This window comes from Planctopirus hydrillae (assembly GCF_001707835.1).
Taxonomy (GTDB): domain Bacteria; phylum Planctomycetota; class Planctomycetia; order Planctomycetales; family Planctomycetaceae; genus Planctopirus; species Planctopirus hydrillae.
In genome coordinates, this window is record NZ_LYDR01000103.1 from 1 (window position 1) to 57,671 (window position 57,671).

At 55.6% G+C, this 57,671-nt stretch carries 39 protein-coding genes (1 of these 39 running past the window's edge); 22 read left to right on the top strand and 17 right to left on the bottom strand.

Annotation, left to right across the window (positions count from 1 at the left end; all coding sequences use genetic code 11):
* Positions 1-151: 151 nt before the first annotated feature.
* On the bottom strand, positions 152-757 hold the full coding sequence (locus A6X21_RS12095; RefSeq protein ID WP_131818312.1) for a hypothetical protein: 606 nt from the start codon (positions 755-757) through the stop codon (positions 152-154).
* 332 nt (positions 758-1,089) lie between these two features.
* Here A6X21_RS12095 and mfd point away from each other — a divergent pair, with 332 nt between their 5' ends.
* The 3 genes from mfd to A6X21_RS12115 all read left to right on the top strand — a co-directional run bounded on the left by mfd (position 1,090) and on the right by A6X21_RS12115 (position 6,324).
* Positions 1,090-4,401 carry a transcription-repair coupling factor gene (mfd, locus tag A6X21_RS12100; protein ID WP_068848303.1) on the top strand — a complete coding sequence of 1,104 codons (3,312 nt, stop codon included), beginning with the start codon at positions 1,090-1,092 and terminating at the stop codon, positions 4,399-4,401.
* 97 nt (positions 4,402-4,498) lie between these two features.
* Positions 4,499-5,563 (top strand): TolB family protein, encoded by a 1,065-nt coding sequence (locus tag A6X21_RS12105; protein ID WP_068848220.1) that lies wholly within the window; start codon positions 4,499-4,501, stop codon positions 5,561-5,563.
* Between the two features lie 377 nt (positions 5,564-5,940).
* Positions 5,941-6,324, top strand: a complete 384-nt coding sequence (locus A6X21_RS12115; protein ID WP_068848224.1) for an immunity protein YezG family protein — start codon at positions 5,941-5,943, stop codon at positions 6,322-6,324.
* Positions 6,325-6,671: 347 nt separating this feature from the next.
* Here the strand turns inward: A6X21_RS12115 and A6X21_RS12120 are convergent, their stop codons facing one another.
* The gene (locus A6X21_RS12120; RefSeq protein WP_068848305.1) at positions 6,672-7,871 is read right to left on the bottom strand and encodes a S1C family serine protease; all 1,200 of its coding nucleotides are present in this window, start codon (positions 7,869-7,871) and stop codon (positions 6,672-6,674) included.
* A 308-nt stretch (positions 7,872-8,179) separates the two neighbouring features.
* Here A6X21_RS12120 and A6X21_RS12125 point away from each other — a divergent pair, with 308 nt between their 5' ends.
* Complete coding sequence (locus A6X21_RS12125; RefSeq protein WP_068848226.1) at positions 8,180-10,036, top strand: GTPase family protein; 1,857 nt, start codon at positions 8,180-8,182, stop codon at positions 10,034-10,036.
* 74 nt (positions 10,037-10,110) lie between these two features.
* On the opposite strand, the gene A6X21_RS12130 is transcribed toward A6X21_RS12125, so the two are convergent.
* From A6X21_RS12130 to A6X21_RS12160, 7 genes are all read right to left on the bottom strand, one after another.
* A complete protein-coding gene (locus A6X21_RS12130; protein ID WP_068848228.1) occupies positions 10,111-13,062 on the bottom strand; it encodes a hypothetical protein in 2,952 nt (983 codons plus the stop codon).
* Entirely contained in the window at positions 13,059-14,234 is a 1,176-nt protein-coding gene (locus A6X21_RS12135; RefSeq protein ID WP_068848230.1) for a KpsF/GutQ family sugar-phosphate isomerase, read from the bottom strand. Before A6X21_RS12135 ends, A6X21_RS12130 begins: the two co-directional genes overlap by 4 nt.
* A gap of 278 nt (positions 14,235-14,512) precedes the next feature.
* A complete protein-coding gene (locus tag A6X21_RS12140; protein WP_068848232.1) occupies positions 14,513-15,727 on the bottom strand; it encodes a DUF4350 domain-containing protein in 1,215 nt (404 codons plus the stop codon).
* Positions 15,724-17,640 (bottom strand): DUF4129 domain-containing protein, encoded by a 1,917-nt coding sequence (locus A6X21_RS12145; protein WP_068848234.1) that lies wholly within the window; start codon positions 17,638-17,640, stop codon positions 15,724-15,726. Before A6X21_RS12145 ends, A6X21_RS12140 begins: the two co-directional genes overlap by 4 nt.
* Positions 17,637-18,635 (bottom strand): stage II sporulation protein M, encoded by a 999-nt coding sequence (locus tag A6X21_RS12150; RefSeq protein ID WP_068848236.1) that lies wholly within the window; start codon positions 18,633-18,635, stop codon positions 17,637-17,639. The genes A6X21_RS12145 and A6X21_RS12150 overlap by 4 nt, the downstream gene beginning before the upstream one ends.
* The gene (locus tag A6X21_RS12155) at positions 18,632-19,471 is read right to left on the bottom strand and encodes an RDD family protein (RefSeq protein WP_068848238.1); all 840 of its coding nucleotides are present in this window, start codon (positions 19,469-19,471) and stop codon (positions 18,632-18,634) included. The genes A6X21_RS12150 and A6X21_RS12155 overlap by 4 nt, the downstream gene beginning before the upstream one ends.
* A gap of 288 nt (positions 19,472-19,759) precedes the next feature.
* Positions 19,760-20,539 (bottom strand): hypothetical protein, encoded by a 780-nt coding sequence (locus tag A6X21_RS12160; protein WP_068848240.1) that lies wholly within the window; start codon positions 20,537-20,539, stop codon positions 19,760-19,762.
* A 745-nt stretch (positions 20,540-21,284) separates the two neighbouring features.
* Here A6X21_RS12160 and speD point away from each other — a divergent pair.
* Positions 21,285-21,713: an adenosylmethionine decarboxylase gene (speD, locus tag A6X21_RS12170; protein WP_068848245.1), complete on the top strand. Its 429-nt coding sequence runs from the start codon at positions 21,285-21,287 to the stop codon at positions 21,711-21,713.
* A 243-nt stretch (positions 21,714-21,956) separates the two neighbouring features.
* Entirely contained in the window at positions 21,957-22,457 is a 501-nt protein-coding gene (locus A6X21_RS12175; protein ID WP_013111990.1) for an FKBP-type peptidyl-prolyl cis-trans isomerase, read from the top strand.
* Positions 22,458-22,988: 531 nt separating this feature from the next.
* Here A6X21_RS12175 and fae read toward each other — a convergent pair.
* From fae to A6X21_RS12195, 3 genes are all read right to left on the bottom strand, one after another.
* Positions 22,989-23,498, bottom strand: a complete 510-nt coding sequence (gene fae, locus A6X21_RS12185) for a formaldehyde-activating enzyme (RefSeq protein ID WP_041403876.1) — start codon at positions 23,496-23,498, stop codon at positions 22,989-22,991.
* Between the two features lie 371 nt (positions 23,499-23,869).
* Positions 23,870-24,832: a tetratricopeptide repeat protein gene (locus tag A6X21_RS12190; protein ID WP_068848250.1), complete on the bottom strand. Its 963-nt coding sequence runs from the start codon at positions 24,830-24,832 to the stop codon at positions 23,870-23,872.
* Between the two features lie 220 nt (positions 24,833-25,052).
* The gene (locus A6X21_RS12195) at positions 25,053-25,523 is read right to left on the bottom strand and encodes a hypothetical protein (protein WP_068848252.1); all 471 of its coding nucleotides are present in this window, start codon (positions 25,521-25,523) and stop codon (positions 25,053-25,055) included.
* Here A6X21_RS12195 and A6X21_RS24680 point away from each other — a divergent pair.
* Both A6X21_RS24680 and A6X21_RS12200 read left to right on the top strand, forming a co-directional pair.
* Positions 25,522-25,662: a hypothetical protein gene (locus tag A6X21_RS24680; protein ID WP_165603780.1), complete on the top strand. Its 141-nt coding sequence runs from the start codon at positions 25,522-25,524 to the stop codon at positions 25,660-25,662. The two genes, A6X21_RS12195 and A6X21_RS24680, sit on opposite strands and share 2 nt — an antisense overlap.
* A 13-nt stretch (positions 25,663-25,675) precedes the next feature.
* Positions 25,676-27,547, top strand: a complete 1,872-nt coding sequence (locus A6X21_RS12200) for an ArnT family glycosyltransferase (protein ID WP_068848253.1) — start codon at positions 25,676-25,678, stop codon at positions 27,545-27,547.
* Between the two features lie 269 nt (positions 27,548-27,816).
* On the opposite strand, the gene A6X21_RS12205 is transcribed toward A6X21_RS12200, so the two are convergent.
* Positions 27,817-28,944 (bottom strand): HEAT repeat domain-containing protein, encoded by a 1,128-nt coding sequence (locus tag A6X21_RS12205; RefSeq protein WP_068848255.1) that lies wholly within the window; start codon positions 28,942-28,944, stop codon positions 27,817-27,819.
* Positions 28,945-29,443: 499 nt separating this feature from the next.
* On the opposite strand from A6X21_RS12205, the gene A6X21_RS12210 reads away from it, so the two are divergent.
* Positions 29,444-31,021 (top strand): Hsp70 family protein, encoded by a 1,578-nt coding sequence (locus tag A6X21_RS12210; RefSeq protein ID WP_013111829.1) that lies wholly within the window; start codon positions 29,444-29,446, stop codon positions 31,019-31,021.
* 310 nt (positions 31,022-31,331) lie between these two features.
* On the opposite strand, the gene A6X21_RS12215 is transcribed toward A6X21_RS12210, so the two are convergent.
* From A6X21_RS12215 to A6X21_RS12235, 4 genes are all read right to left on the bottom strand, one after another.
* Positions 31,332-34,595 (bottom strand): tetratricopeptide repeat protein, encoded by a 3,264-nt coding sequence (locus tag A6X21_RS12215; protein WP_165603781.1) that lies wholly within the window; start codon positions 34,593-34,595, stop codon positions 31,332-31,334.
* Between the two features lie 1,011 nt (positions 34,596-35,606).
* Positions 35,607-36,524 (bottom strand): endonuclease/exonuclease/phosphatase family protein, encoded by a 918-nt coding sequence (locus tag A6X21_RS12220; RefSeq protein ID WP_068848259.1) that lies wholly within the window; start codon positions 36,522-36,524, stop codon positions 35,607-35,609.
* Positions 36,525-36,953: 429 nt separating this feature from the next.
* Complete coding sequence (locus A6X21_RS12225) at positions 36,954-37,433, bottom strand: PilZ domain-containing protein (RefSeq protein WP_083233573.1); 480 nt, start codon at positions 37,431-37,433, stop codon at positions 36,954-36,956.
* 118 nt (positions 37,434-37,551) lie between these two features.
* Positions 37,552-39,039, bottom strand: a complete 1,488-nt coding sequence (locus A6X21_RS12235) for a leucyl aminopeptidase (RefSeq protein WP_068848307.1) — start codon at positions 39,037-39,039, stop codon at positions 37,552-37,554.
* Between the two features lie 374 nt (positions 39,040-39,413).
* Between A6X21_RS12235 and A6X21_RS12240 the strand changes: the two genes are divergently transcribed.
* The 13 genes from A6X21_RS12240 to A6X21_RS12300 all read left to right on the top strand — a co-directional run.
* A complete protein-coding gene (locus A6X21_RS12240) occupies positions 39,414-40,706 on the top strand; it encodes an O-antigen ligase family protein (protein ID WP_240490250.1) in 1,293 nt (430 codons plus the stop codon).
* A gap of 32 nt (positions 40,707-40,738) precedes the next feature.
* Positions 40,739-42,001, top strand: a complete 1,263-nt coding sequence (locus A6X21_RS12245) for a GNAT family N-acetyltransferase (protein ID WP_068848267.1) — start codon at positions 40,739-40,741, stop codon at positions 41,999-42,001.
* Positions 41,998-43,284 (top strand): glycosyltransferase, encoded by a 1,287-nt coding sequence (locus A6X21_RS12250; RefSeq protein ID WP_240490251.1) that lies wholly within the window; start codon positions 41,998-42,000, stop codon positions 43,282-43,284. Before A6X21_RS12245 ends, A6X21_RS12250 begins: the two co-directional genes overlap by 4 nt.
* A 65-nt stretch (positions 43,285-43,349) precedes the next feature.
* Positions 43,350-44,792, top strand: coding sequence for a phenylacetate--CoA ligase family protein (locus tag A6X21_RS12255; RefSeq protein ID WP_068848269.1), 1,443 nt, complete (start codon positions 43,350-43,352; stop codon positions 44,790-44,792).
* Positions 44,780-46,237: a GNAT family N-acetyltransferase gene (locus A6X21_RS12260; protein ID WP_068848271.1), complete on the top strand. Its 1,458-nt coding sequence runs from the start codon at positions 44,780-44,782 to the stop codon at positions 46,235-46,237. Before A6X21_RS12255 ends, A6X21_RS12260 begins: the two co-directional genes overlap by 13 nt.
* A 131-nt stretch (positions 46,238-46,368) precedes the next feature.
* Positions 46,369-47,736: a glycosyltransferase gene (locus tag A6X21_RS12265; RefSeq protein WP_068848273.1), complete on the top strand. Its 1,368-nt coding sequence runs from the start codon at positions 46,369-46,371 to the stop codon at positions 47,734-47,736.
* Entirely contained in the window at positions 47,733-48,602 is an 870-nt protein-coding gene (locus A6X21_RS12270; protein ID WP_068848275.1) for a polysaccharide deacetylase family protein, read from the top strand. Before A6X21_RS12265 ends, A6X21_RS12270 begins: the two co-directional genes overlap by 4 nt.
* A 60-nt stretch (positions 48,603-48,662) precedes the next feature.
* Complete coding sequence (locus tag A6X21_RS12275) at positions 48,663-50,231, top strand: glycosyltransferase (RefSeq protein ID WP_165603782.1); 1,569 nt, start codon at positions 48,663-48,665, stop codon at positions 50,229-50,231.
* On the top strand, positions 50,228-51,409 hold the full coding sequence (locus A6X21_RS12280) for a glycosyltransferase (RefSeq protein WP_068848279.1): 1,182 nt from the start codon (positions 50,228-50,230) through the stop codon (positions 51,407-51,409). Before A6X21_RS12275 ends, A6X21_RS12280 begins: the two co-directional genes overlap by 4 nt.
* A 151-nt stretch (positions 51,410-51,560) precedes the next feature.
* The gene (locus A6X21_RS12285) at positions 51,561-52,856 is read left to right on the top strand and encodes a hypothetical protein (RefSeq protein WP_068848281.1); all 1,296 of its coding nucleotides are present in this window, start codon (positions 51,561-51,563) and stop codon (positions 52,854-52,856) included.
* 448 nt (positions 52,857-53,304) lie between these two features.
* Positions 53,305-54,477, top strand: a complete 1,173-nt coding sequence (locus A6X21_RS12290; protein ID WP_068848283.1) for an endonuclease/exonuclease/phosphatase family protein — start codon at positions 53,305-53,307, stop codon at positions 54,475-54,477.
* Positions 54,478-54,586: 109 nt separating this feature from the next.
* Positions 54,587-56,923 carry a polysaccharide biosynthesis tyrosine autokinase gene (locus A6X21_RS12295; RefSeq protein WP_068848285.1) on the top strand — a complete coding sequence of 779 codons (2,337 nt, stop codon included), beginning with the start codon at positions 54,587-54,589 and terminating at the stop codon, positions 56,921-56,923.
* Positions 56,924-57,114: 191 nt separating this feature from the next.
* Positions 57,115-57,671 carry the 5' portion of an HDOD domain-containing protein gene (locus A6X21_RS12300; RefSeq protein WP_068848287.1) on the top strand. It continues 394 nt past the right edge of the window, so only the first 557 of its 951 coding nucleotides appear in the window; its start codon is at positions 57,115-57,117; the stop codon falls past the right edge of the window.

Sequence of the window (57,671 nt, forward strand, 5' to 3'; positions counted from 1 at the left end):
GTGAGCGAAGATGAAGAGCGTCCTGCGATAAAGCTGATGATGGATTATTCGCCAAATACGTTTTAGCTCACCCTCATCCCAACCTTCTCCCGTCAGAACGGGAGAAGGAGCAAAAACCCTCGCAGAGGAGGTCTTGCCGAGCCAACGGGATCTATGTCCCGCTCTTGAGCTGCTCGACCCGAAGGGCCTCGATCTTGCGGAGCAGGGCATTGACGTCGGCTTCCTCCAGAGTGCAGGTTCCCTGCCAGCGCAGGCGGCTCTCGCGATCAAACAGCAGCACCTGTGTCGCTCCTTCCGCAGCTCCGTACTGGGTTTTGAGAATGTTCTCAAAGTCGAGCCACACGGGGAAGTCGGGCGAGCCTTTTTTGAACTGCTTGATGATCACTGGCCGCAAAGGTTCAGGAATCTTGTCTCCCAATAGCGCTACAGGAATGACAAAAACTTCGGGCGATGGGCCGCGGGCACCGGCGACTGGCCGGACAGGAGCCTTGGCACTTTCTGCTGGTGGCAAACCTTCCGCCGTCGGATGAAATGCCAGGTGCAACTCGGTCCCTAACTCTTTGGAGTTTTTCATGGCCTTACGGTCGCCATAAATGAGAACGGTCACGCCGTCTCCCGCAGCACCGACGGCATGCTTCTCGCCGAATTGATCAACGAGCATGGGGCGATCTTCAGCTTGTCCGGGCAGGATCATCCCACACCATAACCCCAGGCAGAGCAGAGCCATGATCTTGTTGCAAGAGGCTGAAGTTCTCATAGCCGATTCTCTGGAATGACTGCTTCCCGAAGTCCCGCGACCGAACTCCCGATGATCCCACCCACGAAGTGCGAGAAGTTCTCGTACGGTGGAACAATTGGTCGTCCATGATCATGAAATGTTGTAGTACAGCCTGACCCAAAACGACAATGCCAACTCGCGATGACTGCTGTCTCCGACTCGCGTCTGAATGCTTTCTGCCGTCGATTCGAGCGATGAAATCGGCCCCGCAGTTGGTCGGAAGCTGCTGTCACGATAAACTTTGCTGTCGAAAACCAGCGAGCCAATTTTTCAGAGTTCAGGACAGAATCGAGATCAGGGCGGAATACCGAGTGAGCGATAGTCCCTCTCTGCAGTCCTTAGTCCCCAGGCTTCGTCAGCACCCTGGGATTCAGGCCATTCTCGACAGTCTGAGGCAAGGCAACAGTGGCACCGTCGATGGTGCCTGGGGATCAAGCTGCGCACTCACCACGGCTTGCGTGGCGACATCGACATCCGGGCCTGTGATTGTCATTCTGCCCCGAGCACGCGACATTGAAGATTTCGCTGGCGATCTCACCAGCTTTCTGGGCCAGCCACCACTGGTATTCCCTGCCTGGGAATCGCTCCCCAGCGAACAATCGACCAGCGACCCGATTCATGGCGAGCGGCTGCGTCTGCTCAAACAACTCGAAAGCGAAGCTCCTCCCCAGCTCGTTCTGACGTCGATTGCCGCCACCTTACAACCCGTTCCCGCCCGGCAATCCCGCCAGAAGTCGATGCGGCACTTTCGAGTGGGGGATGAACTCCCGCTCGAATCGACATCAGAATGGCTGATTTCATTAGGCTTCGAGCGCGTGCTCGCCATCGAAACCCGTGGTGAGTTCAGCATTCATGGGGGGATTGTCGACCTCTGGACGGCCGACCTCGAACATCCGATTCGTATCGAACTCTTTGGTGACGAGATCGAATCGATCCGCACGTTTGATGTCGAATCTCAGCGAAAACTGGCAGATCTGGATGAGATCGAAGTGAGTGTCCTCGATCTGCGCCGCCTGCCGCAGGAGCAGATGCCCACATCGCTCGACGATCCCTTTCCGACCGAGCATTTCTCCGGCAGTTGGCCGAAAAACACCGTCGTCGTCCTCGTCGATCATGCCGATGTCCGTCAGGAAGCCCAGGCGTATCTCGAACGATTGGGCGACCGTCGCGGCATGTTTTCCAGCGAATCGTCTTTGCAGAAGATGCTGCAGTTCCCTTCGCTGAATATCGCGCCATTGCTCGCCGACGGTTTTGATACGACCTGTCATCTGCAGGTCGAATCGGTCGAGCGGCTGACGGGCCCCAAAACCGAAGCTTTACGAGAGCTCTGCACCATTCTGCAGCCCGATGAGCAGGTGCTCCTGGCTTGTCATAATGCCGCCGCCATCGAGCGCATGCAGGAACTGCTGGATGGTCTTGAGGAAGCACAGAAACCCCGCATTCGCCTGTGCGAAGGGACGATCACCCGTGGTTTTCGTCTCACATGGGAGCGGCTGGTTGTCCTTTCCGATCACGAACTGTTTGGCCGGGTCGAGGTCCGGCGGACTGCCACTCGCACCAGACTCGAAACACGCGCCATCGACAGCTTCCTCGACCTCAACGAGGGAGATCTGGTCGTGCATCTGTCGCATGGCATCGGGCGATTTCTCGGGATGCAGATTCTCGCCAAAGGAGATCAGTCTGAAGAGCACATGCACCTCGAATTCAAGGATGGTGCCAAACTCTTTGTCCCCGTCGCGCTGATCCATCTGGTGCAGAAGTATGTTGGCGGGCAGAAAACAGCCCCTGAACTCTCCAAGCTGGGCGGAACGGCCTGGGCTCAGAAGAAAAAACGCGTTGCGGAAGCTGTCACCGATATGGCGGCTGACATGCTCCGCCTGCAGGCCGAACGGGAATTGCAGCCGGGCATTGCCTTCCCGCCGGACAGCCACTGGATGGAAGAGTTTGAAGCCTCGTTTCCTTACATCGAAACGGTGGATCAGTCGAAGGCCATTTTCGATATCAAACGCGATATGGAACGCCCCCGGCCCATGGAAAGGCTCATTTGCGGCGATGTCGGCTTTGGCAAAACCGAAGTCGCCATGCGGGCGGCTTTCAAAGCGGTCGATGGTGGCAAGCAGGTCGCCGTCCTGGTCCCCACGACAGTCCTGGCAGAACAGCATTATCGCAGCTTTACCAGCCGCTTTGCCGAGTTTCCGATCAATATTGGTCAGCTATCCCGCTTTCGTACGAAGACCGAGCAGAAACTGACACTGAGCGGGCTAATGGATGGCTCGGTGGATCTCGTCATTGGGACGCATCGATTGGTTCAATCCGATGTCCACTTCAAGGATCTGGGCCTGCTCATTATCGATGAAGAGCAGCGCTTCGGCGTCGAAGCGAAAGAGCGGCTCAAAAAACTGCGCACTCAGACGGATATTCTCACGTTAAGTGCAACACCCATCCCGCGAACATTGCACCTCTCGCTGATTGGTGTACGCGATATCTCGAATCTCGAAACTCCGCCCCAGGATCGCATGGCAATTGAAACCCGCATTTGCCGGTTTGATCCCACCCTGATTCGCCAGGCGATCGTCCGTGAACTCAATCGCGGCGGGCAGGTCTACTTCGTCCATAATCGCGTTTACAACATTCAGACGATGGCCGAGCGTATTCGTTCGATTGTCCCCGAAGCACAAGTCGGTGTCGTGCACGGCCAGATGAACGAGCACGAAATGGAAGAGGCGATGCTCGGATTCGTCCGTGGCGATCTCGATGTCCTCGTGGCGACCACAATCATCGAAAGTGGTCTGGATATCCCCAATGCGAACACCATTTTCATCAATCAGGCCGAGCATTATGGCCTTGCGGAAATGCACCAGCTTCGCGGCCGAGTGGGTCGATACAAACACCGCGCGTATTGCTATCTGATGGTCGAAGAAGGGAAGATTCTCTCACCTCAAGCCACCAAACGGCTCAAGGCGATTGAAGAATTCAGCGAGCTGGGGGCCGGCTTCAAAATCTCGATGCGTGATCTCGAAATCCGCGGGGCCGGGAATATCCTCGGGACGGAACAGAGCGGGCACATTGCCATCGTGGGTTATGAACTCTACTGCCAGCTTCTGGAAAATGCCGTTCGGGCTCTCAAACGGGAACCTCTCAAAGAACATCGGCATGTCGATGTCGATCTCCCGATCTCGGCATTTATCCCCAGTGAATACGTACCGCCAGGCCGCTTGAAAATCGAGATGTATCGGAAACTGTCGCAGGTCGTTTCCATCGAGGAACTGCGTCAGTACGAAACCGAAATCAAGGATCGCTTTGGGCCTGTTCCCAAACCTGCCCAGCGGATGATCGACCTGCGGGAAATTCAGCTCCTGGCCAGCCGGTGGTCGATTGATCGAATTCATCTCGAAGGGGGCTACTGTGTCTTCAGTTATCGCCTCCCTCGCAAAATTGACAAGCTGGCTCAGGAAACCCCTTTCACACTCCGGGTTGTCGATGACCGCCAGGCACATCTCGTTCTTCCCCGTGGCTACGAGACCGGCCTCAAGCTGCTCAGGCTCGTTCGCAAAGTCCTCGATCCCGCCGGGGAATTTGCTCCCCGCAAAGGAGAAGATCCGGCACAGGTTGCCGCCGAGTAACTGCAGGAACACGTCGCCAGATCAGCCGGCTCTGTCTTTAATCACCAGCATGCGATAGTTTGGAATCAAATCGAACATCACAGGGAGCACGCTCAACATGATGAATACATCGCTTGGTAACAAAAGAGACTGGGCATTCCTCTCGGCCATGATCTGCCTCGCCAGTCTGAGTCTTGTGCCAGAGGCGCTGGCTCAGCCCGCCAGCGAAGCGACATTTCTCTCCAATCAGCGACAGGTGAGCTTCGGCCTACCACGCGCTGGCGAAGGCTACTTTTCACCCGATGGCCAGTGGATCGTCTATCAGGCCTATCCCGTCGGTTATCCGTTCTATCAAATCTATGTGCAGAAGCTCGACGAAAAGACCCCCAGGCTCTTGAGTACCGGGCGCGGCCGCACCACCTGTGCGTACTTTACCCCCGATCAGAAGCGGATTCTCTTTGCTTCGGCTCATACCGATCCCGCAATCGACCTCACGGAAAAGAAAGCCCGCGACGAAGCGGCTCAAGGGGGCCGTCGGCGCTATCAATGGGATTTCGACCCTCACATGGATCTCTATACCATCAACTTTGATGGCACCGGTATGCAGCGATTGACCGATACGCCCGGCTACGATGCCGAAGGAAGCTATTCGGCCGATGGCCAGCAGATTGTCTTCACTTCCAACCGCGATGGCGATGCCGATCTGTACCTGATGAATGCCGATGGCTCGAATGTCCGCCAGTTGACCAATACGCCCGGCTACGATGGCGGCCCGTTCTTTTCACCCGATGGCCAATGGGTGATCTTCCGCAGTGATCGCGAAAAGGAGCACATGCTCCAGCTCTTTGCGATTTCGGTCGATGGCAAGCATGAAGTGCAGCTCACCAAAAACCTCGATGAGGTCAACTGGTGCCCGTATTTCCATCCCGATGGCAAGTCGCTCATCTGGTCGCGGGCCGATTATTCAAAAGGCCCGGCGAGTGCCAAATTCAAACTCTGGTGGATGCCGATTGAAACCACCAGCACCACCTTCACGGCGGGCACTCCCCGGCAGATCACGTTCGGCGATGCGACCGATGTCCTCCCCGTCTTCAGCCCCGATGGAAAACAACTCCTCTGGACCTCCACCCGCGGCTCCGACGGCACCAGCCAACTCTGGCTCGCCGACTGGAAAACCCCCTGATCATTCAACGCCACACGATTTCATACACCGAAATCCCCAAAGATCGCCTCAACCGTAGGGTCCGCTATGCGGACCATATTGTACCCACCACCACCCTCGCCCGGTTCTCGGGAAGTCCTCTCCGTAGAACTCAGGATCAGGGTCTTTTTCGCACAGCTTTCAATCTCGAATTCGGTCATGTTGAGTGCCATACTTGCGGCCACTCTTGGGTTAATACTGAGCATACATGATTGATGGATTCGCTACGCACTATTGTTTACGTTAATGAGTCCTGACCCTTCTAGTCGGCTTGAGTACAAAATTGAGGATCCGGCGACAGGTGTTGTTCATAAACATGAAGAACGCTATGCGGACAGGTTATCACAAGGATATTCTCTATGGTTCCAGATCTTGAACCGATTTACGCAAAGGTCGGAAATGCTATATCTGACAGGCTGCCGAACGAATGGAAGGTGGCTAGAGTTGAGGTCATCTATTACCCAGAAAATGTGAATTACTTTGGTGAGTTTCTACACTCGGACAATAGAATTGGAAGTTTTCACCTAGGTTATGAACTGATTTGTTCTATTGACGATCTTCGGCAAAAGTTTCGTGATGCTGGCCAGCCTGTATGGGGAAGTGTCGTATTTGAACTGCATGCTGATGGGAAATTCAGTTGCAAATGGTCGTACGACAACTGCGATGAAAATGGCAACAGGCGATGGGACGCCGATGAATGGACTCGAATGCAAAATGAGAGATCGGAACGAATCACGATGTAGTACGGTCCGCTATGCAGACCATGTTCCAGCCATCACCACATGCGAGAGTCTTCGGGAAGTCCTCTCCGTAGAACGCAGGATCAGGGTGACCCAGGCATGGCTTTGCACGTCCGGTTGACGATCGTCACAAGAGAGACTCCGCGAAATGCGGCTTTGTCGGCAGGACTCCCCGGATTTGTTCCGCAGCAGCGCCGATTGTCGGCTGTTGGTCAGAAACCAAGATCATCGTGCGATGAAGCCACTCGCTCATCGCACACCAAATATGCGCGAACTCACCCTCATCCCGGCCTTCTCCCGTCGGAACGAGAGAAGGAGCAAAAAACCATCGCCATCAACCAGGTTTTCGTTTACGGAGTTCGCTCACCGAGTGGATCGGTCGTCGTGAGTGTCAGTGGCACCTCGATTTCCTGACCGTCGCGAACAATCGTCAGGCGAACAACATCGCCCGGCTTTTTATCCTCGACGTAACCGAGAAAATCATCAGCCGTCGAAATCTTGCGGCCATCAACGGCCATGATTCGGTCGGCAGCCGCACGATCGACCGATTCTGTGATGAATGGCCCACGCCGGGCGCGAACGACTTTCGGCCCTCGTAACCCGGCACGTTCCGCTGGCCCGCCGGGCTTCATTTGAGCAATCAGCAGGCCTTTCTCCGTCTCAAAGACTTTGGTAATCCCCACTTCAGGCCGCACTACTTTTCCAAAAGCGAGCAGTTGCGGCACCACCCGCGTGACGAGATTCACTGGAATGGCAAACCCCACACCGGCACTTTGACCCGATGTCGTGGCAATGGCGGTGTTAATGCCGATCAGCTTGCCGTGGGCATCGAGCAGAGGCCCGCCACTGTTTCCGGGATTGATGGCGGCATCGATCTGGATGATCGAGCGGATCGTGCGATTGCCATGAATCTGCAGAGATCGATTGAGATTCGAAATAATCCCTGTGGTCAAAGTTCGTTCGAGACCAAAGGGGTTCCCGAGGGCAAAGACCCGCATGCCGGCTCGAAGTTTTCGCGAATCGCCAAATTCCACGGGATAGAGCTGATCTTCCGGGGCATCCAGCTTCAGGATGGCAATATCGTTGACAGGATCAGCACCCACGATGGTCGCATCGAACGATTCGCCCGAGTAGAGCGTCACACTGATCTGCGTCGCCCCTTCCACAACATGATTGTTGGTCAGCACATGGCCCGCTTTATCAATGATCGAGCCAGAACCACTCCCTTCGGATTGCAGCTCGAGCAGCGAAAACCGGCCCGATTGCACCGCTTTCGTCGTAATGTTCACCACACTGCGATTCGCTGCCTGATAAACCGCAATATTCACGGCTTCTTCGGGCGTCAGCCCATCCGCCATATAGATGGGCTTGACCTTCGGTTGATTGGCTTCATCTTCTTCGCTGTAAGGGGTCGATTTGAAGCGGGCACCGCGGTCCTGGGCCACAGCCAGACCGTAGGCATCGAAGGAGGAGGGTTGCAGCCACCAGGCCGTGAGCATGCTCGCAGCCAGGGCCGAAATGAAACTTGCCAATATCACTCTGGTCATCATGAAGTCTCCCAACCAAATACGAACCTTTCTTCTATAAGAGATTTCGACCAGACCAACAAGACGGGTCGGGAACAGCGTAGCGGCTGAAGCCAGCTTTCCCGATCGATTTTCGCAAGAACCCGATTCAGAATTCGAGTGCCGAATGGACTGGGAAAATGGTCTGCTTGTGGCGACAATCACTAATTCAAGACAATCATCAGGTGACGATTGTCAAGTTCTGCAGAATTGTCCATCAGGGACCTGGGCTGAGAGATTGGCCAGATATGGGCCCTGGAAATTGATTGACCCTCGCTAGGACGAAGTCATTGATGCCGACTGATCAGACACTCCGGCCTGTTGTCAGGCAGTCGCAGATCGAGAGCCTGCTGGCTGATTTAAGCCGCTGGGCCCAGAACAGTGCCACTTCGAGCGTGGTTCGCGAACAGCAAAGGCTTCTGGGCAGCCTGCTGGTCGCTGCTCCCGAACTGGTTGCACGAATTCAGTCACCTCTTTTGATTGCCACCTTTGGCGGTACCGGCGTGGGCAAGAGTACTCTTGTCAATGCGCTGGTCGGTGCAGAGATCACGCGGGCAGGTGTCACCCGGCCCACGACCTGTGTCCCGACACTGGTGATCCATCAGGAAACTTCACTTTCATCGTTAGGGTTTTCAACACCCAGGTCTTCCGCCGCTCTTCGAGAGACATCCTCACCCGAATTCCACGTTCAACAACTCGACCTGCCGATTCTCAAACAGTTTGCTCTGCTTGATTTTCCCGATGTCGATGTGGATGAAGTCGCCATTGAAGGGAGCAATCTCGCCAGAGTTCGCGAACTCCTCCCTCTATGCGATGTTCTCCTCGTCGTCAGTACTCAGGAGAAGTATCGACAGGCCAGGTTGCAGACAGAATTGCGTGCTGCCGCCTCGCATGCACGAGTTCTCTTTGTACAGACATTTGCCGATCGAGATGATGACATTCGCGAAGACTGGCGCCAGGATCTTGTTCGCGATTTTGAACTGGTCGAGATCTTCTTTGTCGATTCCAAAAAAGCCCTCGAAGAGAGCCGACGCGGCATGCGACCTGCCGGCGAGTTTGGTCAGCTAATGGCCACACTCGAGCAGGAATCGATCGATGGCCTGCGTCCACTCTTAAGGCATAACAACCTGATTGACCTGATTGAGAATACGCTCTCGCAGGCCAGAAGTGCATTAGCAGCCCATCGTCCAATGGTGCAGCGTGTTTCTGATCGTCTGGAGGCTGAAGATCGAAAACTGACGGCGAATCTTTCCGAGCGGCTCAAGACCGAACTCGAGAGTGAGCAGCAGCCGTGGGAAGAACGCCTGATCTCGGCTGTGGCCGAAACATGGACGATCAGTCCACTCAGTGCTCTGTTGCGATTTCGAGCCCGCTGGAGCACTTTTTTAGGTTCGTATGCCCTGTTGAGATCGCGCACTGTCGTGCAGGCGACGATTGCCGGGAGCCTGCAGGCGGTCGACTGGCTGCAAAGATCGCAGCGGGATAGTCAGGCCCGGGCGGCTCTGGATCAACTGGGAACATCGGCACTGACCGAAGCCGACCTGAGAAACCTGGCCTCGATTGTGCAGGGGGATGCCTCACAGGCCGGGTTTGATCCGATTGACTGGTCGACCGACCAGCGCCGGCAGGAAGCGGGTCAGTTGCAGCTCACCATGTGTCTAAAGGCGCGGGAACTGGTCGATCAACTCGTGCAGAAGCTGGTCAAATCCAATGCCAGCCCCCTCGTTCGCTGGGGGTACGAAATTCTGTTGTGCCTCTTCCCTGCCTGGCTGTTGTGGCGCATCTGCTACAACTTTTTTTACGAGGCCTTCTGGCTGGGCAAGCCACATCTCGAAACGAGCTTTTACTTCCCCGCAGCACTCCTCCTCGCCGGCTGGTGTGCGCTCTGGGTCTGGCTGATCACCCGTCGGCTGAAGCGGGGCCTGCAGCACGAAATTCGAGCACTAGCCAGCGATCTGGCAAGGCAGCAGATTCCCGGCGGCCTTTTTGTCCAGCTTCGAGAACGGGTCGATCAGTTCGAGCAGTTCGAACGCGAAGTGCAGAACCTGCACGAACGTGCCCGCGTGATTCAGAAAGATCTCCGTAACAGACCCACCCACCTCGGCTTTTCCCGGCATCAAAAGCTTCTCGATACCTCGAAAACCCCCTAATACAGCCGCTCTTGCCCCGACATGCTTAAGCGTGAATATCGCCCGGAATCGGTGTGCCTCGGCAGGCGATGCTTTTAACCACTTCCACCAGCGGACGTGGCCTGGTTGACGTCGAGCTTGCCTGTGGTGGGGTTAAACTCGATGCGCTTGGCGGTTTGAGGGACGCCGCCTCCCGGACCTTCCCGCCAGATGGTGGCTTCGCGATTTCCCACGGCTTTAAGAATGAACAGTCCCTTCGATTGATCGTAGCTCACCTGATCGGCCCGGGCATGGAAGCCGTTGCCTTCAAGGATCGTATTGCCATTAGCGAATAACTCCATCCATGGTTTCTGACCGGATTTCGCTGCACTCTCCAGTGGCTGACGCTGGATAAGTTCCAGACTGTCACAACGCATCGAGCCGGCGTTTTTGGTCAGTTGATCGGGATGAATCGTCGCGACAGAGGTATCGACGGGTCCGTGAACCACTTGAACTCGATCATGGAAGGTCGTGCCGCGTGATTCGATGTTTCCAATCATTTTCCCATTAAAATCGACACTGGTGTAATCCCATGGGCTCTGGTCTGCGGTGAGTGGCCGGTTGGCACGGGCGGATGTGGCGGAAGCTTGCTGAATCGTCGATTCCGGCTCGCGGCGCCAGATCTGCAATTTTCCTTTGCCAATCGCACTGGCGGCACCAGTCGCCGGTTCCAGCCTTAACTGCCAGACATTGGCCCGGCGAATCTGTGTGAGCAGGCCCTGCTTACGTTCGTAACTTTCCAGACGCACACCATCCTTACACAGAATCACCGCCAGATCGGTCTTCGGTTGCTGGCCTTGCTGTTGTGCGAACAGGATGCGCTGAGTCAGTTCGACTTCCATCTGCTGACAGTTCATCCGATGGTTATTGATGGCCTCTGGAGTGTGGCTCGCGAAACTGGCGAAAATGTTTCCATCGAAGGAGGCTTTACGGCCATCGAAAATCATCTTTTCCTGCCACGAGATATCCAGAATCTCCGGCTGCGCCATCATCTGACCCGAACTATCTTTTTCGATGGGTAACTGAATGTTTCCTGCCCCATCGACCCAGGCGAGATTCTCGGTCCGATCAAGATGCACGGCTGGCCCGCGAATGAGCATGCCACTATCGCGAATCTCTGCGGGAGAGCCGTAAACATGCACGACTTGCCGGGCTTCGCCTTCGTTTTTGAGATGCAGCTTCTGTCCGCGCAGATCGAGTGGTGGCTTGTTATCAATGCGTGCCTGGCTGAGCTGAAAATCTTTATCCGTCCAGACATCGCTCACCATGGGCTCGCCCGTTTTCAGATCGGGCTTCATGAGCACCTTCAAATGTCCGGCTTTCATGCGAAATGGCTTCGAGTTCCCGGCCGATGAGGGATTGCCCGATACGGGAAGCATCCCTTCGGAACTGTGACCGGCAGACTTCTGGCCCTCTGGCTTCTTATCACCTGGCTGACGATTGAAGTCCCCCTCGAAATCGACCAATAACGTCTCAGCTTCAGCTTCGAGTTGAGGCGAAAGCATGGCGACATTCTTTTCCGCCAGGAGACGGCGGGGCTGAATATTCAATGCGTCCGGCTGTAAACTGCCACTCTGCTGGCTCGCCACGGGTGACGCGGGCCTGCCGGGAGCGAGACTGAGAGGTGTGACCCAGACACGAATCTGGTCGGCACCCAGGGCGGTTTTCTGGCCTGGCTGTCGGAAGGAGGCCTGATTGTTCAGTTCGATAACGTCGAGCCGGGTTTCGGGATCGGCAAATTTTCTAAGGTGAGTTTTCCAGCCGGCGGCGTATTGAATGAGTTGTGTCGCCGGGTCGCGAGTTTCAAGTACGCCCGGCCCTGCGCAGAGAATATCACCAATGGTGTCGGCCTCGCCAATGGCGATCTGCACGCCAGGCGACTGCAATCGATTCTCGCCATGCCAGAGCTGCACCCCTTTGGGATCACTCATCACCAGAGTGCGATCGACGGCGTTGTAAACGAGTGAAGTCATCTCGCCTTTGAAGTTCTGCTGAGTGGAAACTGTGCGGACGAGTCGTCCTTCGGCCTTGAGTGATGCAAATCGCAGATCGGTACGAATCCTGCGGAACTCGGCCTCTTCGGGTTTCGCTGCGGGAGGAGCAGGGACGTTCGCCACATCCTCTGGTTTTCGAGGAACAAATCCGAGAGTCAGCCGTTCGCAGCGCAGCCAGTCTGTCTGTCCAGCCACCGGTTCGCGATAGACAAGCACGTCGTCTTTCTGCGCGCGTTCGGCTTCGAAGATGGCCACTTCATCTTCAACCAGGTATTCGAAGCTGCCTGCGGTTTTGATGTGAAGAGGAAGTGGTTCCTGCTTGTTCTTGAGCACCACTTCCATTTTGACATTCCGCCGGAGCCTCACACTTTTGAGACCGATAATGGCGGGTCGATCGGAGTGCATGGTGTATTCAGCGGGGATCAGTTCGGCCTGCAACTGACCGGCAGTCCCACGATGAGGCCCCAGGGCAAACGACACCGGGTGATCGCTGTACATGCGAGCTGCCGATTCCGACAGATAAAAGTTGCGCCCTTTGATCATCAGCCCTTCCGGGCCAGCCACAGAGACTTCGCCTTCCAGCGCACCGGCGATAATACGCCCCGGGTTTGGTGAGCGGACATCAAATTGCGAGGCAAACTTCAGGAGTGCCGATTCTGCGACCAGTGTAGTGATCTGCGTTTTCCCTTTACGCTCATTCACCATCACCATGGCGAGTGGACGAAAGCGAATTTCGCCTCGATTTCCTTCCGGCATCCACTCGTTGGCATACAGGTAGGTATGGTCCGAGCGAATCTGATACTGGGAATCGATCGCCCAGGGGACATGCGGCAGATGTTCGCGGGCAATGCGTACGTTCTCGGCACTGCTGGAGAGACGTTCGTGGGGCTCAGCGACCGCCATGGTGACCTGTCGCTCAGGACGGGCCAGGAGCCAGCCACTCGCCACGCGATAGGCCATAAAGAGGCCCAACAGGCCCGATACGACAGTCCCTGTCAGCATCAGTCGCTTCATGCGGAGGGCTTTGTATCCGGGGAATGTCCCGCACTCCTGGCGGGAAAGGTGATGGTATGAGGCGATGCGGAATCTCTGGGGGAATGCTCCCGCCCCGCCCCTGAAGGATCGACAGGTGCTGCCGTTTCGAGAGGCGTCAGACCAATCATGTCGGTGATATCAACCAGTCCGACAGGATGTCCGGATTCATCGACCACGGGAAATTCACTCAGGCGGCGTTCGGCAAACAGTTGCAGCACTTCTTCCAGCAGCATGGTGGGCGAAATTGTCGTCGGGCGGCTGGTCATCACGTTACGAATGGGGGCATCGAGTTGTTCATCACGCTTCTGTTCGAGCAAACGGGCGAGATCGCTATCAGTAAATACACCTGTCAGCAGGCCATCTTCATCGACGAGCATGACGGCCCCAGTCCGTCGCCCGGGTCGGGATTGCCCGATAAAGACATTCCGCACCGAGGTCGTTTCGAGAGCAATACGGACATCCTGTGCTTTTCGCATGACTTCACTGACGACCGTCAACCGGCGGCCCAAAGTCCCGGCAGGATGCAAACGGGCAAAATCACGAGCCGAAAAAGATCGGCGTTTACAAGTGACAAACGCCAGTGCATCGCCAATAGCCAGCATGGCGGTTGTCGAGGTCGATGGGGCCAGCCCCTGGACACCACACTCATGCAGGCGACCCATAGTGACGACCACTTGCGAGGCCCGGCCCAGTGTACTGACGGGCGAGGCGGTGACACTCACGACCGGAATGCCCCGTTCTTCAAAAATGGGCAGCAGGGCGAGCAGTTCTGCAGTCTCTCCACTGTTGGAAAAGGCGAGGATCACATCGTCTGGCCCCACACAGCCGAGGTCGCCGTGCAAGGCTTCTGTGGGATGGAGAAAATAAGCGCGCGAGCCGGTCGAGCACAACGTGGCGGTGATCTTCTGGCCAATGAGGCCCGCTTTACCAATCCCGGTGACAATCACGGCGCCGCGAGTATTCGACAGGTATTCGACAGCCGCACAGAACGAAGCATCGAGCCGACGGGAAAGATCGAGCAGCGCCTGCCCTTCCGTGCGGAGAATTTCCCGGCCTTCGCGCAGCTCGTCGAGTGGAGTGATCATGGCCGCATCGTCGGCATGGCGCGCGGGCTCGAAGGCTGACGCGGCGGCAGCAGGTCGCGCACTCATGACTGATCCTCCATGAACAGACCAGAACTCTCTTCCCGACATGCGTTCAATCCCTGAGCAGCGGGATGGGAAAGATAGACGGCAATCGATTTTCGGTCAATCCGCATCGGGCAGAACTCCGACGGCCCATAAATGCACATAAGTTGAATACACAAAGGATGTTATGTTGATTTAAGAAAGTTGTCCAAATCGCATCAGTTTCAAAGGGTTGCTGAGCGAAGTGATCAAAATTACGGTTCACTCGCCCTTCATCTTTTCAGATTCTGGTGCGCAAGAAGTTAGCGCTGCAGGCTCTGGCCAATCAATGAAAGTGCTCGAATGTGGCGTGCCGCTTCGCGATGACCCAGCCTGGGTGTCATCGCAGCCATCTCGGCCTGATGGATCGCTTCCAGTGCCTGATCGACTTTTTGAGCATCATTCTGCAAACGGCTCGACAGGCGCCGTTTGCGACCGGAAGCTTCCTGCAGTCGATATTCCGTCAGCCAGTACCTTAAATACTGAAATAACACGAACTGGCAGTCCGCCGATCGCCAGAGAATTCGCCCCAGTGCACTGGTGTGTTCAACGATCTCCCGCTGAGACGTTTCTTCGAGAACAACCGCAGGCCCGAACCGGCAACTGTTCCACCAGCCATAGAGCATGAACAGCAGCAGGATCTGTACAGAAATCGAACGCAGTGGCGGCTGAAACAAGACACCCATCATCTGGGGTGTCGCCCGGGTATTGAGAGATTCATCAAAAGCGATCACAACATCGTCCAGACTTTGCCCCGGCCCGGCAGCTTCGCGAATCAGTTCATAAGCCAGAGCGCTGTTATCGCCATAGGTCAGAAGCTGGTTGGAAAAGATCCACGGGCTGGCAACAAAAAGAGCCGACCCTCGCCCCGCGTTCACCAGAACCGCCTGAGGCGAGCCATCCTGAGAGACAAGCACCTTTCCGCCGGGAGTCGATGTCACTTCCCCTTCCGGCCACCACAGAAATCGCCCTCCTAACGGGAGGTTCAACTGCGGTGGAATGCGGTCGTCAGCCGGGCCCTGTTCGGGCGTGATTTCACCTTCGAACGGGCCTAAAGAGTCGACTTCACCCGGAGGAGGCGCATAGACGAGGCGACCTCCCATGTTGACCCACGAATAGAGGCTGTTCCACTCGGCTTCATTCGGAATTCGCGGCGGGTTCAAAATCAACAAGAGTGTGCCATCGGGATCGACCAGTTCCATCAGTCGATCGAGCGGTGCATCGTTGCGATAGACAAAAGCATCCTCTTCGAGAATCTCGTACAACGCTTTGAAACCATCGGCAGAAGCGCTGTAACTCGTCGCAGTGCGAGGAGCAGGAATCGGGGGGAAGTAAAAGTGCATTCCCAGCACAACGGCTGCCAGCGAACCCCAGATCAGACTGGGTATCAACCAGGACTGCTGCTTCCACGCGGGTTTTCGAATCCCCCTGGTCAAAGGGGGAGCGGTTGCCGATCGATCCGCAGGAAAACGACTCATGAGAGATCTCCCGTGCGGAGAGCTGCCGGAAGTGATTCATTGCGAATCAGCGGTTCAAAAGTACTGGCGTAAGCGGTGCGGGCGGCCAGCCAGGCCTCGGCGGTGTGAGGTTGCCTGCCAAATTCAAGTGGTTCAAAAACTCGCACAATGGCTGAGAATCCGTGCGAAAGATCGGTTTCAAATCCCATGGCCCGCTGATAGTCACGGAGAGTCAAACCCCGCCGATAACGCACCACGCCCGATCGTTCGGCGAAACTCATCCCGCTGAGAAGTAATTGGGCAATCGCATCGCGATAACGGCCCAGCCCTGCCAGTTCGTCAGCCCGGGCCAGATAGATATCAGCCGGGATGAGGCCCGGCTCAGAAAGAATTTCCCCTTCTTCAAGGGCTGTCGTGTTCGCGTCGGTGAACTCCAGTTCTCGGGAACGTAAAGAGGCCATAATCGACATGACAATGGCGACAATGATGGCCACGATGACGACCGCCACAATCAGATAGGCCAGAAAAGTTCCGACGGCCCCCAACCCGAGCAGAGAGCTCAGATCCATTGAAGGTGCATTCATCCCGGAGGAAGGTGTGGCTGGTTCCGCTGGAGCAGAGCCTTTAGAAGAGGAAGGTTGGCTCTGTGAACTGGAGGGTCTACTCCCTTTGGAACTGGAACGTGATTTCGCACGCTGGGTCCCTGTTTCTGTGCCATCGCCAGAACTCTTTTTGGAAGAACGCATGGAACCTGGCAAGGTGCGGGAACTACCCGTATCGCTGTTCGACGAACGCGATCGGGGCGGCAATAACGATTCCCGTGCCTGTTCAACTCCCTCAATATCATCGGCATTGAAGTGCTCGAAGTAGCGGTACTCCGGTTGTTCGAGTGTTTTCCGCGCCTGAGGAACAACCGGATGACTGGGAACTTGAGCTGTATCGGCAGCGCAGGCCGATAGCGGTGCATTACCCAGTATCAGCGAAAGTAATCCCCACGTCGCCAGAGCCAACAGGCCCACGCGTAAAGGCCTGGGCGTCGATTTCCTGCGAATGTCGTGAGCGGCCTGGTTCATGGCCAGTTCGAGATCCCAGCAGTCTTCACGGACACGCAGATTGATATATTCACCCACCCAGGCGAGACGGCCCAGCGAAAAAGCCGCCAGGACACACAGTGTGGCGGCAAAGAGCAGTCGGGGATCAGTCGTGAGAAACAACGTCGAGATCTCCCAATACTCTTCGGGGACAGCATCGACCGCTGCCAGTCCCTGATTCATTTTCAGCAGTGGCCCCAGGCAGAACGAGGCACCAAACCAGACTTCTGCCAGGACATCGGCAGAGATCAGGAGCACGACCGACAGACAGAAGATCCAGATCCCCAGACCAAAGGCATTGACCACCAGATCAGAATGGTGAGAGCTGATCAGCTTCTTCAAATGGTGTTCGTGTCCACTTTTCCGCCGCGACCGCAACGCATGATTTTCAGGGTGAAAAGTGAAATGGACAGCAGCCACCAGGCTGCCAATACCACACATCAAAAGACCCGCCAGTGCAGCCATCCGGCGAAGAATCGACATGGCCATGTGCTTGAAACGGACTTGCCCCAAGGCTTCTCGATAGGTGGTGGCATTTCCCATCAGTAAAGCCGTCATGGTGGTGGCAATGACGACACCCAATGGGCCCGAAACCAGCACCCACAGCACCGGGGCGCACCACGCCAGGCGATAATCAATCATCGACAACCCGGCAATCGCACAGGCCGTAGGCAAGGCGATTGCCAGGTAGGTCAGAAGCAAACCTTTCCATTGCCAGCGCAGAGCATGGAAGGCCAGATCGATCGAGTTCAGCAGCGAGAGGCCACGCAGATCGACCTGAGGGACAGCGGCTGTCTCTCGTCGATCCGAAGAAGCGGCATCAAGGGTTGGATTCTGGTTCATGCGCGCTCCCTGCCTGACCAGCCCAGATACATGGCGACGCTGAACCACAGAAATCCACCCACCAGAAACTTGTACTCCGATGGAATCGGGGCAGGTGACCAGAAGGCTTCAATGAGTGCCGCCACCACCAGCATGAAGGCTGCTCCCACGGCCAGTTGCCCGGCATCTCTCCCTCGCAGACGCAATGCCGACCAGCGTGACAACTGGCCCGGATGAAGTGCTGCATCTCCCACCAGCAGCCCGGCCCCACCAGCAATCGCAATGGCTGTTAACTCAAATGATCCATGCGAAACGACAAAGCCCAGAAATCGATCGGCATGACCGAGCGAAAGGACATAACCAGCCGTCGCTCCAATCGTAATGCCGTTAAAGAGCAGCGTGTAAATTGTCCCGATCCCCAGGAGAATCCCGCGGGCAAAACATTGCAGGGCAATCCCGACGTTATGCTGGACATAGAAGCCCGCCATAGAAGCCCGCTCGTTGCCATAATCGTTCCACGAATCAAACGAGAAGGCCGATTCGTCGAGAGAGGCTGAATCTTCGCTCGAGTACATCATGTCGTACTGATCGAGCGCTTCCTGCGACATGAAACGCGCTGCCAGTGCAGGCTCATTCTGAATCAGAATCCAACTGATGATCAGCGGCCCAAAGAACAGTAGAGCAGCCAGAAGTTGATAACCCCACCAGGTGCGGAAGATGCGGGGAAACTCCATGAACAGAAACTGACCGATGGTATGCCACGTGCCCGCGCGAGGGGCGTGGAAATAATCATGCCCGCGAGCCAGGAGCCGGTTCAGATATTCTTCGAGATCAAGACCCCAGTCGCGTGTCCGCACCTGTTCAAGATCGTGGGCGACTTCGCGCAATTGACGCGAAAACGCCAGAACTTCCTCGGAGGAGAGCCGCCGCTGGTTGACGGACTCGACACGTCGGAGCGATTTTTCGAAGTTTTGCCACGCGGGTTTTCGCTGGGCCAGAAAAGTGGCTCGCTTCACATGAGCCTCGCTTTCGCAGGCGTGATGACGGCCGCTTTCTCATCTCGTGCGGTTTGGAATGTGGCACAGACCCGGGCCAGAAAGGCCATTGGGAACTTCCGCACCTGTTCGCGGTCACCTGTGAATTCCATCCGCTCTGCCAGAGTATCCGCCAGTTCGGAAGCCAACTGATGCCCACGCTGATACGTCAGTTTGGATCGTCGTCCGAGAAACTCGGCAATCGTCGATAATTGTGCCTGAGTGGGCGTAAAGCCGTTCGATTCGTACCGGGTGATCGGGGCAATATGGTCAAGAATCATCGGTTGAGCCGGCAGGACAATCGGGTGAACCTGCACGACCATTGTTCCCGCAGCGAGATCGCCCAGCCTTTGGAACTTCCGGGTCATCGACATGGCCAGAAGACCGGGGCCATAAAAAGGGAGTATCCCGAGCCAGGCCACATCCTCAAAGACCATGGCAATCGGCAGCATGTCGGCCACACGTAAAAGATTCCGCAGAACAGCTCCCCAGAAGGTGAGTGGTGCTCCCGAGGTATGAATCACCCGGATACCCACCAGCCATTTGCCCATCGAATAGCCATTCCAGAAGCCTTCCTGAACGATGTAGTACAGCCACTCGATAAAGAAGAGTGCCAGCAGGATGCCACCAATTGTGAACCCTGGCAGGATGGCAGCCATCAGACAGGCACCGATCAGAAGTGCCGTAATGAGCAACACGCGGAAGAGGCAGTCGATGGCGTAGGCCGCACTGCGCAGGGCAGGGCCTGCCAGTTGGTAGGCGAGCCGCACATTTTCGGGCGTCTCGATACGAACATTCAAACTGACTTCAGCAGCCACACAGATTCTCCCGGGAAACATGACCGCAGAGGAATCGTATCAGGGAGATCTGGTCAGAAGATAGCGGCAGGCTGAGCTTCACAGCACATTTGTGAGCGAACGATGAAAAGTTCAATTTCGAACAGATCAAAACGCCGAAGCGTCGTCCCCCGCCTGCGAACTCGGGGGACGACGCTTCTCTCACAGGAACAGGCACTTGATTCGACAGGAAAATCAACGGGGTGTTGACGCAGGTTTTTCATTCGAGATTCGAGCGGGAATCGTTTCCCAATCGTCTCGTACGGCAGTTCATGGTGCGGGGACAGTGATTGTTGGAAGTTCAGTGATCTGAGAATCAGCCTTTGACGGCTGAACTGTGATTGGGCCGGTTTTTTCAGGAAGGATGTTCATGACCGGGAGATCGAGAACAGCCGACGAGCGAACAGGTGTCGTGGGAACAGGACCCGACTTGGGATTGCGGACAATCCGTGGTTCGGGCGGCAGCGCAGGCTGCCATGGGGGTGGTGGCTCGAATGATGATGTCGATGGTGCGGATGTGCCCACAGGCCGCGTAGAGACTTTCGCTGCCGGTGAGGGAGGAATCAGTGTGAGATCAACAGGTAACGGAGCAATTGCAGCCGGATCAACAGGCTGTCCCTGTGGACGTTGTGACGGTGGAAGCGGTCCCTGAGGAAGCGGCGACTGTGGAAGCGACGGCTGAGGAATCAGATCGGTCGATTGATAATGAATATCGGGCAGCCCCTGCTGGTGGTACTCCGGGGGGAGAACTCCGGGCGAGGATGGATACTGAGGCGTGAATGGTCCCGCCGATGGCCACTCACCCACGGACTGGCAATCGCAGCCGGGTGCTTGAACCTCGGTTGTAGGAATCATGGAAGACGAATGAAAGTAGGCAGGAGTTTGTGAGTGCTTGTGAGGCGAGGCGAGCGAACAGGAAGGGCAGGCCATTTGAGAACGTGTCCACCAGTTCCGCGTGAGCTGAGCCTGGGCCGACTCAGGCAGGCCACACACCACACTGCAAGCTGCAAGAGCCAGCAGGCTGAATGCGCGATAACCCGAGCGGGACATGATTCGTTCCAAAATGGATTTTCTCAGGAAGACTTTCCCGCCAACGCGAGCAATTCTTCCACTGCAAGATGGAATCGACGGTTTTGGAAGGAAACTTGAGAAAAACTTGAATATTTTTCTGGAGGGCCTCAAATTCGCCCAAATCACTACCAGTGCATAATTTACGCGTCGAGTTTCAGACCGTTCGAAAAGACGTGGGAGATTGCCTGGGGTCAAACGTCCTCGTTTGCCCAGAGGTTATTGGGAGCTGGTTGCTCTCTCGATTTTGACGGGGAGAAACTTCACAGATGTATTGGTGACAGATGTATTGGTGCTGGTGAACTCGAATGACCAGGGGGCGAATGAAGACATTCTCGACTCCACACTCTTCGCTGTGTTTCAATTTTTGAGGCACTCGAAGAGCGGCACCCAGGGCCGGGTGAAAAGATTATGTCGATTGCAGGGGTGATCCCCGTGGTTTTACTGTCGGAAAAGTCTGTGCGACTTGACCTTTCGCATGGTCGCTCCCATAATTTTGTCCCCCCGCACGTAGGCAGGGCTTTACGCCCGCCAAATCTCTGAGAATCTGCATGTTCCCGCAGAAACCTCGCTCTGGCACTGGTCATCGAGATGGGAGCCATCAAGACGGCTGGAGCCGCAAGTTTCTGACGGGTGGGTTGTCCGTGTCCGAGTCAGTTTGAGGTTTTATGTCCTAGCGACGCCACAGGGTGGGCATCGGCCAACGGATGCCAAAAGGAGGGTTTTGATGGAACACTTGGGTCAGCACGTGATTATCGAATTGTGGGGCTGCAATAGCGGGATCGACGACGCCGATCTGATGAAGCAAGCCATGTTGGACGCCGTCAAAGCTGCTCGAGCCACGCTCTTGTATATTGACGTTCACAAGTTCGACCCCCAGGGAGTGACGGGAGTTGCTGTTCTGACGGAATCCCACCTTTCGGTTCATAGCTGGCCTGAGCATGGCTATCTGGCTGCCGACGTCTTTACCTGCGGCCAGACCACGCGGCCTGTCGCTGCTGCCGAAGTTCTTTGCGAATACTTCCAACCCAGCCAGGTCGATGTTCAGGAAGTCATCCGGGGAGTACGTCCGGAAACCGGAGCCAAGCCATCGCTCCGCCGTCGCAAACTCAACTATCAACCCGAACACAATTCTTTGACAGCCACCATCAACTGATTCCTTTGACCTCTTGAAGGGATCAGGAACTCGACATTCGAATCGACCCGGGATCATCAAGGTTCCGGGTCCTTTTACTGACGCGAACATGGTTTCTTGAGTGGCTGGTTTTCCTCGAAAGACGGGTTTCGCTACGGTATGAGGATGTTGCAGCCACTGTCCGCTGCTATTCATCGTCAGACCAGGTGCGTCTGCCGTCAGTCCAGTGATCGTGGCGATCACATTTCAGGGAGTTGGACCCAGATGAAAAGTTCTCTGCTGAGATTTGCCTTTCAGGAAATTGCCTTCCGGGCCATGGCTGTCGTTTTGACAATGAGTATTACAGGAGTCGCTATGAGTGCTGAGACCGAAGTTCCACTTCCCAAGCTGCCAGCCGGTGCCGGGGCCGTCGATGCCAATGCCCCCAAGACCTTCACTACCACCAAATCAGGTCTCAAGTACCGCGTTCTCCGCGAAGGCAAAGGGGCCAAGCCCAAAGCCACCAACGCTGTCGAAGTTCACTATCACGGCTGGCTCGACAATGGCAAAGTCTTCGACAGCAGCTACGACCGCAAAGAATCCATCTCCTTCGGACTCAACCAGGTCATCCCCGGCTGGACCGAAGGGATGCAGCTTGTCGGTGAAGGGGGCATGATCGAGCTCGAAATCCCCTCCGAACTCGGCTACGGCGCTCGCGGTGCCGGTGGCGTCATCCCCCCCAACGCCAAACTCCACTTCCTCGTCGAAACTCTCAAAGTCAAGTAATCCCCCGATCGGGCCCCTTACGGGGTTTGGGGAAGCGGATGGAGGCCCAACGTTCATCCACGTCTGAGTCTTCCGCTGCCAGAGAGTCGATAAGACTTTCGTTGACATGATTCGCATCAAGTGGCTGGGGTCAAACGTCCTCGTTTGCCCCCAGATCATTTGGTGGTATTGTCGCTGCCAGTACCAAACAACTCAAAGCCGATGCAGACATCAAGCCCCTCTCCCACGCGGGCGAGGGGTTTTCTCCTTCTCACGTTCCGACGGGAGAAGGCCGGGATGAGGGTGAGCTCGAACGCATTTTGGCGAGCAATCCACAACCGATTTGATCGCAGAACGCTCTTCATCTCCCGCCAGTTGCTGTCAATCGACGCCCCTGCGGAAGTCTTGGCAATTAATCCATATCCATTGGAAAGACCCTCACCCGGCACTCCGTGCCACCCTCTCCCACGAGAACGCGGTCGAGGGTTGCCGGAGGTATGCGCATGGCACGCTCAGCGACGTCGATGCCCAAGTGATCCCACTGGCGACGATTTACGCCGGCTTGAAGCAATGCTGGATCTCGTGCTGATGTTCGAGCAACCAGTCGATGGAGGGTTCGTGCTTCATCGCCTTGGCGATCGCTTTGGCTGTTGCCTGACGGTGCGTGTCGAACAGAATGTTGTGATCGATTTCAACAGAAGTGACCGATGGGTCGAGCCAGACAGAGATGATGATCCCCAGATCGTTAGCCTTTTCTTTCGGAATATCTCCCTTGCGGACAGCATCCAGCACACCATTGGCAATGGCTGCCTGAACTGTCCCCATCAGAATATTTGTGTAGGCTTCACTCTTCACTGTGACTTTACTGACCATCAGTGTGGCAGGACGGACTTGAACGTCGCAGTTGAGAATGGCGAAAACGCGCGAATGGCCCTTGATCTGGTCACCCAGCAGATTGGCCATGGCATAGCCGACGGGCCCGTCGAGTTCCCCAATCACGACTTCGGGTTCAGCAGCAGACCAGGCCGGCTCAGCCTCGACCAGTGCTTCGCCAGTGCGCATGACAATCCGATCCACTGCAGCAGGTTTTGTGGGTGAGGCCACAGCTTTGAGCTTTTGGGCGGTTTTGGCGGTCGTGGTTTTCGCAGGTGCGGGAGCAGCCTTTTTGACAGCTTTCTTCTTAGCCATGCTGGTCTTTCCTGTGTGTTCAATGGATGCGGAGAATCTCTGAACGAGGCTTGATCGCTGAAAATCCTGCTCAAGCATGTGAGTTGGCTCTAGGATTTGTCAACATTTGCCAGAGAAGTGCAGTGGCAGATTTGTGGCAGAAGAAGGCCACAGCAGATTTGCTGCAGCAGCGGGCCAGAAAAGATGGCAGCAGAACGATTGTCGTTCACAGGCTACCGGTGAAGATCCGCAAGATCAGCCACCGGCTAACCGACACTCACACTCCGCATCTGGATGAGTTCTTCATAGGCTTGAAGTTCCAGCAGCTTCCGGCGTTGTAAACGGCGGTATTCGGCCAGTCGATTGACGGCATCCCGATATTGTTGTGTCGCCCGGTGCAGAGCCACCCCGGTATTCCCCTGGACGACCAGATGATGGAGCGTTTGAAACACAGGAAAAAACTCATTGTGTGCGTATTCGAGCATCTCGGCTGTATTGACTTCGATCTGCCGGGCTAACTCTCGTACCGATTGCCTGTCGTGCAGACGCTCGGCATTGGTCATCTGACGCATCACGCCGGAACTGTCGGAAGTGTTCCCTTGTGCGGCTTCCTTCGGATCAACCAGTCTGCCAAAAGGGCTGATTTTGTTCTTCAACTGCTGCGACAGACTTTCCGCTTTTTCTAAACCCGAAAGGGCTTTGGCAAAGCCCGGCTTGACTTCCAGCGACTTCTTAAAGTTCTGAATCGCCAGTGGATAGTTCTGCATTTCGAGATAAACGTTGCCCAGGTTCTGATAAGCCTCGGCAAAGCCAGGATCGAGTCGAATCGCTTCTCGATAGGATGAAATCGCCATCTGCCATTGAGACTGTTTGCGATGCGCGATCCCCAGGTTGTAATAACCTTCAGCACAGCGTTTATCGCGATTCAAACCTTTGCGAATAATCTCGACGGCTTTGGCATAGTCGCCCATGCGATTATAAATCGCACCGGCGTTAAAGAGCGGCTTACCATCGACGGGCTTGAGTGCCGCTACTTCCAGAAAACAATTGATCGCTTCCTGATAGCATTCCTGTACGAAGTAGATTGTTCCCAAACCATCGTAAGCAGCGGTGTTGGACGGATCCTGAGCAATCACCGCCTGATAGATCTGAGTGGCGGCAGCAAATTCTCTCTGGCGGGCAAGTTGCCTCGCCTGATCGAGAAGTTCATCAATCGAGGCAGCGGACATGAAGCTTCCTCCCGAGGAAATCGTCCTGAACTGCAGATAGGTTCTTAACACCGATGGGGGAGCGGAGGTCACGACAGAGTTTTCATCCACACCTTCAAATTATGTAAAATAGGGATGTCACGTTACGGGTAGAAAGTAAATTTTTCGTGGAGAACTTAGGAAATCCTGATCGTCTGGACACACGATCATTGACTGTTTTGAACCACAAAGATGAGTCCCGTTATGCATCTTCGAGCGTCGGCTCCTGAGTCATGCCATCGTCTGCCTTGACACTTTTGGCAATCGCTTCCAGCAGCGGGCTGACTTCTTCGAGTTCTTTATCGGGCCCCTGCACCAAAGTCAGCAGGGTACGCTCTCCCGTGCGGAATGCGTGCAGAGAAACAGTCGTCACCAGATCGAGGCAGACAAAATCCAGCTCCCGCGCTGCATGCATCCCCGGGGCTGCCGACGGGATAAAGAGCGGATACTCATCCATTTCAGGATAGATTTCGCGGTATGTCTCGACAATCTGCTCGATGACATCCTCGGGATCCTGAGGGGGATCCATCACGACGACCGAGAAAAACGAACACCCTTTCGAATTGACGGTGATGGTGACCGTTTCGTCGTTTCCCTCTTCACTGACAGGCCAGTTGACCGGGTAAACGAACTTGATTCCATGTCCTTCGAACGTCGCCAGATCGCCAGTCATGCCCACAACCTTCTATGAATTCGCCCATGGACTCACCATCGGGCTGAAGCTCGACGGATCCTGGCCTCAACGGCTGATCGTCTTCCTCCTGCAGAGGTATTCCACAACCCGATACGATAACCTGCGGGCTGATCTCTGAGGAGTGTGCCGCCATGTCCAAGCATCGATCGCAGACAATTTCGAGACCTCCACAAGAGACGCCTGCCTCAGGCCGGGCCATGGTCTCTGTTCTCCCCACGCGTGAAAAAATGCTCCTTGTGGCCCGAGATCTCTGGCCAGCCTGGATTTTGGGGATCGTGGCCACTCTCTGGGTGCTGTGCCAACTCGATGCGGGAGGACTGCACCCCACCTGGCCCGAAGGTCCCGGCTTGACGATAGATGAATCGTTCAATGTTCAGCAGGGTGTGTTTCTGAGTCGAGCTTTAGGAGCTTATGGTCTGGCTCTGCTGAATCCCTTGAGTCTGTGGGAGATTTTTCAGGATGAGATTTATCTGGCCGATCATCCCCCTCTGGGTCGACTGTGGCTGGGTCTGCATCATGATTTTCTGAGATATGTCGTGGGGATCGAGAGCCTCGGGCAGAAGCGGTCAGAGATCGACTACACCCTGGGAAGAGCTGGTTCTGCGACGGCTTTTGGCCTCACAGTCATGCTCGTGACCTGGTGGGGCATGAGATGGGCTGGTCGATGGACGGGCATTGTGGCGGGGTTGGGATTGATGACGATGCCGCGAGTCTTTGCGCATGCCCATCTGGCGTCTCTGGAGACTGTGACGAACCTGGCCTGTACAGGCTTTGCACTGGCGGCTGCGAGCTGGTGCCTGCGTGCACCAGCAGCAGTTTCCAGCCCGATGGATGAACAAAGTGAAGCCGTCCGGCCAACACCCGCCTGGCTTCCTGTCGCGGCGGCTGGAGCAATTTATGGTTTGGCGTTACTGACCAAAATTCAGGCTGTCCTGCTGTTACCACCGATGCTGCTCTGGCTAATCGCGATCTATCGACTGCGGGCAGCACGATTGATTCTGGTGGCTGGGCTGGCTGCGGGTGTCGTCTTCTTTTGCTGGCCCTGGTTGTGGAGTGATCCTGCCCACAGGACTCTGGAATACCTGGGCCGGGCAACGAAACGGGCAACGTTGTCCGTCTGGTATTTTGACGAGAAGTTTTCGGATCGGTTAACTCCGTGGCATTACCCGTGGGTAACCACCGCGATCACGATCTCCTTACCCGTGCTCATCCTGTGCTTGTATGGTTCCTGGCAAGTGATTCGTGGCCAGATGCCACAATCGGTGCAGGACAGGCAGACCGCGACTCTCCGCGGGCGTTTGCTGCTATTGTTTCTCGTAACGCCTCTGATTGTCTTCAGCTTGCCAGGTGTGGCCGTCTACGATGGCGAGCGGCTGTTTCTGACGATCTTTCCACTGGTGGCGTTACTGTCAGGCCTCGGGTTGACCTCGCTCCTGGAACGCTTGAAAGAGAGGGAAAAGTGGCCATTCGTGACGAGTTTTATGAGTCAGAGCGAGTGGCTGCCGAGAGGAATTGTGGGCACGTTGTTTGGCTTGCTGGCGATCGTGCAGTTATCGTCCAGCCCCTTCTGGTTATCGACCTATAGTGGCGTGGCAGGAAGTACTGCAGGAGGTGCCGCCCTGGGTATGGAGGCCAGTTACTGGGGAGATGGTCTCACGCGCAGTTTCTGGAAAGAGTGCGAGGGAAAAATTCCACGCGGAGCTCAAGTAGCCGTGGCCCCGGTCCTGCATCAGTTTCAACTCCCGGATTGGAAATCGCAGATTCCTGCCATCCAGAGGAATGACTGGCAACTGATCCCGCTGGCGGATGTTTCAGGTGCAGAGTTCAAGGCCTTTGAGCGGCCCAGGCTGGTGGTCATCTTCTGGAGAAAAGCCGATCTTGCGGCCCCATGGCAACAAAAACTGCTGGCGCAAACCCCACTGGTCCAAAGAAGCATTGGCGGAGTGCTGATCGCCGGTTTGTACGAACTTCCTGCGATCACGCCGACCACGAACGAGAACTGAGCCGCTTGGCGGCGCAGCGTTGAGATCGATGGCGAGTAACCCTCGCCCGCGTCTTCGTGGGAGAGGGTGGCACGGAGTGCCGGGTGAGGGTCTTTCCGTTCGACGTGCAGCAATGACAAGGGCTGCCGCAGGGACGCCGATTGACTATCAGTTAGCGGAGATGACAAGCATCCCGCGATGGGGTCGTTCGTGTATTGCACGACAAACACGTTTGAACTCACCCTCATCCCAACCTTCTCCCGTCAGAACGGGAGAAGGAGCAAAGACCCTTACTCGTCGCTATTGCTGGCGGGTGTGGCGTCTCCAGGTTTTGGTGCACCATCCAGCCGGCGCAGGGCCTGAGCGGCTTCTTCCTGCAAAGGATCGGCGGGTTGTCTGGCAATCGCCTGCAAAGTCTTTCGGATCGCAGGAGTTCCTGAGCCACTTTGTGCCAGGCTGCGAATGGCTGCTTGCCGGACTTCGACCGCAGGATCATCGACCAGCTTCAGCAGTGCCGGCTCGATTTGAGCAACCAGATCGCTTTGAGAAGTGAGATTGCCCAGCGAGGTGGCAGCAATCATGCGGATATTGATTTCATCGCTTTCGAGAAGTCCCAGGAGCACAGGTGCAACCTTCGATTCGTAGGCAACAATCGAGGAGAGGACAGAAGCCACATTGGCCCGCACAAACAGAGAGTGATCTTGCAATGAGCTGACAATCTCCGGTGCGGAAGATTCTGCTTCCGGGCCCAGTTGAGCCAGGAACATCGAGGCGAGTTCGCGAACCATCAGATCGTCGTCTTTCAAGTGGCGAACATAAATTCCAAGCGCTGTGGTTCCCAGTTGTGTCAGTTTCTGTTCAGCAACCTGCCATTGATCGGGAGTCGAACCTCCGCGTGCAGCCTGCAGCAATTCCGCAAAAGCCGCTTCGGCGGCAGGCGAACTTTCTGGCAACCCCCCATTGCGAATACCCGTCGCCATGGTGGGATTTTCTGGCACAGGTAACAGGAGTTGGCCAGGGCCAGCGGCGGGGATCGTCAACACTGCCGAGCCTGAGTTGGCTTCTGCGACTGGTGCAATGGTCAGCACAGGGAAGTCATCTTGCGAAGCCTGCGAACCTGACGCCGCCATGTTTACCTGAGTGGGTGTGTTTGATGAGTTAGCACTGAGAGCGGGATCTTCCGCCTTCTGGCAGCCGGCAACCGCCATCCCGAAGAGGAGTGTGAGAAGCAATGAAGGCTGTGTTCGAAATCGAGTGGGCCAACGATCCAGAAAGAGAACTTTTCCCCCGGCAACAGGAAATGATTCCTTTACGGTGGATTCGCTCTGATATTCACAAGTAGTGCATGCCAATTGATCGAGCGCGTGAGCACTCGCCCTGGCTTCACTCAGATGCTGTGACAATGGATTGGATTTCATAGTCGATGTCTCTCCTGCAGCCGGTTCCCTGGCGAGGGGAATCTTGACATGCCTTGAGCAGATCTCCAAGAGGTGTTTTGAGAGAGGAGGGTTGGAATCCGTGGGCAGTTCGAATTGGCAGCCAACAGGAAGTCACCTGAACCTGTGTTTCCAATAAGGGGTGACTGTGTACAGTTCATCAGATGTCGAAGGGACCGTGATTCGATCGAGAGCTGAACGACAGGGGCAAAATGACGGTTAAAAGGATCAATCGGGCTGGCGTGCAGGAATTTCACGGCAAGTCGAGACAGGCCATACTTGCGTTTGGGGGTTCTCCGGGAGCAGAATAACCAGAGTCAATTTCAGCCAGCAGGTTTCCCACAGGATTCTCTCAAATGGTCTGTCGAGACCAGTCCTGTCATGGAGAGTTTGCAACGCCATTTCGATCGAAATGCATCATTTCGATTGACCTTCTGTATGTCACAGGTATCTACCTCGCAACATTTATAGAGCAAGACTCATGAAGTTCCTCGCAGGAAACACCGTTGGCGTTGACCTTGGCACGACTTATTCTGCGATGGCACGGATTGGTGCCGATGGCCAGCCGACCTCGCTGCAGAATGCTGATGGTCGCAACATTACGCCTTCGGTGGTGCTGCTCGCGGATGACGGCTCAGTGGTTGTTGGCCCCTCCATTGAGCGTGCCTCGTTAGAATCTGCCGATCATATTGTCGAAGCTGTGAAGCGGCAGATGGGCAATAAAGACTACTACGTGGTCTATCAGGGTAAGAAGCTGACACCTGAGTTCATCTCGGCCCTGATTCTCAAAAAGATGAAACAGGACGCGGAAAAAGAGATCGGCCCGATCACCAACGCCGTCGTGACGGTTCCGTATTACTTCAATGACGTTCGTCGTAAAGCGACACAGGATGCTGGTCGCATTGCGGGTCTGAACGTGGTCGATATTATCAACGAACCGACAGCCGCGACTCTTGCATATGCGTGGATGAAGGGGGAATTGGGCCGGACAGATCTGATCCAGGAGCCGAAGACCATCCTCGTGTACGACCTGGGTGGTGGTACGTTCGACGTGACTGTGGTGCGATATACGCCGACACAGTTCCGGGTTCTGGCGACGGACGGTGACGTGATGCTGGGTGGTCTCGACTGGACGAGACGACTTGTCGACCATGTGGCGGAACAGTTCTTACGGAAGTTTGGCGAAGATCCCCGGGAGGATGCTGACGCTATTCGCGATTTCAACCGTGAGTGTGAACAGGCCAAGCGGGATCTGAGTAGCAAGCCACAAGTCCCGGTGACCGTCTACTTCCGCGGGAAGACGCTGTCGGTCTCGTTGACACGCACCGATTTTGAACGCATGACGGCTGATCTGCTCCAGCGCACACAGGATACGACCGAACTGGTGCTGCAACAGGCTGGTGTGGCCATGGGGCAACTGGACGATGTTGTGCTCGTGGGTGGTTCGACCTACATGCCTGCCGTCGAAAAAATGCTGGCAGAGACTTGCGGCCGTAAACCTTCTCGAGATCTCAGGCCGGAGGAAGCGGTCGCCCAGGGGGCTGCCATTCATGCTGCCATTCTGGAAGCAAGGGCTGGTGTCCAGAACTCGCAAGTGGTCGATGCCATCCGCAAGCGGCTCAACAACGTGACAACTCTGGATGTGAACTCCCATTCGCTGGGAGTGAAGGTCTCCAGTCCGGAAGACCGCGCCAAGAAGATCAATCACATCATGATCCCGAAGAACACAAACATCCCCTACAGCCTGACACAGCGTTTCCGCACGAATGCGGATAACCAGAAGACGATTCACGTCTACATTCTCGAAGGTGATGCGAAAGATCCCGCAGCCTGTACGCAGATTGGTGATTTCCGAATCACAGGTCTGCCGGCAAATCTTCCTGCCGGTTCACCTGTCGAAGTGACTTATAGTTACGAATCGACAGGTCGAATTGCTGTGGCGGCACGGGAACTGGTCAGTGGCAAGGCTGCCTCGACAGAGATCGTTCGCGACATGGGCCTGACAGATCAGAACATCGACGTCTTCGAAGAACTGGCCAAGGGCTACAAGGTCGAATAGGCCGATCTGCCTCGTTATGAAATCTGCTGTGGGAGGACTCGATGATTCATCCCGCAGGCAGGCTGACCGACGGCTGAAAAACATCGGCGGGTGGCTGGGGTCAAACGTCTTCGTTTGCCCCCAGGTTATTTGATGCTGGTACTTCGTCCTCATCATCGAGAAGAACGCGACAGTTGCCATTGTGCGAGTGACCACTGTTGGCCACGAGGCGGATGAAGAACATCCGCCCCCCTGCATCCGGTGTAATGAAAGTTACTGGGGGATGCCCAGCTATCTGCCTCCTGCTGACCGACGACTGAAAAACATCGGCTCAATTGCGTTTGCGAGCCGCTTCCAGTCGCTCTTTGGCTTCCGCTGCGTAACTGACATTGGGAAACTCGCGGAGCAGCCGCTCGTAAGTTGCAATGGCTTCCTTCCACTGGCTGCGCTGTTCGTCGCATTTGGCCGCCTGAAGTAAGCCGGCCGCCTGCCATTCGGGGAAGGCGTAATTGGAATAGACCTTCTGATATTCCAGGAATGCCTGCTTCCAGTTTTCCTGGAGAAAGTAGGTCTCTGCCAGCAGAAACTGGGCTTTGGCTGCGAGTTCCGTCTGCTGGCTTTGCGGGTCCCTGGTCACGATTTGAAAAGCCGCACGGGCCTCATCAAACTTGGCCTGCTGTTTGTAGGCTCGGCCCAGAACTTCGCGAATCTGCCAGCGGGCAGGTCCCGGTGGTTGCCAGCTATCCAGTTCCTCCGCAGCGGCTGTCAGTCCTTCATAGTTGCGATGGCGTAACCGGGCTTCCGCCCAGAGTACCCACGGCCTGCCATGCCAGTCTTCGATTTCACCCTGTTTTCTCGCAGTGCGAATGGTGTCGCGCAGGGTATCGAGCTGCGGAAGTAACGCGGTGGCAGTTTCCACACTGAGATCGGTGGCCAGTTGAGATTCAGCCAGAGCCACAGCCACCTGCAGTTTCTGTGGGCTTTCCGGATAGGTGGCCACAAACTGACCACCCAGTTTTTTTACGTCATCCCACCGCTGCTGTTCGATAGCGAGCACGACCAGTTGATAAAGAGCCCGCTCTTTAACACTGACATCGGCTTGTTCACTTTGCAGCAGTTCTTCGAGAGATTTTCTCGCGCGGGTAAATTCACCTTGAATCAAGTCGCTCTCCGCCAGGCTCAGCTTCGCGTTGTCAGCCAGTGGGCTTTGCGGACATTCAGCGACTAAGCGCGCAAAAATCTTGTCGGCCTGCTCAAATCGACCCGCCTCATAATTGATCAGAGCCCATTCATTGAGTAACTGGTCAAACACTTCCGCTTTGGGAAACTTCTTGAGCAAGGTTTCGTACGCCTGATCCGCCTGTTCAAGTCGCCCGGTCTGTTCGAGAGTACGGGCGATCATCAGACCTGAGCGATATCCAAAGAGTACCGGGGCTTTCAATTCCTCTTTGGGGCCGGCGGCTTCTTTGGGTGTGAAGCGATCAAAAGCCTGTTGAAAAATCTTGAGTGCTTTCTCGGTCTCTTTCGCCAGCAGCCACGATTCCCCTTCGTAATACATCGCCTCGGCCTGAAGGGGATGCTGCGGGAACTTTGTCGATAACTGGCCAAACTCTTCCGCAGCCAGCTTGTAATCGCCCAGACGAAATCTCGACCAGCCGGTTCCCCGCCACGCAAACGGTTCATTGGTCGTGCCCGCAGCCAGTCGCTTCAGTTTCTCGAAGTCAGCGAGAGCGACTGGCCATTGCTTGGCAACTTCTGCCACTTCGGCCTGATCCATCAAGGCGGCCGCGACCGCAGGATCACCAGGAAACTCCGTTTCAAACTGCTTGATCACCGCTTCCGCCTTGGCCCACTGTTGAGCTTTGGCAAATGCCAGGCCTTGCAGCGCATAGGCCCGCCTTCGCTGAGTTGCCTGAGGAAACATGCTCAGATATTGACCCGCGACCGCAGCACTGGCTTCAAAGTCGCCGAGACTGAAAAGGGCAGACATCTCGATCACCAGTGATTCGATAATCTCCGGGCGGACACTTTGTGCATTGATCTGTGCCACGAGAGCGGCAATCATCTCCCGCGCTTCGGGAAGTTTGCCCTGCAGTTGCAGAACCAGTCCTGAAAAGTATCTGGCCTGATCTTTCAGTTCGATCGAAGTGGCCCCTTGAAGCGTTTCTCCAAAGGCTATTTGAGCCCGCTGGAGAGCTTCCACATTGCTCGTGCGGGTCCCTTCCTCAAGATCCCGCCGACCTTCCAGCAGTCGCACATGCCATTTGAGTGAGCTTTCCGGGAAGGACTTGCGAAACTGCGCGATCAAGCTCTGAGTCCTCGCGGCATCCTGACGATCCAGCGAGAGATCAATCACCATCAGCAACGCATCATCGGCGGAATCACCTTGCGGCCACTTCTCCACAAGCTGGAGTGCCAGCGCCTCTGCCTTTTGTGTTTGTCCCAGTTGTCTGGCAGTAAGCGCCTGCTGATATAACACGCCTTCCGCAATGGACGATCCACTCGCCAGGTCAAAGCTCTTTGCAAAGGTAACGAGTGCAGCTTCCAGTTGATTGCCATTCTTCTGGCTCAACCCTTGCCAGTACAGATAGTTCGCCGCCTGTTGCTTCTGCTGAGGCGTCCATGCCGATGACGTCTTTGCCAACTGAGCGGCAAGTTTCTCAAACTGTGTGGCTGCAGCATCAAACTGACCGGACTGAAAGAGCGCATAGCCGCGGTTGGTGAGTGCTGTCTCTGCCAGCGGGCTTTGAGGATATCGCTCGGCCAGCAATTCAAACTGGCGAATGGCCAATGGATAATCCTTGGCTGTCGAAGCTTGATTTCCCAGCAGCAGTAAAGCGTCAGCCGCATGAGGATGATTCTGTCTGGCAACGATGGCATCGAGAAGCTTTTGTCCTTCTGTGGTTTTGCCAGCCGCTGAATAGGCCTGAGCCAGTCCGTACTCGATGTCATCCGCAAGGGCACCAGCCGGGAAACGCTTACGGGCTTCCTCGAAGGTAGTGATCGCAGCTTGCGGGTCTTTGAGCTGGAGCTGTACATCTCCCAGATAAGCCAGCGCCCGTGGTGCTAACGCATCCTGGGGATACTTTTCGAGATAGCTTTGCAGTTCCTGCTTCGCAGCCGGGAAATCATTGAGCAGAAAACTGCATTCCGCCACCCGGTAACGTGCCTGAGCAACATTGCTGTTTTCGGGGAAGTTTTTGAGAAACTCTCGCAGGACGGACCGGGCCTCGACATAGTTCTGCTGGTTAATCAGAGCCAGGCCTATGTAGATCTGTGATTCTGGAACTCGCGGACTTTGAGGGTTGGCTTTGATGAATTGACGAAAGGATTCGACAGCATCTCCCCAACGACTCTGACGGTACAATCCCACGCCGTTATTAAAATCACTCAGGTCTGCTGTATTAGCAGGTGGCTGTGCCAGTGATGGCTGCAGGGCCAACCATTGAAAACCACAGATCATGGCCAGCCACACGAGGCTCGAGCAGGCCAGGCGTGCTTTTTGCGAAGTGGCACCGCGGTCATGCCCTCTTGTCGAGCCGTCCAGTGGGACACTGCGATTCATCGCGCTGAGGGATTGATCATGCGTTGGCAATTGGTGCACTTCTCCTTCCGATCGAAGGCCTGGCAATCCGCCGTTGAACAACATCCCAGGTGGTGATGCGTTTCAGGCCCGACGATTGCCATAGCAACAATCAGAGTAACTTTGCACGGCTCGCAAAAAAAGACCGCCATCGCCATCCTGAGGGGGAAAGGATGACGATGGCAGTCAGTGGACTTGATGCCCAGGTTATTGGACAGGTTGCGGGGCCTGCACAATTCAGGGCATCAATTCCATTCAAAACGGTCAACATCAGGTGATGGTTCACTGAAGCCTGCTGATAACGAACGTCATTCAGGCTTGAGCGGGGAAGGTAGCAGGTCAAGCGGCATCCACAGGAAAATGGAACCTTCCTGAGTGATACAGATTGTTTTTTCATCGCTATGTATCGGGAAGGTGGTCGGCACACATCGGCAAAATCTGCGGAATTCCACTCTTGCCGAATGCAACCTGCCCGCCGGATGTAGCGATTCTAAGGAGTCTTCGCCTCAGAAATCGGCCAACCTATGGCTCACGCACTGTGTTAAGTGCCATGCTTGCAGCTCCGGGCAAGCATGCCTTCTTTAACCAAGACTTCGCTACATTGACGGGTGGCCCGGCCAACTTGTGGCCGGGTTGTCGTGCAGTTGCACGACAACAAGAAGCCGCGCCATGCGCATGCCCGGCCACGACACCTGACTTTGTCTTGGGTGGCACGCCCTGGAGGCTTTGCGAAAGGGCGTGGTCTTTACCGGGGTGGCAGGGGTCGGATGTCTTCATCCGCTCCCTGGTCAATCGAATTCACCAGATCGAATGCATCCAAAACATGCTTTACTGACGTTCCACATGTTCGCCATGAACGATCAATCTCCCCATAACCTGGGGGCAAACGAGGACGTTTGACCCACCCAGTCCTCAGCCACACTTCAGATCAATATGCATGCAAAGTTGTGTGGAATAGACGGCAGCTCTGGGCAAGCATGCCTTCTTCAACCGACGCATTGTTATGGTTTCATCAAAAGCCACTTATCGCTTCGGCTCTTCAGGCCATTCGAGCCGGGCTCGAACCACGGGGTGATCGGAAAGTTCAGTCGGAATGACTTCGGCTGAGATCGTTTTCAGGCCGCGGGTCAAAATCCAGTCAATATGGGCGGCCTGAGTGCTGCCATTTCGTCTGGCGACAATCTCCAGCGGATCTTCTGTTCCTTCCACAGCCAATAGTGGTTTCATCAAGGGATCTTCAGGACGGGTGTTCAAATCTCCCAGCAGGATGCAAGGGGGTGCCAGTGACTTCCACAGCTCGATGAGAATGGGCCATTGTGCGGGTCGATCCGTCGTGCTGTCGAGATGCGTGGCGAGAACTGTCAGGCGAACTTCACCCATTGAGACGGGAATCAGTGCGATCTGTCGGAAGGCTTTACCTTTCGCATTAGGGAGTGGAATCGTTGCGATCTGGCCAGGAGGGTGGCTGAGTAATAGACCATTCCCGCCATTCGCCTGGCCCCATTGAAGCTCAGTGGGAAATTCCATGGCCCACAGACCCATGGATGCCCCCAACTGTCGCGAGAACGTTTTTCCATTAACCAGCACATCTTCCTGCAACGCAATGATGTCACAGCCATTGAGCAACTGGCGAAAGCCATCGATTTTCGCCGGTTGATCACCCCCTTTGCCTCGATGCAGATTGAACGTAGCGACTTCAAAACGAACTGGCTGGCCGTTGGCGTCCCCCGGTGACCGATCGACCGCTGGCGGAGAAACTTCTCGATGGGCAGGTGGCGGAAAGATTGCGACTGGCTGATGGAGATCGGCGGGAACCCGGTCACTTCCCCAATAGATCAACAGCGCGACCAGCAGAAACCAAGGCAGTAAGATCGCGAGTGTCACACCCACAGATCGCGAAGATCGTGTCGGCAATCCAGTCAGAAGTGGCTTAATGCCCATGAGCCGACGATCCTTCGGTTGCAAGCTGCTATCGCATGTCCAGAGAGAGTGATTCTGGCTCTAGGTGCCATACTTGCAGCTCTGCGATATCTTTTACAATCATCCTGGTGTTGTCGCCATTCGAGGGTGGCCTGGCCAACTCGTGCCTGACTCGCGACACAGAGGTGATCGTACTCTGTACGACGACAAGAAGCCGCGCAATTCATAGGCCCCTCTGGAACCCTCGCCCGTATTTTCGAGAAAGAGGGCCGGGTGAGGGTCGTTTCATTCTTTCGACCGCAGGGTGCGATGTAGCCCCAGCGAAGTGCAGCAGCTTTTCTCCCTTCGCGACCTTCGTGCGAGACGATAGAACGTCAAAATCATCCTCTCGCGAAGCCGCTAAGTTCTGCAGGAAGATCAACAAGGCACGAGACCCGTGGGAATCGGCAGCTAGACACTATGGTGGAACAGATCCGCCAGACCGTGAATTCTGCTCACTTGTGACGGAGGCTTCTGTTCGCAAAGTCTCTGCAGCACTGCCAGTTGCTTGAGCACCAGCACTGATTGAAACTGGCAGCCCGCCAGAAGTTTTCCACCCAGTGGCTGCACCCAGATCACTTCGACAAAGACACTCACTGGCGGAAGATCTTCATCGCGCAGTTCGATCAGCAGTTGTTCGCTCACTCGCACCGGAAGCTGCTCATCCACAAAGGGAAGTTCCAGCCGCACACCTTCATACGAGCAATCGACAATCTTGCCGGGGACCGGCAATGGGACTGCACCACTGAGCTTCAAAATCCGCAAAGCGGCATGAATCAGTTTTCGGAATGATCGTCGACGATCACCCAATCGCCGCCCTGCGGACAATAGCGAACCGCAAGTTGCAGTTCGATATCGGGCACGCCGTTCTGTTTCTCGCCGACGATCCATTTCAGGCACCTCTGGGGCAGGAATGTGGTTTACTCCACTTAATTCCTACCTCACAAGCAGCACCCGTGAGGCAAAAACTTCACAAACATTAAAAAATTGTTACGCCTAATGAATAAGGCTATCGATCAATCACACTGGATTCAGCCAACTGAACCAATGTTCTTACGCCATAACCTGTCGCACCCGCCTCTCGCCACGCTTTCGCACTCGACTGAAAGGCCGGCCCGGCAATATCCAGGTGCACCCAGGGCTTCCCGCCCACAAACCGCTGCAGAAACTTGGCCGCAGTAATCGCTCCACCCCAGCGACCACCCGTATTCTTGATATCCCCCACATCCCCTTTGATCAGATCGTCATACAGATCCCAGATCGGCAGAGGCCACATGTCTTCGCCCACAGCTTTCGCTGCACTGATGACCTGCCCACTCCATTCGTCATGATTGCTGAACACCCCAGCCACTTCCTCACCCAATGCCACCACACAGGCTCCGGTGAGTGTCGCCAGATCGACAATCTTTTCGGCCCCCTGATCGACGGCATAGCACAGAACATCCGCCAGCACTAACCGCCCTTCGGCATCAGTGTTCAGCACCTCAATCGTCACTCCATTGCGAGCGGTCAGAATGTCTCCCAGCTTGTAGCTGGTACCGCTCACCATGTTTTCCACCAGCCCCAGATAAGCAGTCACGTTCACGGGAAGCTTGAGCCGGGCAATGGCCACAATCGCACCCAGCACAGTCGCTGCACCGGCCATATCGCACTTCATGGTCAGCATGCCGTCCGTAGGTTTCAGCGAAAGTCCGCCGGAATCAAAAGTCACACCTTTACCAACCAGCGCCACATGGCTCGAATTCCCTTTCGCACCGCGATAATCGAGTTTGACCATCCGTGCAGGAACCGCACTTCCTTTTGCCACCGCCAGCATCGAATGCATGCGTTCGGCTTCCAGCCGGGGCACATCAAAAATTTCACACGTCAGACCATACTCGACGGCCAATGCCGAGCATCGATCAGCCACTGTGACCGGATTCACTTCCTGAGCAGGTCGATTGACCAGTTCTCGAGTCAGGTTGATCGCTTCGCCCAGAATTGCTCCGCGTTCTATGGCACTGGCAATGTTTTCAGTCGAAATGATATGCAGCGAGGCCAGAGGATGGCGCGCACGCTCGGTTCGATACAGATCCTGCCCCACCGAACCCACATTCGCCGCCGTCACTGCTGCCGAAACAAACTCAAGTGGAGTCTTGCTTCCCAGCATGGCGGCAGGTGGCACCACGACACCCACATCGAGATTCGGTTTGTCGGTCAGGCTGCGGAATGCTGCCGTCAGCGCACGATCGAGACTTTGTGTCGACAAAACATCAGGCGCACCCAACCCCACCAGCAGCAACCGGGAGGCTCCCAATCCCGTGACCCCTTTAACATGCAGCAGGCTGCCCGCTTTGGTGGGGAGATCACCCGATTCGCGCAATCTCGTCAGCAGCCCGCCCGATTCCTGATCCAACGCTTCCAGATGGCTATTGAGCAGTGGGTTTTCACTGATTGGGACGATCAGCCAGTGACCCATCCAGTTGGCAGCCGGTGCAGACGATGCTTTGACGTTCATGGGCAATTTCAACTTTCGATTGGCAAAAAATAAACCGCTTGCGTTCATTTGATCGTCGCGGGAACTCCAGAACAACTGACGACTCATCACATATCAGCAAGATTCGATCTCGCTTTCCGGGCCAACCAACCCGCATCTTCGTCAAATCCGCCATATCCAGCAGAAACTTCGTGGCCGTAAGTCTGCGCTGCACGATCCCCCCGCAATCGTGACCTATGTTTCCCAAAGTCAGCGCCTGCAGTTTTTCTTCTTCACTCACCCCTCATCGCACAGGTCTGAGTTCTGCGCTGGCTGGAAGAGCATCGTGAACTTGATCATTCAGGACATCTCCTAACGTGGCAAAGGTGGGCACACGAGTTCAGGAACCTGCGTTTTTGCTGCTTCTCGCAGTGACGGCGACACTGTTTCTACGCCCCGCCGAACTCTTCCAGGCACTCGATGGCCTGCCCATTTACGAAGCACTGATTGGTGGCTGTCTCCTCTTTTCGATTCCAGCACTCCAGGCCCGCTGCAGTTGGAAAACCTTGAAATTCCAGCCAGTCATTCTTTGCGTCCTGGCTTTGCTTCTCGCCATTGGACTCTCCCATGCATCTCACGCGTATATCGGTGGTCTCGTCGAAGCCGCCACCAGCTTTGGGAAAGTCCTCGTTTACTTTGCACTCCTGGTCGTGAATCTCAACAGTCCACCCAGACTGCGTGCCTTTCTTCTGACGGTCACGACCTGCTCGGTGATTGCCATCACCATGTGTGTCGTCGATTTTCATGGACTCATCGACTTTCAATGTGTCGAACATCTCGCCGACTTCGACAGTGTCGACGATGAAGGTGAAGTCTCCCATATCCTGCGCATGCGAGGCCTGGGGATCTTTCAGGATCCCAACGACCTCGCCATGCTCATTGTCGCAGCAGGTGTCCTCTCCACCTATTTCCTCATGGACAAGGCTCAGGGCATCCTTCGCTTCGCCTGGGTCATTCCCATCATCACGCTCTGGATTGGACTGTTCGATACCAGATCTCGCGGCGGGTTGTTGGCTGCCGGCGCTGCCATGATGACACTTGCCGTCTTCTGGGGTGGCTTCAAAATGGCCATTCTCTGTGGCGTCCTGGGTCTCTGTGCACTCGCCGTCATGGGTGGCAGACAAGCCAATCTCGATCTGAATGACAGCACGGGTGGCGAACGCGTGCAGCTCTGGCGCGATGGATTCGATGCGCTGAAATCCAGCGACATCCTCTTCGGTATCGGATATGGCGGCTATCCCGATGTCGCCGGCCTCGTGGCCCACAATTCGTTCATTCATGCCTACGTCGAGCTGGGGATCTTCGGCGGCACGCTCTTCTTTGGCGCGTTCTTCTTTGCGTTTGTCCAGCTCTACCAGATGGGCTTTCGCAGCTACCCGAACTTTGATCGCGAAGCGCTCCGCTTTCGGCCCTATCTGGGAGCTTTACTCGCAGGCTGGTGCACGTCGATGCTCTCCCTCTCGCGCTGCTATGTCGTCCCGACTTACATGGTACTTGGTCTGGCTGCGGCTTACCTCCACATGGCGGCCAGGTCATCTGCCAGACCCGCTCCACTTGCAACCTGGAATACACCTCAAGCCCTCCGGCTGACATTCGCCAGTGGGGCTTTATTCGTTGGTCTGTATCTGTTCACTGTGATGTTTGCCTGAAACTTCCATCTCGCTCTTCGGAAACCTGCTCGATGCTCACTGGCATCTCCATCAACGATCCCAAAAACTTCAGCTCGACAACGAGTGCTGAACAGCAGGCATTGGCCCATGCCAGGCCGCGCATGAAGATCACCTGGCACAGACGCCCCACTTTCGATCAGGCTTTTGCCCAATGGCGAGCCCTCGAAAATCGACTCCATTGGCAGGCACTGACATCCACCACCCGCTGGACACAAACCTGGCTCAAGCATTACGGAGATCCGGTCTCTCCAGAGATTGTCATTGCCGAAGTCAACCACATTCCCGTGGCCGCTCTACTGGTCATTACCAGCGAACAGCAATTCGAAGGCCCCATTCGCCTGCGCACCGTTCACATGGGGACAGCCGGTGAACTCGATTCCGACAGTGCTGTCGTCGAGTACAACACGATCTGTGCCGAACCTGCCTATCAGGAATTGTTTCTTGAGAATGTCATGCAGGTCCTCGCGAATCGTACGACATGGGATGAAATTCGCCTCGATGGATTCGAGCCCCGCGACATCCAGACGCTGCTCGAAAACTATCCGCAGTTCACCTTGCGTCAACGTCCGTGCTATTGCACGAACTTCCCTCCGAACGCTACGCCAGACAGTATTCTCGAACAGCTCACCTCACAGGCACGTCGCGCCATTCGCCGTAATCTGCGGAGCTACGAAGGAGCCGTCGTCGAATGGGGTGATCACGTCGAACTCGCCGAAGAAATCTTCGACGATCTCATTCGTTTGCATCAGGCCCGGTGGAATGCCGAAGGTCAACCTGGGGCTTATGCCAGTGCTCCTTTTCTCTCCTTTCACAAACACCTGCTCAAAGAACTCGTCGCTCATCGCCAGGCAGTGCTGGTGCGTGTTCGCCGAGGCGATGAAGTCATCGGTTGCAGTCACTTATTAATCGATCGCCAGCGCGGGCTGCTCTACCAGAGCGGCCATGCCCCCCACGAATCCCAGCGCAGCCCCGGCCTGTTAACCGACTGGCTCACTTTGCTGGCTTGCCATCAACACGGCCTCACAGCCTTCGACTTCATGGCCGGCGAAACCTACCACAAACGCCGATTGACTCTCGATACCAACGAACTTCTCTGGGCGCGCTGGATTCGTCCCACCTGGAAAAGAACAGTCATCGATCGCTTGCGATACTTCAAAAGGTTCTCACATCGACTGATCTCTGGCTCGTCACGTTCCACCAGTTCAACTCATCCATCAGCGAGTGAGCCAGATCTTTCCCAACCTGGCACAGCAGCCGAAGGGGCTTCGTCATGACCATCATCACCACTGACCAGCGGCTGGATCCTATGAACTCATCCACATCCACCACCACCATCCTGCCCACCCTGCGACCTGCTGGTCAGCGGTCATTAGCAGCGCTGGCGGGCCATGCTCCTCGTACTTCTACGATCAGCCCGAATCCATCTGTCGTCAGTGATGCAGACGATCCGCATATCGAGGAAACTCCCTCCCGGCCACTCAAGGTCTGTCATGTCAGTCTGACACTGAAAACAGGCGGGCTCGAACGACTCCTCGTCGATTTTGCCCGCAGGCACGATCACGACCGGGCCGAGCTCACCTTCCTCGCCATGCGCGACATCGGCCCTTTTGCCGAATACATCCGCGAAACAGGCTGTGAAGTCCATCAGTTGAAAACCCGCGGCCGACTGGCGCAGTTTCAGGAGATGTCGGCGTTCTTTAAAGCTCATCAATTCGATGTGATTCACACGCACAATACCTATCCCCATTTGTATGCCACACTCGCGGCCCGCTGGAGTGGTGTCCCTGTTGTTGTCAATACGCGCCATGGGCAACGCCTCGGCCATAACTGGCGTGCCAATCTGCAGTACCGCTTTACCAGCCGGCTTGTCGATCGCATTATCGCTGTCTCCGATGATGCCGCCCGCCTTTGTATGAATGAAGATCGACTCCCCGCCAGTGTCGTTGCACGCATCTGGAACGGCATCGATCCCGCCCAGTTTGCCTGGCGAGGTTCGTCCCAGGACCTCTCCGCCATCACGGTCTGCCGCCTCTCTGCAGAAAAAGATATCGGCACACTCCTGAAAGCGGTCGATCGTGTTCGGCGGGTGCATCCCACCTTTCAACTGATCATCGTGGGAGATGGTGCCGAACGTCCCCATCTCGAACAACTCGCTGCACAACTCGATCTCGCCAATCACGTCAGTTTTCTCGGCGAGCGACACGATATCCCGGAACTGCTGGCTCAGGCCGGTTTCTTCGTCAGTTCCTCTTTAAGTGAAGGGATTTCGCTCACCTTGCTGGAAGCGATGGCTGTCGGTTTACCAGTCGTCGCCACAGCCGTCGGTGGCAATCCCGAGATCATTCTGCCGGGTGTCACCGGGCAACTGGCACCTGCCGCTGATCCCGAACAACTGGCCAGCGCCATGCTCGAAATCTGCCAGCATCGAAATGACTGGCTGGCCATGGGGGCTGCAGGACGTGAGCGAGTTCAGGAGTTCTTTCATATCGACCGCATGATCGATGACTACACACGCCTGTATGAAACCTTATTGGCCGAGAAATCCAGGCGCCGCTGAACACCCCTTGGCACTCGCAGCACAGTCATCCCGAAAACATCCGCGATTTTCTGACAAGGCCTGGCATGTACGAGACCTTATATCGAAACATCCTGCTCCCCATGTTCGACGGCACTATCAAAGGCCGCCAGACCATGAAGCACTGGCAACGGGCCGAAGCCACCCAGTGGCATTCCCGCTCCGAGCTCGAACTGCAACAACTCGTCGACCTGCGCCGGCTCGTCGCGCATGCCGCCGCGCACTCGCTCTACTACAAAAACCTGTTTCTTGAGCATGCGATTGATCCCGCTGGTATTTCCTCATTCGATGATTTTCGCAGAATTCCACTGCTCCATCGGGAAACCATTGCGAAAAATCGTCTACAGCTCAGCACATCTCTCCCCATGAAAAGGATCAGCAAAAGTACGGGCGGTTCCAGTGGCGAACCACTGCACTTTGAGATCAGTGCCGAAAGCAATGACCGCCGTGTCGCCATGACTCATCGTGGTTACGGCTGGGCCCATGCCGGCCCAGGCACCAGACAGCTCTACATCTGGGGTACTCCGCCATCTCGTCTGGCCGCCTGGAAACGCTGGAAAATGTCGCTGCATCACGCCTTTGACCATCATCTGGTGCTGAGCTGTTTCGAGTTCACTCCCGAGATGATGCACAGGCAGCTTCGCCGCATGAATGCGTGGCGACCTCAAGTGATTGTGGCCTACACCAATGCCGCCTATGAGTTTGCCCGCTTCATTGAAAGCGAAGGTCTCCAGGTGTGGCAGCCAAAGTCGATTGTCGTGGGTGCTGAAAAACTGCATGACTTCCAGCGGATTGTCCTCGAACGAGTCTTTAAGGCACCTGTTTTCGAAACGTATGGTTCCCGGGAATTCATGCTGATTGGTGCGGAATGTGAGCAGCATTCAGGTCTACATCTCAGCATGGAAAACCTCTTCGTGGAAATTCTCGATGATGAGGGCCAGCCCACATCCGCTGGCGAAGAAGGCAACGTCGTCATCACCGATCTCTTTAACGATGCCATGCCCTTCATCCGCTATGTCAACGGAGACCGGGCGATTGCCGGCTTCGAGAACTGTCCCTGTGGTCGCGGGTTGCCACTCCTGCGCAAAGTCACCGGAAGGCAGCTCGATGTCCTGACAACCCCCGATGGTCGCAAAATTCCCGGCGAATTCTTCCCTCATCTCATCAAAGATTATCGCTCGATCCGCCGGTTTCAGGTCATCCAGAATGAACCACACGAGATCATCGTCCGCATGGTCACAAATGGTGGGCTCACTCTGGCCGATCGGCATCATCTCGAAAACGATCTGCGTGAAGGCATCGGCCCGGTCGTCACTCTCAAACTCGAACAGGTCGATGACATTCCATTAACTCGAGCCGGCAAATTGAAAGTGGTGGTCAATAATCTGCAGACCTCGCAAGCCTCCGGCAGACTTCCGGAACATTCAGCCCCTGTAGCAGGCCATGACAATCAACCCGCAGCCCAAGGAGCGATGGTATGCCAGCATTGATTGAAACCCTGCCATCAAACAGCCTTTCAACTGGCTGTGTGCCATGCTTGCAGCTCTGGGCGAGCATGTTTTCACAATTAACAACGCGCCGTTATTTTGTGGGAAACGTATCAAACAGCTCCACAGCAACAGGCCCGGCAGTCGGTGCGCCGCACAACATCACATCGGCCACCCATCATCACCTGCAACCTGGGGTTGGAACTCTTGTCGTCCGCCAACTGCCACTTGAGCAGATGCTGGCCGATGCCCAGCTTCAGGCCCGCTGGATCGATCTGTTGCGTAGAGCCGAAAATGGTTACGCCATTCTGCATCCCGAACATGTCGCCACCGAGTGGAAGTTCTGGAGCTACCGGCCCGATGGCTCGATGTGGCAACCCCAAGTCATTTTTCAAGAACACCATGGCTCAGAACACCCTGGCCAGTGGGAAAGCCTGGCAGTCCTGCTCCCCCGCCAGATGGCCGCTCGTCGCCTCACACATCTCCCTTTGCCCGTTCAACTCCACGGCTGGCATCTGGTGGGGGGACAGATCCTCCGCACATCGACCAGTAAAGAATTCTTCGAACCGGCATCCAGCAGCACGCGAGCCATCTTTTCAGCCATCAGACAGCATGTCGATCTGTCACGAGGTGACTTCTTGCAGATCGAAGACCTCGACGTGGACGATCCTCTCTACGGAGCAGTTCAATCCCTCTCTGGTACTGGTTTCGAAGTGCACGTTCCTTATGGCTACCGCGCCCGGTGGAGAATCGATCTGCGCGGCGGCTCGGCTGGCTACTGGAGCAAATTCTCCAGCAAAACCCGCAATGGCTTCAAACGCAAACAGAAGAAATGCCCTTCCCGACAGCTAGAATGCATCACTCATCCGCAGGATGTTCCCCGCTTTCTCGAAGCCGCCAGCGAAATCTCGAAGCATACCTGGCAGACCCACGAACTCGGCCTGCGGATCAAAAATGATCCCCGCGATCAGGCGATCTATGGTGCCCTTGCCGAAGCAGGTTTGTTCCGCTCGTATTTGTGGTCGATCGATGGCCGGCCCGTCGCATTTCTCGTCGGCAATCAGTGCGCAGAGACATTCCACTACGAAGAAGTTGGCTTCCATGAAGACTTTGCCGACTACTCACCCGGCCTGCTCATGCTGATCGATGTGCTCAACGACATGCTGGTCGTGAACACACCCCGCTGGTTCGACTTTGGCGGCGGAGATGCCGAATACAAACGCATCTTCGGGAATGACCAAAGCTCCAGTGGCACAACCTGGCTCGTGCGCCGCCATGGTCTGGCAGCCGGCATGTTTCACCTGGCACTCGCCGTCAACTCGATTCGCCAGCAGGGAGCCCGTCTGCGAGACTATTACAAAGATCGTAAACGATTACTTAAAAACAACTTACAAAAAGATACCACCCCGGGGACGAATCTGCCGACCGGGGATGAAAATCCAAGCTAACTTTTAAGGGAGAGCCTGTCATTTTCGATTGTGGTCGCCATGTCTTTTCCACTGGCCAAACCGCTGTGTGACGGGTTTCCACCTGTAGCAAGATCTTCCTGGCTGCGGGCCGTAGCAAGGATCATTACGGCATGCGAGTTTTGTTTTTCTCACATAACTTTCCGAATCCGTGGAATCCCGGATTAGGCACCTTCAACCGCACCATGCTCGCCGGTCTGGCAGCTTCGTCGCGCTTGACGGAATCCCATGCCACGCCGAATGGTGGTGCCGCACAACATCCGCACAAAGTCCGCATCGTTTCCCCGATCCCCTGGAATCAGTGGTATTCGAGTCTCATTCCCGGCTGTAAACCCAAAGCGAATTTCGACACCTTCGAAGCCATACCGGGAGTACCAGCCACTTACTTCCCCTTCTACTATCCACCCAAAATTCTCCGCTCTCAGTATCATCGCTGCCTCGCGTGGTCGAGCCAGTCCATACTTCCGCAGATCCTGCGCGAAGAGCAGCCCGATGTCGTCCTCTCCTACTGGTCACATCCTGATGGTGCTGTCGCCACGAAAATGGCTCATGCCGCTGGCATTCCTTCCGTTGTGATGACTGGCGGCAGCGATGTGTTATTGCTGGCACGCTCAGGGAGCCGCCGCCGGGCAATTCTCGAAGCACTCCATGCCGCCGATCTCGTCATCACCGTGAGTGAAAATCTTTCCCGCGTCCTCATTGAAGATGGACTGCCACCCGAGAAGCTGGCCGTTGTCCGCCGGGGAGTCGATACCACCATCTTTCAGCCAGGTTCAAAACGAGCTGCCAGAGAAAAACTCAAACAGCCGCAAGATGTCGCCCTGCTGGTCGCACCCGGTCGTCTCGCACCTGTCAAAGGTTGGGAGTACCTCTTGCGTGCCTGTCGTTCGCTGGCAGATCGTGGTTTAAGGTTTCGCTGTGTCTTTGTGGGCCATGGCTCTTTGCAACAACGTCTGCAAGCCCAGGCCGAAGAACTACAGATTACGAACATGATTCATTTTGCCGGCTCCTGCCCTCAGGCAGAACTGGTCGACTGGTATCGCGCAGCCAGTGTGATTGTCTTGCCGAGCATCTCCGAAGGTGTACCCAACGTCCTCATGGAAGCCATGGCCAGTGGTGCGAATTTCGTCGCCAGTGAAGTCGGGGGCATTCCAGAAATTGCCGATCCTTATTTTGATCGGCTCGTTCCCCCTGCACAGCCTCTTTCCCTCGCCAATGCCATTGAAGACTTGCTGAATCACTCACCAGAAACCGATACCGAATCGGGAATGGTGCGTCGCTGGCGCCCCAGCTCACTGGAAGAATCGACCAATCATCTCATCCAGGCACTGACCACCTGCGTGCATCGTTTTCACGATCAGGGGGGTTACATCCGTGGTCTGGCAGATCGCGAGTATCGTCAGCTCATTGAAACCAACGAATCTTCCATGGCCGACGAATACGCTTATCTCTCTTCGAGTCTTGTGGGAGGAACTCCATGAATCCTCTCAAGCAGTTTGCCAAACTTCTGATCACACAGCTTTCGCCCCAGGAAGACTGGCTGATTCAGGCGCGCACTCAGGAAAAGATCTTTTCGTGGACCTTCGATGATGGCCCGGATCCTATCCATACACCTTTCGTGCTGGATGCTCTCCATCAAGTCGGTGCTCGGGCCACGTTCTTTGTGGTGGGTGAACGAGCTGCTCGTTATCCCGATCTGATTCGACGCATTGTGGCTGAAGGTCACGAACTCGGGAACCATACCTGGACTCACAGCGAGCCGGCCCACACTTCGACGGCCGCTTTTCTCGATGAAGTGGATCGCACGCAGGAATACCTCGAAGTCCTCACGAAAATTCGACCGCGCTGGTTTCGCCCACCCAAAGGGGAACTGACTTTTGGCAAATGGCGCGGCCTCGTCCAAAGGAAGCTCGCCATTGCACTCTGGTCGCAAGACCCCAAAGACTGGCGGATGAAATCGGCTGATGAACTTGTCGCCTGGTGCAACAGCACTCAGCCCACGCCAGGAGAAGTGATTCTCCTGCACGATGTCCATCGCTTTGGAGGGATCGCTGTCCGTCTCTGGGCGCGCGAGCCCTGGTATCGCGACTGGCAGAGCATCACTCTCAGTCAGCTTGTCCCCCGCAAAGATGCTCATGGCCAACTCATTCCGCCCGGCGAAATTCCTGATTCAACAGCGATAGCAGGGAGCCAGCTTCCATTCATCCCAGTCCCAACCGACAACCTGGTCATGCAGGCCATTCCAGAAGAATTTTCTGAACCACTGCCCAATCCGATTCCTCCCAAAGGGGCTTCACAACAACGGCAGGTGGAAGAACAGATTGCCATCGACATGTTCGAGTTCTAACGCCCCCTGAAGAGATCCTTTTTCTCGAGAAAATTTCCCGCGTGTCGGGGAGAAATGATTGTGATCACTGCCAAACGTCCGATGCCTCCCTGGCTGCAAGCGATTGCCGAACCCGCGCCTTCGTTTCGTTTTTCAGCCCCTCCGCCGCGTCCGGTTGAACCACCAGCTCGCAAAAGAGTCTTACTGGTGGCTTACAGCTTTCCACCAGTCGGCGGCGCCGGTGTGCAGAGACCTGCCAAATGGGTCAAATATCTCCAGCAGTTTGGCTGGGATGTCACTGTTCTCACAGTCGAAAATCCATCGGTACCACTCCTTGATGAAAGTCTGCTCCAGGAGATTCCCGCTTCAGTGCAGATCATCAAGGCCCGCACGCTCGAACCCGGTTATCGCCTCAAACAGGCCATGATTGGCTCCAGTCATCAGGCGACAAGCACCAGAGCGTCTCAATCTCAGCCCACCACCCGTCAACCTGGGATTTTCCGACGCATGGTCGCCAGGCTTTTGAGCTTTGCCAAACGCTGCGCGAAGCAATGCGCGACCACTCTCCTGCAACCCGATGCTCAACGCCTCTGGTTGCCCGGAGCCTGGAAAGTCGCTTGCCAGGCACTGGAAGAAACTCCTCACGATGCATTGCTCGTCACAGCTCCGCCTTACTCCAGTTTTCTTTTAGGCCAGAAGCTCGCCAGGAAATATCACCTGCCCCTCATTCTCGATTACCGCGACGAATGGGATCTCAGCAGTCAGTATCTCGAAAACTCACCTGGCGGCTGGTATGCCCGCTTCACACAGCAGCGAATGCAGCAGGCCGTTCTCAAAAGTGCCAGTGCCGTCATTGCCACCACGAACGCCAGCAGTGAAGCTCTGCGTGGCCAGTTGCAATCTTTGGGTCTCAATACGCCTGTCGAAACCATCTACAACGGTTTCGATACCACCGATTTTGAATCCGTTTCTGCACCCGAAAGTTCTTCGTCAACAACGGACCGTCCACCCGCTCTTCCCCCGGCATCCACAGATCGATTCCGACTCGTCTATACCGGCACATTATGGAATCTGACCGATATCCAACCCGTCGTCCGGGCACTGGAGCTGGTGTGCAGCCAATCGCCTGAAATCGCATCAAAGATCGAACTGACTGTCATTGGCCGTAAAACGCCCGAACAAACCCAGCTCCTGACACGCCTGGCGGGTTTGCCATGCCAGATCATTTCGCGCGATTATTGCCCGCATGCCGAAGTTCTAGGTTATCAGTCACAAGCCGACAGCCTCCTGTTGTTACTCAGCGATGTGCCCGGTGCTGAACGTGTTGTGCCCGCCAAACTCTTTGAGTATCTCGCCACTCGCAAGCAGATTCTGGCAGTCGTCCCGGCAGGCGAAACGGCTCAAATTGTGCGAACTTTCCACGCCCGGAGCCACTTTCCTCCCGGCGATCCACAGTCTATTGCCAATTGGCTCATCGAGCAGGTGCATCTGAAAACCACCACCACCTCATCAGTTGCATCCAGCTTCCCCGAAGAAGAACTCCTGGCTTACAGCCGGTCTCGTCAAACCGCTCAACTGGCGAAATTGCTGACTGAAGTCTGCGCTATGCAGGGATCGCAAGGTTTGCAGAGAGCACGAGGTGCCGTATGACCATCAGTCTCCCGTTGTTGCTGATGGCGCTCTTCTGGCTGTCGATGCTCCTCCTGGGATACATCTACGTCGGGTATCCCCTTGTCATGGCTTTCTTCGCACGCATCACCCGGCAACCACCGGCTTTACAGGATCAACCGGCTTCACCTGTCAATCCTCGAACCATCAGCGTGCTGCTGTCCGCTCATCATGAACCACTCACTTTACCCCGAAAGATTGAGAATCTGCTCGCCTCGAGTGCTGCTCACCAGATCCAGCAGATCCTCGTTGGTCTCGATGGAGCCGATGAAGAAACATTGGCAGCTCTCCGCCAGATCGAGAATCCGGTATTGAAGGTGGTGCCGTTTGCTGCCAGACGCGGCAAACCTTCCGTCCTCAACGATCTGGCGGCACTCGCCACGGGCGAGATTCTGCTCTTCGTCGATGCGCGGCAAACCTTCGAGCTCGATACCATCGAAAAACTTCTCCAGCGCTTTGATGACCCGCACATCACTGTCGTTTCCGGCGAACTCAAATTCCTCGCCTCCACCCACGAAACCACCGCCAGCGAAGGGGTTGGCTTCTACTGGAAGTACGAGAAGTTCATCCGCAAACAGGAAAGTCGATTCCGCGGTGTGCCAGGCGCTACCGGAGCCTGCTACGCCCTGCGGAAGAGTGCCTTCCAGCCCATCCCTGCTCAAACAATTCTCGATGATGTGTTGATCCCCATGCAGGCTGTCATGCAGGGGGGGAAATGTGTTTTCGAAGCCCATGCGACTATCTGGGATACACCCGCCAAAACCACCCAACACGAATCGACCCGTAAGCGGCGAACCATTGCTGGCGTCGTGCAACTGGTCCTCTTGAAACCGGCTTTGATCCTCCCCTGGAAAAACCCACTCTGGTTCGAGTTTGTCTCCCATAAACTCCTCAGGCTGGCCAGCCCCTGGCTGTTACTCACAGCACTGGTGACAAATCTCCTGCTTTTGCCCACTTCACCCGTCTATGCCTGGCTGCTCGGTGCACAAGCTTTCGCCTGGACTCTCGCCATCGCAGGAGCCATTGTGCAATCCACAGGCGGACAACTCCGCTACTGTGCCCCATTCTTAATGTTCGCCACACTCAACTGGACCACCTTACTCGCCGAGTGGGATGCCCTCTGGAATCGATATCAGGTGACATGGAAGCGTGCCGGTTAAGTTCAGGCGATTTCAAACCTTTGTTGCCAATTCTTGGGTCTTAACGCCAATGGCTGGCCACCTGCCACTTGATTTCGAGCTATAGATCCGATGACGACTTGTTTCGAAAACAGGTTGAACTGCCGCGCATTCAACGACCGAGCTCGATCTTATGCCACTGGACACCTTCACCTCTGCAGGAATCGCACTCTCCGCGACGGCCGCTCTCACTTCGGCAGGCATGGTGGCTGCTTATCGTCATGCTCAGAAAATCGGCCTGACCAACTGGCTCCCTGCCTATCTGAAAAGTCCACGCCCGGCAGCGATCAACGAGAGCGAACCCATCGATCTGTTTCTGGCAGTCTGCGATCATTACGAACCACAGTGGGGCCGCCCGCAGCCAGCCGATGCCTTGGCACGCGTGAATGCCTGGGTCGAAAACTATCCCCGGTTCTTCAGCCAGTTTTCCGATGCCGATGGAGTGGCCCCGCAGCACACATTTTTCTTTCCGCAGGATGAGTATCGCCCCGAATACCTCGATGCTCTGGCCCCATTATGCCGCCAGGGGTTTGGTGATGTCGATATCCACCTGCATCATCATCACGACACAGAATCAGGACTGCGCGAAAAGCTCTCCACCTTCCGAGATGCACTCTTCGATCGACATGGGCTCCTCCGCACAGATCCCGAGACCGGCCGGGTCGTCTACGGCTTCATCCATGGCAACTGGTGCCTGAATAACAGCCGGCGGGATGGCCAATGGTGCGGCGTCGATCACGAAACGCCCATCCTGCTCGAAACCGGCTGCTATGCCGACTTCACCATGCCCAGCGCCCCCAGCGATACACAAACCACCACCATCAACAGCATCTATCATGCAGTCGATCGACCAGGGAAGAATTCACACAATTCAGGGACTCCGGCTCAGGCAGGTCACGCACCGCCAGCCGAAAGCCTGCTCATGATTCAGGGGCCCCTGGTTCCCGATTTTTCGCGTGCCAAATGGGGGCTCATTCCCAGGGTGGAAAATGGTGATCTTCTCGCCAGCCATCCCCCGGCTCTCCGCAGGTTGCCACAGTGGCTCAAGGCGGCTGTCACCATTCACGGAAAGCCGAACTGGCGATTCATCAAGCTGCACACTCACGGCTGCAAACCCGTCAACCAGCAGATGTGGCTTGGTGATCAGGTGGTGAACTTTCATCGCGATCTGGCCCGTTTCTGTGCCCAGCAGCCCCAGTACCGATTGCATTACGTCACCGCCTGGGAAATGTCACTTCTGGTTCGTCTCGCCGAACAGTTCCCACAGTTTTCAACCAACGATCAGATTCAACTCATGCGTCAAATCGCTCGCGGTGGGCCATGGCCAGCCCCAGCCTATCCTCTGGCCAGTGATCAGCCAGCCATTACTCCATCACCATCAGAATTCATCGGGGAAGCGGGATTACCACTGAGTGCGAGCTGCCACTGAAGCAATTTCTATCTGGGCAGGATTGTGAAAGCTGAGCGATAACAACGGATCTGGCGGTTATTGCGATCCTGCCAGAGGCTGACCGAGGGACATCCAGTGAAACATTGCCAAAGATATTGAAGCCAAGGTTCGTTCGGGTCGAAGTTCTGCAATCCCTGCCGATCAAAGGCAGTTTCAGTGCAGTCCCATCACCGTCGATCCGAACCAACCCAAGAAATACGACTCTAATACGCTCTTCATGAAATCATAGTGCTCTGTGCCATGCTTGCAGCCTGTCTTGAGTTAATACTGGGCAAGCATGTCTTGGCAACCAGCACCGCACTGTGTTTTCTTGAAAAACGCATAAGAGAACCTGAGGGCCATCAACCCGGCTCCCAGAAAATCCCGGCATGAGCCGGCACCAGTTCCCATGGACGGGGAATTCATCCTCCGTTGATGGTCACTGCGAGTGAGCCAGTCATTGCATGAATCTGCTGCACGTATCAATCGCCCGGTTTCCGGCGCGATGGGCAGTCGTATTTCCAAACAAAGCCACCGAACTTCGCCCACCTGGGGCACACGCATAGTGGCCCTGCTGGCGATGGCCAATCTGGCCATGGTCATGTTCACCAGTTGGCTCGTCTGGAGTGTCTCCGAGCGCTGGTGGTTAGGTTCTGTCGCCACCTATGCTCCGCGAGAACTGCTCCTCGTTTCCACAGGGTTACTGGCACTGGTCAGCCTGCTCTGGCATCGTCCCTCACTCCTGTTTCATCTGTTTGCCGGGTTGTGGGTGATTCTGGGAGTGGTTGACTGGTCACTGGCTCCTCTTCTGGAACCAGAACATGCCAGTCGTTTCCTTGAAGAAACCTTCGACGACGATAACGATCCTCCACCTGCGCCGATGGCAGGCCGACTGCGTGTCGCGTCCTGCAACGTGCAGGATTACCAACCCGCTTTCGGAGATGTCCTGCGAGACCTCGAAGAACTGCCACCCGATGTCGTCGCATTTCAGGAGTCGCGGTCGATTAATCCCTTATGCGAAGACTACTTTGCCGACTGGCACAAGGTGCAGGTTGAGTACTTCTTCGTCGCTTCCAGATGGCCGCTCGAAGTCCTTGGCCATTGCGATGACTCGCCCTTCGATCGCTCCTCCGGGCTCGTCGTCAAAGTCGCTCATCCCGAGCATCCCTTTGCATTGGCCAATGTCCACCTGATGACCGCCAGACCCGGCCTTCGTGAACTCACCCCCGGCTCAATTCTTCGCGGCGACGGCCCGGCCGAACTGGCCGCGTTGACACTCATGCGTTCCGAAGAGATGCAGCAGTTGCGACACTTCATTGAGAATGCTCGTCAGGGGCTCCCGCTCATCGTCGTAGGGGATTTCAACACACCCGCAAGCAGCCATGTCTTTCAGGAAGCCTGGGGAGATCTCACCGGTGGCTTCGAAACCGCTGCAATCGGGCCTTCCCATACCGCTCCCTGCCGACCCATCAGCTTTTGGCCAGGAACGTGGCCCTGGTCTCGAATTGACCATATCCGCGTCACACCCGAATGGAAATTCCATCAATTCGTGACAGGCGATCGCAATGGTTCCGATCATCGTCTCGTGGCCTGTGAACTCGAACTTCTACCCTTCGATTGACGTGCCCTGCTCGAGATGAAGGCCATGCCCCTGGATCATGGGCCCATTGACACACCAGATTGAGAACTACGCGACTCGGAACGAATCCGAATCCATATCAGGATGAATTATGCGTCAGACACCCCAGGATTCCGAATTGGCATCATCCTTCGAGACCGAAGGCGAAGGAGGCCTTTCGATTGACTGGATGAATCTGGTTTTCCGCTACCGCTGGTGGCTTTGTGCAGGTGTCGTGCTCGGTCTCGGTCTCGGGATCGCTGCGTATATCAAGCTGGGGCCGGAATACATGGCCATTGGCCAGGTGATGGTTTCCCGCCGCAATGCTGTCCCGCTCAAAGAACAGAGTGCGATCGGCGACTGGGGTGAGCGCAGCGAGCATATCGCCTTGATCATGAGTCCCATGATTGCCAGCGAAGCAGTGCGTCTTGGCAAGCTCGACAAACTGAAAACGTTTGCCGGTGAAAGCGATCCTACGCAGATGGTACTCGATGACCTCAAGGTCAAACGCGTAGCGGGTCAGGATCGTTCCTACCTCAACGTTCTCGATGTCACGTTTCAAAGTGCCAGTGCCGACGATGCGCGTCACGTCGTCAAAGCCGTGATCGATGCGTATGCCAGTTATCTCAATGAATCCCGCAGTGAGAAAACCACAGAAGTTTTCAAGACCGCCCAGGACGCTCACGACACACTCCAGAAGTCTCTGCGCGAGAAAGAAGAGGCGTATCTCAAGTTTCGCGAGTCGGCTCCTTTGCAGTGGAGGGCTCCCATTGGAGCGATTGCGGCCGATGGCACATCCGGCGCCACGAACGTCCATCAGGAACGCGTCATTGCCGTCGAAGAGCAGCGCCGGCTGAATCTGTTGCGACGGACAGAAATCAATTCACGCATTCAGGCGTTACAGAAAGCCCAGGATCAAGGTGAATCCACCTCGACGATGGAAATGCTCATCCGCCGCTTCATTGCCAACGATGGCTCAGGAGCTGAACTTCAACAGCAGCAACAGGAAATCTCCGCCTTCGAGAATCGTTTACTGCCACTCATTCTCGAAGAAGAAAAATTGCTGCGAGACTTCGGGCCCGATCATCCCGAAGTCAAAGCCGTTCGCAAATCGATCGATACCACGCTCGATTTCTATCGCAAACATGGTCTCCGCATGCCTGATGACATGACCCCCGGCCCTGATGGTAAGCCTCTCATCAAAGAACGTGCGAACCTCGTCCAGAACTATATGGAAACCTTGCGACAGCAGCTTAAAGAGCTCGACATCCGCGAACAGCAACTCAATGTCCTCTTTGAACTCGAATCCAATAAAGCCAAAGAATACGCCCGTTTTCAGGCAGAAGATCAGGCCATGACGGCTGAACTTAACCGCCTGCGTGGCCTGTGGGGACAACTTGTCGATCGCATGAGTCAGCTCACCATCGACAAAGAATCCAGCGGCTACACACTCCGGCAGACAGGCCCGATCAAAGACGAATGGGTCCTCAAACGACTCCTCAAAATCGTCGGGGCCGGCATGGTTGCCGGGATGGGGCTGATCATCTCATTGATTGTCCTCAAGGAGTTCCTGAGCAATCAGGTACGTACAGTTCGAGAAGTGCGGCAATTGCTCCCCGAGGCCTATCTGGGGGCGGTCACCTCTTTCGATCCCGAGCAAAGCCGCCTCGACCCGGTCCAGAATGTTCATCCTTCACTCAGATATCTAAGATCACCAGCCTCCATCGAAGCCGAGAATTACCGCACCATCCGCACTTCGCTGCTCGTCACTGCCGAAGCGTTGAACACGCAGGTCATTCAGGTCGGCAGCCCCGAGCCAGGGGACGGAAAGACAACACTCGTCTCGAATCTGGCCCTCGCACTGGCCAGTTCTGGCAAACGAGTCCTGCTCATCGATGCCGATCTCAGACGCCCGATGGCCACTCGGCTGTTTGGCTTAAGGCCCGATCCGGGACTTGTCGACGTTCTCCAGGGAGAAATTGCCCTCGAAAATGCCATTGTCGAAACTGTTGTCGAAGGCTTAACCATCCTCCCTTCTGGCAGACCGCCGCATAACCCGGCAGAACTACTCGAAGGTGGGCCGCTACGCCAATTAATGGCCAAGGCACGAACTTTGGCCGATATCGTGCTGATCGATGCCCCGCCCGTCCTCGCAGTGAGCGATGCCTGCATCATCGGCCAACACGTCGATGGCTATCTGCTCACGGTTCGCTTAGGGAAAAACCGTCGTCCCATGCTCAAGCGTTCGCGAGATCTCCTCCTGGCGCATCACATCCCGATTCTTGGTGTGGTTGCCAATGGCGTCGAACCCAGCGACCGCGAGGAAATGGGCTACTACGCCGACTACAACCGTAATGAAGCCTTCTTTCCTCAAGACCAGTCATTGCCGGAGAAGTCATCGACTCATCGCGATTTGACCATATCAGCCAGCCCCGTGAGGCAGCCGTAAACCTTTGCGATGTGTTGAGAGAAAATCCGTCCTTCCCGAATTTCAAAATCATCGGGATCAAACGCCATTTCGAGAGTCAATCACTCAAAAATCTCTGGGAAACATCAAGTGGAGACCGCTTCGACACAGAATGCGAACTATTCATGAGTGTGGCCATAAAGGATTCTTGTTCCTGATCGTTGATAGTCACCATGAATTGGACGGATTTACGGCAGTCACTCATTGGGAAAGTTCCCCCAGTGGTTCTGCCACCATCGCTGAAACTGCCAGTCCTTCCCACCGCCGTGATTGAATTCAATCGCAAGGCCGACGACCCGAATGCGGGAGCTCACGAGCTCGCGAAAATCGTCGAAGCGGATGCCGGCTTGACGTGCGAACTCTTGAAGCACGCCAACTCAGCCTCCATGGGTTTACGAACCAGAGTCAATGGTGCCAAACAGGCACTTTCTGTTCTGGGCATACGCAACGTCAAAATGCTTCTGATCTCGTTTGGCGTTGAAAGAGCCCTCAAAGCCTCGCAATCCAAACTGGTCAACTTTCAGGTTTTTGCCGCTGGTAATCTGGAGCGGGCACTTTTTGCACGCGAATTGAGCCGCCGGACTGGTGCCGATAGCGAACTTTCTTTCGCCGCTTCAATGCTCACCGACTTCCTGCTCCCCGCCTTAGGGAATGAACTGCTCGAAACCTACCTGAGTTTCTTAAGTCTCCCCGACTCCACACGGCCCGCACTGGTTCAGTTCGAGCGGAA

Coding starts and splice junctions, on each gene's coding strand:
- A6X21_RS12095 (WP_131818312.1), bottom strand. CDS start 757: ATGAGAACTTCAGCCTCTTGCAACAAGATCATGGCTCTGCTCTGCCTG.
- A6X21_RS12105 (WP_068848220.1), top strand. CDS start 4,499: ATGATGAATACATCGCTTGGTAACAAAAGAGACTGGGCATTCCTCTCG.
- A6X21_RS12115 (WP_068848224.1), top strand. CDS start 5,941: ATGGTTCCAGATCTTGAACCGATTTACGCAAAGGTCGGAAATGCTATA.
- A6X21_RS12120 (WP_068848305.1), bottom strand. CDS start 7,871: ATGATGACCAGAGTGATATTGGCAAGTTTCATTTCGGCCCTGGCTGCG.
- A6X21_RS12125 (WP_068848226.1), top strand. CDS start 8,180: ATGCCGACTGATCAGACACTCCGGCCTGTTGTCAGGCAGTCGCAGATC.
- A6X21_RS12130 (WP_068848228.1), bottom strand. CDS start 13,062: ATGAAGCGACTGATGCTGACAGGGACTGTCGTATCGGGCCTGTTGGGC.
- A6X21_RS12135 (WP_068848230.1), bottom strand. CDS start 14,234: ATGAGTGCGCGACCTGCTGCCGCCGCGTCAGCCTTCGAGCCCGCGCGC.
- A6X21_RS12140 (WP_068848232.1), bottom strand. CDS start 15,727: ATGAGTCGTTTTCCTGCGGATCGATCGGCAACCGCTCCCCCTTTGACC.
- A6X21_RS12145 (WP_068848234.1), bottom strand. CDS start 17,640: ATGAACCAGAATCCAACCCTTGATGCCGCTTCTTCGGATCGACGAGAG.
- A6X21_RS12160 (WP_068848240.1), bottom strand. CDS start 20,539: ATGTCCCGCTCGGGTTATCGCGCATTCAGCCTGCTGGCTCTTGCAGCT.
- speD (WP_068848245.1), top strand. CDS start 21,285: ATGGAACACTTGGGTCAGCACGTGATTATCGAATTGTGGGGCTGCAAT.
- A6X21_RS12175 (WP_013111990.1), top strand. CDS start 21,957: ATGAAAAGTTCTCTGCTGAGATTTGCCTTTCAGGAAATTGCCTTCCGG.
- fae (WP_041403876.1), bottom strand. CDS start 23,498: ATGCGCACTGGCGAAGCACTGGTCGAGGCTGAGCCGGCCTGGTCTGCT.
- A6X21_RS12190 (WP_068848250.1), bottom strand. CDS start 24,832: ATGTCCGCTGCCTCGATTGATGAACTTCTCGATCAGGCGAGGCAACTT.
- A6X21_RS24680 (WP_165603780.1), top strand. CDS start 25,522: ATGCCCACAACCTTCTATGAATTCGCCCATGGACTCACCATCGGGCTG.
- A6X21_RS12195 (WP_068848252.1), bottom strand. CDS start 25,523: ATGACTGGCGATCTGGCGACGTTCGAAGGACATGGAATCAAGTTCGTT.
- A6X21_RS12200 (WP_068848253.1), top strand. CDS start 25,676: ATGTCCAAGCATCGATCGCAGACAATTTCGAGACCTCCACAAGAGACG.
- A6X21_RS12205 (WP_068848255.1), bottom strand. CDS start 28,944: ATGAAATCCAATCCATTGTCACAGCATCTGAGTGAAGCCAGGGCGAGT.
- A6X21_RS12210 (WP_013111829.1), top strand. CDS start 29,444: ATGAAGTTCCTCGCAGGAAACACCGTTGGCGTTGACCTTGGCACGACT.
- A6X21_RS12220 (WP_068848259.1), bottom strand. CDS start 36,524: ATGGGCATTAAGCCACTTCTGACTGGATTGCCGACACGATCTTCGCGA.
- A6X21_RS12225 (WP_083233573.1), bottom strand. CDS start 37,433: ATGGATCGTCGGCGAGAAACAGAACGGCGTGCCCGATATCGAACTGCA.
- A6X21_RS12235 (WP_068848307.1), bottom strand. CDS start 39,039: ATGAACGTCAAAGCATCGTCTGCACCGGCTGCCAACTGGATGGGTCAC.
- A6X21_RS12245 (WP_068848267.1), top strand. CDS start 40,739: ATGCTCACTGGCATCTCCATCAACGATCCCAAAAACTTCAGCTCGACA.
- A6X21_RS12250 (WP_240490251.1), top strand. CDS start 41,998: ATGACCATCATCACCACTGACCAGCGGCTGGATCCTATGAACTCATCC.
- A6X21_RS12255 (WP_068848269.1), top strand. CDS start 43,350: ATGTACGAGACCTTATATCGAAACATCCTGCTCCCCATGTTCGACGGC.
- A6X21_RS12260 (WP_068848271.1), top strand. CDS start 44,780: ATGCCAGCATTGATTGAAACCCTGCCATCAAACAGCCTTTCAACTGGC.
- A6X21_RS12265 (WP_068848273.1), top strand. CDS start 46,369: ATGCGAGTTTTGTTTTTCTCACATAACTTTCCGAATCCGTGGAATCCC.
- A6X21_RS12270 (WP_068848275.1), top strand. CDS start 47,733: ATGAATCCTCTCAAGCAGTTTGCCAAACTTCTGATCACACAGCTTTCG.
- A6X21_RS12280 (WP_068848279.1), top strand. CDS start 50,228: ATGACCATCAGTCTCCCGTTGTTGCTGATGGCGCTCTTCTGGCTGTCG.
- A6X21_RS12285 (WP_068848281.1), top strand. CDS start 51,561: ATGCCACTGGACACCTTCACCTCTGCAGGAATCGCACTCTCCGCGACG.
- A6X21_RS12295 (WP_068848285.1), top strand. CDS start 54,587: ATGCGTCAGACACCCCAGGATTCCGAATTGGCATCATCCTTCGAGACC.